Annotated in this window: 48 protein-coding genes (1 of these 48 cut by a window edge); 31 read left to right on the forward strand and 17 right to left on the reverse strand. The window is 40.1% G+C overall.

The window, feature by feature from the left end; genetic code table 11:
- The 3 genes from NCWK1_RS00705 to NCWK1_RS00715 form a co-directional block, all read left to right on the forward strand.
- Positions 1-1175: glycosyltransferase (locus tag NCWK1_RS00705; protein WP_103123367.1), on the forward strand; the 1175-nt coding region annotated here is incomplete at its 5' end.
- Positions 1176-1185: 10 nt separating this feature from the next.
- A complete protein-coding gene (locus tag NCWK1_RS00710; RefSeq protein WP_096585509.1) occupies positions 1186-2355 on the forward strand; it encodes a glycosyltransferase family 4 protein in 1170 nt (389 codons plus the stop codon).
- A gap of 35 nt (positions 2356-2390) precedes the next feature.
- Complete coding sequence (locus tag NCWK1_RS00715) at positions 2391-3179, forward strand: glycosyltransferase family 2 protein (RefSeq protein ID WP_096582286.1); 789 nt, start codon at positions 2391-2393, stop codon at positions 3177-3179.
- 108 nt (positions 3180-3287) lie between these two features.
- Here the strand turns inward: NCWK1_RS00715 and NCWK1_RS00720 are convergent, their stop codons facing one another.
- Positions 3288-5639: a DUF4082 domain-containing protein gene (locus NCWK1_RS00720; RefSeq protein WP_103123368.1), complete on the reverse strand. Its 2352-nt coding sequence runs from the start codon at positions 5637-5639 to the stop codon at positions 3288-3290.
- A gap of 6 nt (positions 5640-5645) precedes the next feature.
- A complete protein-coding gene (locus NCWK1_RS00725) occupies positions 5646-6005 on the reverse strand; it encodes a hypothetical protein (RefSeq protein WP_096582282.1) in 360 nt (119 codons plus the stop codon).
- Positions 6006-6768: 763 nt separating this feature from the next.
- On the opposite strand from NCWK1_RS00725, the gene NCWK1_RS00730 reads away from it, so the two are divergent.
- Entirely contained in the window at positions 6769-7308 is a 540-nt protein-coding gene (locus NCWK1_RS00730) for a WcaF family extracellular polysaccharide biosynthesis acetyltransferase (protein ID WP_103123369.1), read from the forward strand.
- An 87-nt stretch (positions 7309-7395) separates the two neighbouring features.
- On the opposite strand, the gene NCWK1_RS00735 is transcribed toward NCWK1_RS00730, so the two are convergent.
- Positions 7396-7653, reverse strand: coding sequence for a hypothetical protein (locus NCWK1_RS00735; RefSeq protein ID WP_015112673.1), 258 nt, complete (start codon positions 7651-7653; stop codon positions 7396-7398).
- Positions 7654-7954: 301 nt separating this feature from the next.
- Here NCWK1_RS00735 and NCWK1_RS00740 point away from each other — a divergent pair, with 301 nt between their 5' ends.
- The 3 genes from NCWK1_RS00740 to NCWK1_RS00750 all read left to right on the forward strand — a co-directional run bounded on the left by NCWK1_RS00740 (position 7955) and on the right by NCWK1_RS00750 (position 9941).
- Positions 7955-8464 carry an inorganic diphosphatase gene (locus NCWK1_RS00740; protein WP_096582278.1) on the forward strand — a complete coding sequence of 170 codons (510 nt, stop codon included), beginning with the start codon at positions 7955-7957 and terminating at the stop codon, positions 8462-8464.
- Between the two features lie 178 nt (positions 8465-8642).
- Complete coding sequence (gene panD / locus NCWK1_RS00745) at positions 8643-9026, forward strand: aspartate 1-decarboxylase (protein ID WP_096582276.1); 384 nt, start codon at positions 8643-8645, stop codon at positions 9024-9026.
- A 12-nt stretch (positions 9027-9038) separates the two neighbouring features.
- On the forward strand, positions 9039-9941 hold the full coding sequence (locus tag NCWK1_RS00750) for an MBL fold metallo-hydrolase (protein ID WP_103123370.1): 903 nt from the start codon (positions 9039-9041) through the stop codon (positions 9939-9941).
- A gap of 1 nt (position 9942) precedes the next feature.
- Here NCWK1_RS00750 and NCWK1_RS00755 read toward each other — a convergent pair whose 3' ends face one another.
- Positions 9943-10734 (reverse strand): class I SAM-dependent methyltransferase, encoded by a 792-nt coding sequence (locus NCWK1_RS00755; RefSeq protein ID WP_103123371.1) that lies wholly within the window; start codon positions 10732-10734, stop codon positions 9943-9945.
- Between the two features lie 507 nt (positions 10735-11241).
- Between NCWK1_RS00755 and NCWK1_RS00760 the strand changes: the two genes are divergently transcribed.
- The 3 genes from NCWK1_RS00760 to NCWK1_RS00770 all read left to right on the forward strand — a co-directional run bounded on the left by NCWK1_RS00760 (position 11242) and on the right by NCWK1_RS00770 (position 15744).
- Positions 11242-12033: a PEP-CTERM sorting domain-containing protein gene (locus NCWK1_RS00760; RefSeq protein WP_096582267.1), complete on the forward strand. Its 792-nt coding sequence runs from the start codon at positions 11242-11244 to the stop codon at positions 12031-12033.
- A 109-nt stretch (positions 12034-12142) separates the two neighbouring features.
- On the forward strand, positions 12143-12904 hold the full coding sequence (locus NCWK1_RS00765; RefSeq protein ID WP_103123372.1) for a PEP-CTERM sorting domain-containing protein: 762 nt from the start codon (positions 12143-12145) through the stop codon (positions 12902-12904).
- 95 nt (positions 12905-12999) lie between these two features.
- Positions 13000-15744 carry a two-partner secretion domain-containing protein gene (locus tag NCWK1_RS00770; protein WP_103123373.1) on the forward strand — a complete coding sequence of 915 codons (2745 nt, stop codon included), beginning with the start codon at positions 13000-13002 and terminating at the stop codon, positions 15742-15744.
- A gap of 71 nt (positions 15745-15815) precedes the next feature.
- Here NCWK1_RS00770 and NCWK1_RS00775 read toward each other — a convergent pair whose 3' ends face one another.
- The gene (locus NCWK1_RS00775) at positions 15816-16883 is read right to left on the reverse strand and encodes an anthranilate phosphoribosyltransferase family protein (RefSeq protein WP_103123374.1); all 1068 of its coding nucleotides are present in this window, start codon (positions 16881-16883) and stop codon (positions 15816-15818) included.
- A gap of 78 nt (positions 16884-16961) precedes the next feature.
- Entirely contained in the window at positions 16962-17897 is a 936-nt protein-coding gene (locus NCWK1_RS00780; RefSeq protein ID WP_103123375.1) for a LysR family transcriptional regulator, read from the reverse strand.
- An 835-nt stretch (positions 17898-18732) separates the two neighbouring features.
- On the opposite strand from NCWK1_RS00780, the gene NCWK1_RS00785 reads away from it, so the two are divergent.
- The 3 genes from NCWK1_RS00785 to NCWK1_RS00795 all read left to right on the forward strand — a co-directional run bounded on the left by NCWK1_RS00785 (position 18733) and on the right by NCWK1_RS00795 (position 22479).
- Positions 18733-19455 (forward strand): hypothetical protein, encoded by a 723-nt coding sequence (locus tag NCWK1_RS00785; protein WP_146033922.1) that lies wholly within the window; start codon positions 18733-18735, stop codon positions 19453-19455.
- A gap of 132 nt (positions 19456-19587) precedes the next feature.
- A complete protein-coding gene (locus tag NCWK1_RS00790; protein WP_096582255.1) occupies positions 19588-20331 on the forward strand; it encodes an SDR family NAD(P)-dependent oxidoreductase in 744 nt (247 codons plus the stop codon).
- A 504-nt stretch (positions 20332-20835) separates the two neighbouring features.
- On the forward strand, positions 20836-22479 hold the full coding sequence (locus NCWK1_RS00795) for a purple acid phosphatase family protein (RefSeq protein WP_187308016.1): 1644 nt from the start codon (positions 20836-20838) through the stop codon (positions 22477-22479).
- Positions 22480-22872: 393 nt separating this feature from the next.
- On the opposite strand, the gene NCWK1_RS00800 is transcribed toward NCWK1_RS00795, so the two are convergent.
- Both NCWK1_RS00800 and NCWK1_RS00805 read right to left on the reverse strand, forming a co-directional pair.
- Entirely contained in the window at positions 22873-23607 is a 735-nt protein-coding gene (locus tag NCWK1_RS00800; protein ID WP_096582251.1) for a DUF1995 family protein, read from the reverse strand.
- Between the two features lie 87 nt (positions 23608-23694).
- Positions 23695-24549, reverse strand: coding sequence for an oxygenase MpaB family protein (locus tag NCWK1_RS00805; RefSeq protein ID WP_103123378.1), 855 nt, complete (start codon positions 24547-24549; stop codon positions 23695-23697).
- A 109-nt stretch (positions 24550-24658) separates the two neighbouring features.
- Between NCWK1_RS00805 and NCWK1_RS00810 the strand changes: the two genes are divergently transcribed.
- The 4 genes from NCWK1_RS00810 (at position 24659) to NCWK1_RS00825 (ending at position 27188) form a co-directional block, all read left to right on the forward strand.
- Entirely contained in the window at positions 24659-25264 is a 606-nt protein-coding gene (locus NCWK1_RS00810) for a TetR/AcrR family transcriptional regulator (protein ID WP_103123379.1), read from the forward strand.
- Positions 25251-25640 carry a tautomerase family protein gene (locus NCWK1_RS00815; protein ID WP_103123380.1) on the forward strand — a complete coding sequence of 130 codons (390 nt, stop codon included), beginning with the start codon at positions 25251-25253 and terminating at the stop codon, positions 25638-25640. Before NCWK1_RS00810 ends, NCWK1_RS00815 begins: the two co-directional genes overlap by 14 nt.
- 121 nt (positions 25641-25761) lie before the next feature.
- The gene (locus NCWK1_RS00820; protein ID WP_103123381.1) at positions 25762-26427 is read left to right on the forward strand and encodes a glutathione S-transferase family protein; all 666 of its coding nucleotides are present in this window, start codon (positions 25762-25764) and stop codon (positions 26425-26427) included.
- Positions 26428-26546: 119 nt separating this feature from the next.
- Complete coding sequence (locus NCWK1_RS00825; protein WP_103123382.1) at positions 26547-27188, forward strand: hypothetical protein; 642 nt, start codon at positions 26547-26549, stop codon at positions 27186-27188.
- A 34-nt stretch (positions 27189-27222) separates the two neighbouring features.
- Here NCWK1_RS00825 and NCWK1_RS00830 read toward each other — a convergent pair whose 3' ends face one another.
- Complete coding sequence (locus tag NCWK1_RS00830) at positions 27223-28191, reverse strand: CHAD domain-containing protein (RefSeq protein WP_103123383.1); 969 nt, start codon at positions 28189-28191, stop codon at positions 27223-27225.
- Positions 28192-28575: 384 nt separating this feature from the next.
- Positions 28576-28980, reverse strand: coding sequence for an NIL domain-containing protein (locus NCWK1_RS00835; protein WP_096582235.1), 405 nt, complete (start codon positions 28978-28980; stop codon positions 28576-28578).
- A gap of 108 nt (positions 28981-29088) precedes the next feature.
- Between NCWK1_RS00835 and NCWK1_RS00840 the strand changes: the two genes are divergently transcribed.
- Both NCWK1_RS00840 and NCWK1_RS00845 read left to right on the forward strand, forming a co-directional pair.
- The gene (locus NCWK1_RS00840) at positions 29089-29676 is read left to right on the forward strand and encodes a thioredoxin family protein (protein ID WP_096582233.1); all 588 of its coding nucleotides are present in this window, start codon (positions 29089-29091) and stop codon (positions 29674-29676) included.
- A gap of 415 nt (positions 29677-30091) precedes the next feature.
- Positions 30092-31204, forward strand: coding sequence for a glycosyltransferase family 4 protein (locus NCWK1_RS00845; protein ID WP_103123384.1), 1113 nt, complete (start codon positions 30092-30094; stop codon positions 31202-31204).
- A gap of 176 nt (positions 31205-31380) precedes the next feature.
- On the opposite strand, the gene NCWK1_RS00850 is transcribed toward NCWK1_RS00845, so the two are convergent.
- Both NCWK1_RS00850 and thrC read right to left on the reverse strand, forming a co-directional pair.
- Positions 31381-31656 carry a MoaD/ThiS family protein gene (locus NCWK1_RS00850; RefSeq protein WP_096582229.1) on the reverse strand — a complete coding sequence of 92 codons (276 nt, stop codon included), beginning with the start codon at positions 31654-31656 and terminating at the stop codon, positions 31381-31383.
- Between the two features lie 67 nt (positions 31657-31723).
- Positions 31724-33028 (reverse strand): threonine synthase, encoded by a 1305-nt coding sequence (gene thrC, locus NCWK1_RS00855; protein WP_096582227.1) that lies wholly within the window; start codon positions 33026-33028, stop codon positions 31724-31726.
- A 493-nt stretch (positions 33029-33521) separates the two neighbouring features.
- Between thrC and NCWK1_RS00860 the strand changes: the two genes are divergently transcribed.
- The 6 genes from NCWK1_RS00860 to NCWK1_RS00885 all read left to right on the forward strand — a co-directional run bounded on the left by NCWK1_RS00860 (position 33522) and on the right by NCWK1_RS00885 (position 46395).
- The gene (locus tag NCWK1_RS00860; RefSeq protein ID WP_103123385.1) at positions 33522-36071 is read left to right on the forward strand and encodes a beta strand repeat-containing protein; all 2550 of its coding nucleotides are present in this window, start codon (positions 33522-33524) and stop codon (positions 36069-36071) included.
- Between the two features lie 24 nt (positions 36072-36095).
- Positions 36096-36650: a DUF11 domain-containing protein gene (locus tag NCWK1_RS00865; RefSeq protein ID WP_096582223.1), complete on the forward strand. Its 555-nt coding sequence runs from the start codon at positions 36096-36098 to the stop codon at positions 36648-36650.
- Between the two features lie 120 nt (positions 36651-36770).
- A complete protein-coding gene (locus NCWK1_RS00870; RefSeq protein ID WP_103123386.1) occupies positions 36771-38297 on the forward strand; it encodes a DUF11 domain-containing protein in 1527 nt (508 codons plus the stop codon).
- A 3-nt stretch (positions 38298-38300) separates the two neighbouring features.
- Positions 38301-41945, forward strand: coding sequence for a hypothetical protein (locus NCWK1_RS00875; RefSeq protein ID WP_103123387.1), 3645 nt, complete (start codon positions 38301-38303; stop codon positions 41943-41945).
- A gap of 182 nt (positions 41946-42127) precedes the next feature.
- A complete protein-coding gene (locus NCWK1_RS00880; RefSeq protein WP_103123388.1) occupies positions 42128-45331 on the forward strand; it encodes a lamin tail domain-containing protein in 3204 nt (1067 codons plus the stop codon).
- Between the two features lie 167 nt (positions 45332-45498).
- A complete protein-coding gene (locus NCWK1_RS00885; RefSeq protein WP_103123389.1) occupies positions 45499-46395 on the forward strand; it encodes a hypothetical protein in 897 nt (298 codons plus the stop codon).
- 145 nt (positions 46396-46540) lie between these two features.
- Here NCWK1_RS00885 and NCWK1_RS00890 read toward each other — a convergent pair whose 3' ends face one another.
- Entirely contained in the window at positions 46541-47743 is a 1203-nt protein-coding gene (locus NCWK1_RS00890; RefSeq protein ID WP_096582213.1) for a phosphoglycerate kinase, read from the reverse strand.
- 88 nt (positions 47744-47831) lie between these two features.
- Here NCWK1_RS00890 and NCWK1_RS00895 point away from each other — a divergent pair, with 88 nt between their 5' ends.
- Positions 47832-48239 (forward strand): universal stress protein, encoded by a 408-nt coding sequence (locus NCWK1_RS00895; protein ID WP_096582211.1) that lies wholly within the window; start codon positions 47832-47834, stop codon positions 48237-48239.
- A gap of 124 nt (positions 48240-48363) precedes the next feature.
- Here NCWK1_RS00895 and NCWK1_RS00900 read toward each other — a convergent pair whose 3' ends face one another.
- Together NCWK1_RS00900 and NCWK1_RS29020 are read right to left on the reverse strand one after the other, a co-directional pair.
- The gene (locus NCWK1_RS00900) at positions 48364-49644 is read right to left on the reverse strand and encodes a hypothetical protein (protein ID WP_096582209.1); all 1281 of its coding nucleotides are present in this window, start codon (positions 49642-49644) and stop codon (positions 48364-48366) included.
- Between the two features lie 100 nt (positions 49645-49744).
- Positions 49745-49924 carry a hypothetical protein gene (locus NCWK1_RS29020; RefSeq protein WP_146033923.1) on the reverse strand — a complete coding sequence of 60 codons (180 nt, stop codon included), beginning with the start codon at positions 49922-49924 and terminating at the stop codon, positions 49745-49747.
- 147 nt (positions 49925-50071) lie between these two features.
- Between NCWK1_RS29020 and NCWK1_RS00905 the strand changes: the two genes are divergently transcribed.
- The 3 genes from NCWK1_RS00905 (at position 50072) to NCWK1_RS00915 (ending at position 52870) form a co-directional block, all read left to right on the forward strand.
- Complete coding sequence (locus NCWK1_RS00905; protein WP_103123390.1) at positions 50072-51382, forward strand: acetyl ornithine aminotransferase family protein; 1311 nt, start codon at positions 50072-50074, stop codon at positions 51380-51382.
- A 113-nt stretch (positions 51383-51495) separates the two neighbouring features.
- Positions 51496-52407, forward strand: a complete 912-nt coding sequence (locus NCWK1_RS00910) for a DUF1338 domain-containing protein (protein WP_103123391.1) — start codon at positions 51496-51498, stop codon at positions 52405-52407.
- A gap of 109 nt (positions 52408-52516) precedes the next feature.
- On the forward strand, positions 52517-52870 hold the full coding sequence (locus tag NCWK1_RS00915) for a hypothetical protein (RefSeq protein ID WP_103123392.1): 354 nt from the start codon (positions 52517-52519) through the stop codon (positions 52868-52870).
- Positions 52871-52960: 90 nt separating this feature from the next.
- On the opposite strand, the gene NCWK1_RS00920 is transcribed toward NCWK1_RS00915, so the two are convergent.
- Entirely contained in the window at positions 52961-53509 is a 549-nt protein-coding gene (locus NCWK1_RS00920; RefSeq protein WP_096582201.1) for a pentapeptide repeat-containing protein, read from the reverse strand.
- 393 nt (positions 53510-53902) lie between these two features.
- Positions 53903-54844 carry an LPS biosynthesis glycosyltransferase gene (locus tag NCWK1_RS00925; protein WP_222838757.1) on the reverse strand — a complete coding sequence of 314 codons (942 nt, stop codon included), beginning with the start codon at positions 54842-54844 and terminating at the stop codon, positions 53903-53905.
- A 1254-nt stretch (positions 54845-56098) separates the two neighbouring features.
- On the opposite strand from NCWK1_RS00925, the gene NCWK1_RS00930 reads away from it, so the two are divergent.
- Together NCWK1_RS00930 and NCWK1_RS00935 are read left to right on the forward strand one after the other, a co-directional pair.
- Positions 56099-57019 carry an isopeptide-forming domain-containing fimbrial protein gene (locus tag NCWK1_RS00930; protein ID WP_103123393.1) on the forward strand — a complete coding sequence of 307 codons (921 nt, stop codon included), beginning with the start codon at positions 56099-56101 and terminating at the stop codon, positions 57017-57019.
- Between the two features lies 1 nt (position 57020).
- Positions 57021-57671: the 5' end (the start) of a TonB-dependent receptor gene (locus NCWK1_RS00935; RefSeq protein ID WP_103123394.1), read on the forward strand. Its footprint extends 3069 nt past the window's final position; the window shows 651 of its 3720 coding nt (coding positions 1-651); it begins with the start codon at positions 57021-57023; the stop codon falls past the right edge of the window.

Here is a 57671-nt window from a genome sequence, read left to right on the forward strand (position 1 = left end):
TAGTTGCCAATATTAATGAAAATAGTGGTGGGCCAGCTTATTCGGTAACGAACCTAGCGCAAGCTTTATCTGAACAAGGAATTTACCCGCATTTATTTACCCTGGACTATCAAGGACATGGTAAACAAGTCGCTACAAAAAATGTCAATCTCCACAGTTACACTGCAACCAAACTAGCAAAATATTTGCGGGGATTTCAGCCAAGTGCTGGTTATGCTTTACAAAATTTGGCAGCAGCAGAGTTAGATTTAATTCATAATCACGGTCTGTGGATGTTTCCTAATATTTACGCCCGACAAGCAGCTGTAAGGAATAATCTACCATTAATCACTTCTCCTAGAGGAATGTTAGAATCATGGTCTTTACGGAACAGTTGGTTTAAAAAACTACCAGCCTGGTTTTTGTATGAACGAGAGAATCTCCAGAAAGCGATCGCCTTTCATGCAACTTCTCAAGAAGAAGCCAACTCCCTACGCCAACTCAATTTTCATCAACCAATCGCTGTGATTCCCAATGGAGTTAGTCTTCCTAACCTAGATACTCAACCTAGTCGAGAAGTTTTAATTAGGCTATTTCCCCAAATAGCTGACAAAAAATGGTTACTGTTTCTCTCAAGGATTCATCCCAAAAAAGGTCTAGATAACTTACTATTTGTTTGGAAAACACTGGTAAAGCAATTTCCTGATTGGCATTTGCTCATTGCTGGTTCTGACTTAATTGGCTATCAATCCAAATTAGAAGAAATCACAGCCACATTACAATTGCAGTCACAGGTGACATTTACAGGAATGCTATCAGGTGAACAGAAAGCCTCTGCATTTAGTAACGCTGATTTATTTATTCTGCCAACTCATTCCGAAAATTTTGGAATTGCAATTGCTGAGTCTTTAGCTTATGGCGTACCCGTGATCACTACAAAAGGCGCACCTTGGGAAGATTTAGAAACATATAACTGTGGCTGGTGGGTTGAGATTAGCCAGCCTGATCTAACAAATGCTTTAGTACAAGCAATGGAGATGTCGGAACGTGAACGACAAGCAATGGGTGTTCAAGGCAGAAATTTAGTGAAAGCAAAATATTCTTGGAATGCGATCGCCCAAGATATGTCCAGTGTTTACCAGTGGATTCTGGCTGGTGGTGAACCCCCTAGTTGTGTTCAGTTTTATTCCGCTTAAGGAGGTAGGCTTGATTATTACCATTGCTACAGGCCCCTGGCTACCTATTCCGACCCTACAAGGAGGAGCGCATCACCGTCTTTGGCAAGGCTTGGCCGAAGAATTTGCGGCCGCTGGTCATCAAGTAACTATCCTATGTCGGGCTTATCCAGGACAACCCCCCACAGAAACCATCAATGGTGTGAGATATATCCGTCGCGGAGGCTTTTCCCAAAGTCCAAACATCTGGTTAGACTTACTCAAAGACTTAGCCTACGCTCTTCAAACATTTCCTACCTTACCATCTGCTGATATTTTGGTGATCAACGATTTTTGGCTACCTGTGTTTGCACCACTACGTAGTCAGGTTGGTAAAATTGTCATCAGTGTCGGTCGATTTCCTAAAGGACAATACTCTCTATATCATCGTGCAGACCGCTTTATTGTGTTGTCAAAGTCCATTTGGCAAGGAATTGCACAACAGTATCCAGCTGCAATTCCACGTATGCGATTAATTCCTAACCCAGTCGATACTCGCGTTTTTTCTCCACCCACACAAAATCGGACAGATAGTGGAGAAAAGATAATTTTATATGTGGGAAGAATTCATCCAGAGAAAGGTATTCATCTGCTAATAGATGGGTTTTCTATTTTGTCACAACAAATTTCTCAGGTGAAATTGAGGATTATTGGGCCAAGTAAAGGCAGTCAAGGTGGTGGGGGTGACAATTATTTAAATAAGTTAAAACTGCAAGCAAAGGAACTAAATGTAGAGTTTCTTGAGCCAATTTTTGAACCTACAAAATTAGTGGAAGTGTATCGACAAGCTGATGTCTTTTGCTACCCTTCTTTAGCAGAAAAAGGTGAAGCTTTTCCGATTGCCCCTTTAGAAGCGATGGCTACTGGGTTGGTACCAATAGTTTCCTACTTAAGCTGTTTTCAAGACTATATTAAAAACGAGGAAACAGGATTTTACTTTGAACATCGGAGTCCTGATGCTGCAAACAACCTAGCTACAGTTATGTCATCTGTGATTTTGAATCACCAGACAAGACATCAAATCAGTATTGAAACTAGCCAGAAAGCAGCTGAATATAGTTATCAACGTATTGCCCAGTTATATCTGGATGATTTTGAATATTTAATTAGTAATCAAGCTCTCAATAATGAGACAAAATTAAATTCTTTGATGGAGAGATAAAAGTAAAAAGGAAAAAAAATTCTGTAATTAATTGTATGAGAGAAGAAATTACGCCACTCATTCTGACATATAATGAAACACCAAATATTGCTCGCACTCTAGAAAAATTGCATTGGGCAACTGTAATAGTAGTTATTGATAGTTATAGTACAGATACAACTCTAGAAATTTTGAGTTCTTATCCCCAGGTAGAAATATTTCAAAGAAAGTTTGATACTTTTGCTGGTCAATGCAATTATGGCTTAACCAAAATTTCGTCTCAGTGGGTGCTTTCGCTAGATGCTGATTATGTTTTAACGGATGAGTTAATTGATGAAATTCAAGCACTACCGGCAGATTCAGATATAGATAGTTACAGTATTCGATTCAAATATTGTGTCTTTGGTAAACCTTTGCGTGGTACACTGCTGCCACCGCGTAAAGTCCTCTACAAGAGAGAAAAAGCAATTTATCAAGATGATGGTCATGCTCACCGAGTTTTGGTAGATGGTAAATCTGCAATGCTATCTGCATATATTCATCATGATGATCAAAAACCCTTAAGTCGTTGGCTGTGGGCGCAGGATCGTTATATGGTAATTGAAGTAAAAAAACTCTTAGAAACACCAATACAAGAATTGAGTTGGAGCGATCGCATCCGTAGGCAAAAAATTCTTGCTCCCGTTATTATATTGTTTTATTGCTTAATTCTCAAAGGTGGCATTTTTGATGGTTGGGAAGGTTGGTACTATGCTTTCCAACGTGTATTAGCAGAAATTCTTCTCGCTACTCGTTTGATTGAAATGGAGAAGTTGATCCTACACAAACATCATAAAATCAACTAACAATATTATTTGCATATCTCCTTTCTTAAAATTCCCCGCATAGTAATCTTGAACAAAAAGCAGCCTGTAAGTAAAATTAAAGGCTGCTTTTTAATATGACTACACTATTTAGTTAGGCGCTCGGACACCATTTCTCCCGAATGCAGAATAGTCTGCATTTGGGAAGAGGCTGTCATGACCATCTACCTTATAATCAAATCCTTGAATTGGGACGATTTGCTTATAGGTAATCTCCTTAGAAGGATCGGGCGATGTTCTGGCATTTTTGCCATAGGCATCTGTATAAATTACAGAAGATGGAGAGTTATTAAAGGCTAATCCAGAAAAGTGACTCCCTATACCAACTGTTCCTCGGAAAGGTGAACGAGGATCATCCCACACTACTTGGCTACCAGCTGCAAGGGTTTCTTGGCATAACAAGGTTTTAGCAAGAGGATGAGTAGGGGAGTAACACAAATCTACCGTTCTGCCAATCTTCGTTGCAGAAGACGCATCATAAAAACGGGCAGGATTTGTGACTCTAAAGTAAAAGTCACCTCGTACGAATTGTGTTAGCCAGTATTCAGGTGTTCTGTTTTGAACTAAAGAAGACTGTTCGTCTTGAGAGCCACGCGTATAGCAGTCCTTGGTAGGAATGGCTCGATGAGCGCCGTCTGTTGGCTGATTGAGCGGGTTCGGCGTAATACCCGAAGGCAAGGATGCGTCACAGTAAGTTGCTTCAGGTTCTTTGAAGTACCCAGGCGCACCAAACAAGCCAAACTGTTTGACATTGAAAGGTTGTTGTCCATCGCATTTACCAGCCACAAACATTTCATGTGCCGTATTTGTGAGTGCATCGGGTGAATGTGAACCCATATGTAGTTTTACAAGTACATCACATTTTGTTGTGCTACTGCTATTGTTAGCATTGTACATAGTCCAGTTATTGGCCACAAAAACCTTATGCCCATAGTGGTCTTCATGTCTGGGATTAGCTGGGTCATTAATTGCGTGCTGTTCGTTGATATAGCCGAAAGCTGGCATACCCGCAGTAGTAAATACTTCTGAACTGAGTGGGTTATCGCCATGCTCATGACCATAGGTACAATAAGTGTTTGTTTCTGGGTTAAAGTCTACTGGTGGGTGCCAAGTTGGGTAGATTTTATTATCGTCAGCTTTTACCCAATAAGTGTCGTGTATCCATTTAGGACATTCCCAAGTTTTTCCAGGAGACCATAGACCGTATGATTTCGCTAGTGTCGCAGAACTTGCAGGAAGCAAATCTTTTGTCCGCACTGGGCTACCAGCAATTGGTATCACAGGTGCAGGTTTGTTGACCATAGTGGTAGATTGCCATTTTTGTATCTGGTCAATTGTCTGCGTTGTATCCTTAGCCCAGAAAGCAAACCAATTAAAGCGCATTGTGCTGTTGGTGCCTGGGAACCTGATAACTAGGTTTTGTTTATCTTTGGCAAGGCTTGTATTCAAAGGACAAGGAACAGTACGGTAGGTTGACACAGAACCGGTACTGTTGATGGTACATGTTCCCAATACAGTACCACTAGCCGAGCCTAAACGGACTTCAACAACGTTAGTGCCTGAAGCCAACGCAACACGGAGCATCAGTGCTTCCACACCACTGCCTAAATCAATGTTGTTGTAGATTGCATAATTGCCGCCGGACGTATTCGACAGTTCTTGGGTCTGTTCACCAGGTGAAAGGAAGAATGGATCTTCACTGTTTTCAAAATAATCTCCCCAGACTGTTGTTAACCCAACACGGGACGAAAACTTGAGCGCATCTATACGCTGAAAGACTGGCCAAGGAGCGATCGCACTCGACGGAATGGTCGATGTCGATGTTGGTGTTGGCGTTGGTGTTGGTGTTGGTGTTGGTGTTGGTGTTGGTGTTGGTGTTGATTGGGCAGCAGCAACAAAATTAATGTCACGGAAATAGTTTGAATTCAGGTAAGAATTATTGGGGAACGCACCTACAGTCGTGTTAAAAACCCCATTGTTAACTCCCAGTGAACTCAAGTTACCATTGAGTATGGTGTTAATAAATCCACCAACTGTAACTGCATAATAAGCATTAGTGTTGACAGAGACCACATAGGTCGTATTCGCTTGAATATTCAGTGGTGTATTTAGAGCCTGTTGCTGCCAACCAGAATCAGTCTCGTTAGTAAAAGTAACACTACTCAGTTGAGTTCCTGCTGCCGACCAGATTCTGCCGACGTGAGTTCCTGTCTCGTTAGAAGCTTTCCAGTAGCGAATGGAGCTAATTTGTCCCTCTGTGGCACTGCGGAATTTCATGCCTAATTCATAGGGAATTCCATCAGTCTTGAAAGTACTAGGAACTTGAGTTGTTAAAACTGTTTGACCAGTGGTGGTTGTTTGTGCATAAATTACGCCAGAGAAGCTCAAAAGCAGCGAAAGAGCAGCGAGGACGCAAAACTTGATATATTTAATCTTCTTCATAATTATTTAGCAATTGACGCTTTCTGCTGTGATATTAAAGTTAGTTCTGGCAGTACACGTCTCTGTATCAGCGCTGCCTACAAGCATTTCTCCACCGTAAGTAAGGCGATTTGAAACTAAGCGATACACACTCAGTTTTATGGCCGTACTAGCTTGGATATTCGTGGATGGAGTTTCATCCTGCGTCAATTGCCTATTTGTCAAAAACTTATTGAGACTAAAATTCTTTTTCTCAACATACCTGTTATTGCTTTTGTTGATTGGGACAAGATTAGCTTTACAGCCTGAAATAGCCCAAAAGAACCTAGCATAAATAACAGGAGCAGTTGATTCTGCTACTGTCACAAAGTGATTGAAATGCTTCATGGAACCTCTTAGCCGGATTGTCTTTATATCGGGAACATAACTTCTATCTAACAATTTAGAAGTATTGAGAAATGAACTATGAACACACTTTTTGACGATTGCTTCTCCTAAAATAAGCTCTAGATCTAATTTTCAGAAGAAACTGATCACGCAATCTTAATTTGGGACTAACACTAAGTTAAATGAATGAAGAAACTAGGTTTTGGATATGAGACCTTTGTTTCGTACAAGGTTACAGGAATTAAACGAACTCTGAGAACAGTGATCAATCGTACCTCCTCACTAAATCAGAAGACTTCACATTCTGCCTGAGTAAATTTACCATAAATTCATATATCGTCAAACAAATCCTCGTAGATATACGTGAATTTAATTGCCTTAAAAAATCTCATAAGCTGATTTGGTAAGCTTTTCAAGTAAATTTATGAAGTTTAAATTAATCACACTAGTCTCATGAATGTCTTCTCTATGTAGACAGTTCAATAGGAGTTATCCTGTGTGTCTTCAAGAGAATGGTAAACTGGTTCATGAAGAATATAAGTTGAAAATATGCAAATATAGATAAAATTGTTGAAGCCTCAAATAACAGGATATTTGACTTTGGCTGAGGTAATTTTATCCTGAACTCACTCGGTGTCTGATTAAGAGTAAACATCTAAACGCCAAGATATTTTTATACTTGGTCGTACGGCATAACAAAAAATTTACAGTTTAATTTGCTTGATGATTTCTATATTTAATTGACAATTTATTAGCTTGATATATGCGGTTAGATAGCTATACTACTGATACTTATACTCCTGGCGCACCTTTATGGAAACAAGTGTTGTGGTATTTCCTTGGTTTTTCTGTGGTGCAGAATCGGTGGTTAACTGCTTCAATCTTAAAAGTTTGGATACTTCGCAGTTTTGGAGCGCAGATAGGTGAGAATGTGCGGATTAAACCAGGTGTGCGTGTGAAGTTTCCCTGGCGGCTAGTTGTCGGTGATCATGTGTGGATTGGGGAAGATGCTTGGATTGATAATCTAGCAACTGTAACGATTGAAAGTCATGTGTGTATATCTCAAGGCGTGTATCTCTGCACAGGCAACCATGACTGGAGTCATCCTGATTTTAAATTAATTACTGCACCAATTCACATTCAAGAAAGTAGTTGGATTGCTGCTAAGTCGATAATTGGCCCTGGAGTAAGTGTTGGGAAGGGTGCAGTATTGACTTTGGGTGGAGTTACAGGCCGTTCTTTAGAAGCGATGACAATCTATGCAGGTAATCCCGCCCAGCCAATCAAGCAGCGTAAGATTTAATTGTAGTGAAGGGCGATCGCACCAAATTTACAGAGTATTCCTATTCGCAATTCAAAGTTAAATGTTTTTAGGAATGGTCAGCAGTTTTTATAATTCTGAAGCTGTATCTGGGGCAATAATTTCACCAGTACCTATTTCTAGGATCATGTCTTGATCAGTAATTAATTCACTCAATTCCTTGACTTGTAAATTCATTTCTGCACAAGCTTGACGGAGTTCTTGAGCAAAAGTGTTGAGATCATCACCATAGCCACATTGATAGGCAGCGGTTTCAATTCCTTGCTTGGCGTTTGCTCTGGCACAATCTACTAGTTCTGTGCCATACAATGGTTTTGCAGATGGCATAATTCTGATGTTTATTGATTAGAGGTTGATTTTAGATTATCCATGATTAATTAATCGCACATCCCTCTGATGGAATAATCATCACTTGCAACAATAATTACTATGCAGATAGAGTGGCTTCAGCTAATAAATTGCAATCAGTATTTTGGTTAAAAGTAAGGATAATCTTTTGGTTGATATTTGTTGTATTTAGCGCCTGTTAGAAAATACTTTGGGAAGAAGTGCATCTTGGCCATAAAATTCTACACGGGGAACTAAACAGAGTGCATCCCCGATTCACCCTTAGCCAAGGAGTTTTGTTGTGGACTTATCCCGTATTCCTGCTCAACCAAAACCGGGTATTCTCAATGTTCTGATTGAAATCCCAGGCGGGAGCAAGAATAAATACGAGTATGACAAAGAACTGGAAGCTTTTGCCCTAGACCGAGTGCTTTATTCTTCGGTAAGATATCCATTCGATTACGGCTTTGTGCCGAATACTTTGGCTGATGATGGCGACCCGCTGGATGGGATGGTGATTATCGATGAGCCAACTTTCCCTGGTTGTATTATTGCTGCGCGACCAATAGGTATGTTAGAGATGATTGATGGTGGCGATCGCGATGAAAAAATTCTTTGTGTACCAGACAAAGACCCACGCTATACCCATGTCAAATCTCTTAACGACGTAGCGCCACACCGTTTAGATGAAATTGCTGAATTTTTCCGCAGTTATAAAAACTTGGAAAAGAAAGTAACAGAAATTCTTGGTTGGCAAGATGTCGGTAAAGTCTCAGCCTTAGTAGAACAGTGCATTAAAGCTGCTAAATAAGCATTGCTGAGTTAGGAGTGTTGATTCTTAACTCCTAACTCTTCAACTTCACGAAGTGCTAGGTACAAAATTCACAAAGACTGCCTCCTGCTTTCCTATACTAGAGTCAGGTAATCGCAAAAATAAACAGCTTGATATTTGCAAATTGCCTATCTGGCCACAAAAACTTCAAAACGAAATGCAGCGTACAGTCCTTTTGGCGAAAATACACAACTGCACCCTCACCGGGGCAAATATTAATTATGTAGGAAGTATCAGCATTGATGAAATATTGTTAGAAAAAGCTGGCATTTTACCCTACGAGCAAGTGCAAGTAGTTAACGTTGCCAATGGTGAGCGCTTCATTACATATACAATCACGGCTCCAGCTAATTCGGGAATTATTGAATTAAATGGGGCGGCGGCACGTCTAGGCATTGTAGGCGATCGCTTGATTATAATGGCTTACGGGCAGTTCTCTTTGGAAGAGTTAAAAAATTACTCTCCTACGGTAGTCATTGTGGACGAAAAAAACCGACTATTAGAAGTGCGGCACTACGATGACCTGCTCAGTAAGGTCTAATTTTTCAGAAAAATGTCAAATCTTGCGCCGTCGGATTTCCAAAGTTCCGTAACTGAAACCGCAACTACGTCTCCTATTAGTTCAGCGGGTGAATTTTTTGTGCAGTTTTGGGGTGTTAGGGGTTTAATTGCCACCCCTGCTAGTAATGCCAATCGCTATGGCGGCAACACTGCTTGTGTAGAAATACAAGTAGCAGGTAAACGCTTGATTTTTGATGGTGGAACTGGTATACGCATACTCGGTAAATCTTTGCGACAACTGCAACAGCCCATAGAAGCACATTTATTTTTTACCAACTCCCAATCGAATCGCATTCAAGGGTTTCCTTTTTTTGCACCAGCATTTGTCCCAGAAAACCGCTTTCATATTTACGGTTCGGCTGCTTCTAATAGTGCTTCGATTAAACAATGCCTCTGCGACCAAATGCTACAGCCACACTTTCCTTATCCATTCCAGGTGATGCAGTCGGAATTGCAGTTCTATAATTTGCTCCCTGGTGGCGAGGTGCAGTTAGATGATGTGGCGATCTCCACGGCATTGATTAATCAAACTCAGCGTTCTGTTGGCTACCGAGTTTCTTGGCAAAACAAAAGTGTTGCTTATATCAGTGATTTAACCAAAAATGCTGATCCTGTTGATCAAGAGCAGATTTTACAGCTGGTAAAAGGTGTGGATTTGCTGATTGCCAATGCTACTTACAGTCCGCCTACAGCTAACAACCATGAATCTTCTGATTTACACTGGCAAGCGGCTGTAGAATTAGCCCAAACTGCCGCAGTAAAGCAGTTAGTTATTTCTCATCATCATCCAGACGACGATGATGATTTTCTTGATCAAGTGCAAACCGATGTTAAATCTGTTTTTGCCCAAGGTTTACTAGCCTGTGAAGGTTTAGTATTATCGGTTGGCAAGTAATTTACTTAACACATTTAATAATTCCATATACTCCGCGAGTTTCTAGCTGTACACAGTCTGGATGAAACCCTGCGGCGATCGCCATTTGCGGCAATTCATCTGGAGTGAAAAAGCGAAAAACTATACTAGGTAACGGTTGCAGGAATGTAGTTGCAAACAGCTTACCGCCACTACGCAATGCTTGATAAATATTGCGTAGTCCTTGTGTAGCATCAGGCCAGCAGTGCATGGCAGCGCCACTATAAACTGCATCTAGAGAATTTGGTGTAAAGGGTAACGCTGCGACATCGCCTCGAATGATGGTTATCTGCGATGGTGATATGCCCTCTAGTTGCATTTGTTGTTGTACTTGCCCTAGCATTGCCTCTGAGTAATCCAGTGCAATAATTTGTTCACACTGCTGCAATAATGCCAAACGTCGGGAAAAAATACCTGTACCACAACTAATATCAGCTACAATTCCCAAGTTTTGACCAAAAAATTCTCTACACTCCTGAAATTCAATATCAATCCCACCAACATTACGTAACCCCATCGCCCAAATTGGTGGTAGGATGCGCTCGTATAAAAAGGAAATGATTGGTAAACGAAATAGCTCTGTGCGTAGAGGTTGTGAATCAACAGCATCATCAATCTCACCCTTGATTCGCTCAGGAGTTAAATCTAGTGAAGCAGAGGGTAGTTTTGCTAGTTCATTACGAAAGTAATTGTGACACTGATTGCAATCTTGTGGTGCGGTAGTGAGAGTTTTGTAACAAACAGGACAGGCGATCGCTTCCTCTAAACTAGACATAGCTTTTTTATTTTCATCCAAACTGAATCACTTCTAACTGATAATATTTAATTATGTATTAATTACTACATCCCATAAATGAGAAAATTTGATAAATTAATGACTAGATAATAACTAGCACTTGCATTGATTAAGGGAAAACACTGTTGAAAAGTGTAAGATTTTTATAAATTTCTTGCTAAAAATCCGTAAATATTGTAATTTAAACATCATTACACTGTAGTATTTTTGCCAGAGAACATTGCTACTGTATACGGACAGTAGCAATGTTCTCAAAAAAAGCAGTAAACAAACTTATTTGGGTGTATCACATTTCGACAAATTACCTCAGCATAGAATTCCAAGCTATGTAAACAAAGTCTACATCCTTAGCAGACTTATATGTAGTTAGCTTTCGGCAAATTGTTGCTGAAGGACAGACTCATTTTGTCTACATAGTCGGGAATTTAACTGTGGCGACTTATTCTTGTTCACTCATTTTTCAAGGTACAGGTAGGTAAACAAAAGATGGCAATAATCAAGTTAATGTTTGCTATTAGCTTGACAGTAGTTCCCGTAATTCTAAGTTTTGTAGAACCAGCCGCAGCACAAAGAAGACTTAGAGCTAATACATACTCTCAAACAGGAGAAAACGAGCAAGGTGTGGATGCTCAATTCAATTTAGTTGATACGGCTAGGGATGGTAGTGCAATAACTGATAGTGCCAGTAGCTCAAGATTAGGTCTATTTCAAGGAGCCATACAAGACTATGTAGAAGGGGTGGGAGAAGTTTGTCTTAACCCTGACCGTGAAGCTAACCAGCCTAATTGCCCTTCTGATTATAGCGGTACAGGTCGTTATGTTTTAGATGCTTCTGGGTTCCCGATTTTAAATCCAGATTACCCTTTCATTCCTGATGCTGGATTTATTCCATTCGATGCAGATTTACGGGCAGAATTTATTGAACAAGATCAACTGTTTGAATCTCAATTTGGAGGTATTCGAGACAGTATTGCATATAGTATTATCCGCCCAGGACAAACTGAACCATTGTACAGTTATCGCCTAGACTTTGCCAGCTTTGGATTTGATCAAAATCAAGCTATCAACAATTTGTCTTATATTCTGGAACAAAATGTCTTAGGCAGAGCGCGTCCCGTAATAGTTTTTGATGATTTCACCGATTTAGGAATAGGCGACGCTCTCATCCAAAATCGTTTTGAGCGAAATATACCAGATGCTGTCCCTGAACCTAGTGCCACTCTTGGGGCTTTAGCTGCTGTAAGTATAGGTCTACTCCTCAAGCGAAAAACAAAATAGGTTGGAACTAGTTCAATACACAAAAAATCAACATCACGATTTTCCAATTTTGCTGTAAACACAGCTTTTCTCTTTTGCATTCAAGATAGTTTTGATAGCCCTGGTGAAAATGTCAATAATCAAATTAGCGTTTGCTATTACCTTGTCAGCAGTTCCTGTAATTCTAAGTTTTGTAGAACCAGCCGCAGCACAAAGAAGACTTAGAACTAACACATATTCTCAAACAGGCTCAGACCAACAAAATGCGCTTGCTCAATTTAATTTAGTTAATACCGCCAGGGATGGCAGTGAAATAACTGATAGTGCCAGTGACTTAAGAGTAGGTCTATTTCTAGGAGCTATACAAGACTATATATCAGGGAATGGAGAAGTTTGTATTAACGGTGGTAATCTTGGTTTTCAACCCAATTGTCCTGCAAGTTCCATTAACACAGGTCGTTATGTTTTAGATGCGAATGGCTTCCTCATTTTTAATCCAGATCGACCTTTTGTTCCTAATACCATTCCATTTGATGCAGATTTACGGGCAGAATTTATTCAAGATGACGAATTTATCTCATATAGTATTGTTCGCCCAGGACAAACTGAACCAGTATTGAATTATCGCTTATACTTTGCCAGCTTTGGATTTGACCACAATCAAGCTGTCAACAATTTGTCTTATATCCAGGAAGAAAATATCTTAGGCAGAGCAAGTCGTACTTTCACTTCTTCTGATGGTTCTATCGAATTAATAGGTGGCGACGTTCTCATCCAAAATCGTTTTGAGCGAGACATACCAAATGCTGTCCCTGAACCTAGTGCCACTCTTGGGGCTTTAGCTGCTGTGAGTATAGGGTTGTTATTCAAGCTGAAAAAGAAACAAGTTTAAAGTAAATCGCATTCAACCAACGCCACCTGTTTAGGTTGTTGTATTAACAGCACAACTCACAATTCATTTCTATAAAGCTAAAGCTGCTCAAAGTCATGCACATATCGTCATTCAGAGTCTGGGCTTCTACCGGAGGTTTTTTGTTATGTCTGTTAGCTACTCAACCAACTACAGCACAAATTATTCCAGATACCTCTTTACCCCAAAACTCTATCGTTCCGCCTAATTGTATCGACTGTGAAATTACAGGTGGTACTAGAGTAGGTAACAATCTTTTTCATAGCTTTGAGCAGTTTTCTGTACCTACAGGTAGCGTTGCTTATTTCAATAACGCTGTGACTGTCGAGAACATCATCAGCCGTGTCACAGGTAACTCTATTTCTAACATTGATGGGTTAATTCGTACTAATCCAGCAGCTAACTTGTTTTTACTTAATCCTTATGGAATTATTTTTGGCCCCAATGCTTCACTTGATGTTGGTGGCTCTTTTATTGCAACTACTGCTAGTAAATTGGCTTTTGCTGATGGCACTGTATTTAATACCACAACAAATGGAACTACACCTCTGCTAACTATCAGCCGACCAATAGGTCTGATATTTAATCAAACGCCCGGTAGAATTGTCAATCAAGCAGCTTCATTAGATTTAAATGACAATCCGATTGGGCTTCAGATACCTACAGGAAAGACTTTAGCACTTGTGGGTGGTGAAGTAGCCCTAGAAGGCGGCTTCTTAACCACACCGGGAGGGAGAATTGAGTTGGGTAGTGTTTCTGGTAATAGTGTAGTTAGTCTGACTCCTATAGATAAGGGCTGGATGTTAGGTTATGCAGGTGTACAAAACTTTCAAGACATTACTTTAAATCAGGCAGCTTTTATTGGTTCCAGTGATTTAATGGGTGCTGACATCAAAATTCAAGGAAGGCTAGTTTCCGTGACTGAAGGTAGTCAAATTAGCTCCTTAGCTGGAACTGGTGGTCAAGCCGGAAATCTTCAGATCAATGCTTCCGAGCAATTAGAACTAGTGGGGAATCCAGAAGATTTATTCGTCACTGGTTTGTCTAATGAAGTTGAGGGTGAAGCTACAGGTGAAGGTCGAAGTTTAGAAATTGCTACTAAACGCTTGATTATTCAAGGAGGAGCGCAAGTTTCAACAACTACCTATGGTACAGGTCAAGGAATAAATTTAAATGTAAGAGCCACGGAATCAGTAGAAATAACAGGTAACTCGCCAATTTTTAATGTTCCTAGCGGTCTTTTTGCCGTAGCTGATTTAGAAGCTACTCAACAAGGAGGTACATTAACAATTGAAACTGGACGTTTGATTCTTAAAGATGGAGCGCAGGTTTCAACTTCAACTTTTGGTGCAGGTGATGCAGGAGATTTAAGAGTAATAGCATCTGACTTGGTAACAGTTGAAGGTAGGACTCCAGATAATGTGCAAGCTAGTGGCTTGTTTGCTCAAGTTGAACAAGGAGCCACAGGTGATGGTGGAAATTTAAAAATTGAGACGCAGAAGTTAAATGTTTTAGGAGGAGCGCAGATATCAACTTCGGCTCGCAGTGGTGGTAGCGGTGGAAATTTAACTATTGATGCTGGCGATTTTGTCCTTTTGAGTGGGTTTGCATCGACAGCAGACGATTTGAGTAGAAGCAACATTCTGGTTTCCGCAGAGAGGGGAACTACCGAGAATGGCGGTAGTTTAAATATTACTACTGGGCGGCTCACTGTCGAGAAGGGAGCGAGAATTTCAGCAGATAACTTTGGTACTGGTCAAGGAGGAACCGCGACATTAAATGTTAGACAGTTAGTAGTTCAAAATGGCGGTGCAATTAGAGCGGGTTCTTTTGGTGAAGGCCCTGGTGGAACTTTAACTGTAAATGCTGACGATTTTGTTCAGGTTATTGGTACAGGAATGATCGGTTCTACTTTTGTACCTAGTACCTTGTTTACTCAAGCTGAAGCATCAGGAAGAGCAGGTAACTTAAACATTACAACCCCTAGACTCAATGTTGGAGATGGAGGACGCGTGACAGTTAATGGTGTAGGTTCTGGTGCTGCTGGTAACTTAATCATTACAACTAATGAACTGCGCCTTAACAGAGGTAGTTTAACTGCTGAAACCAACGCCAAAGAGGGGGCTAATATCTCTTTGCAGGGCTTAAAACTTTTGTTTTTACAAAATCAAAGCCTGATTTCTGCTCAAGCTTTCAATAATGCTAACGGTGGAAATATCAATATCGATGCCTCTAATGGTTTTGTAGTTGCAGTTCCCAAACAAAATAATGACATTATTGCTACTGCCTTTATAGGACGAGGTGGCAATATTAACATTACAGCCAATAATATCTTTGGGTTTGAAGTAGGTAGATCTAGTCCAGGGGACACAGCTAATAATATTGATGCTAGTTCTGAGTTTGGTTTTGCTGGCAATGTAACTATTAATACACCAGATGTAGACCCTAGCCGTGGTTTAGTTAACTTACCTACAAGTTTGGTAGATGCTTCACAGGCGATCGCTTCTGGTTGTTCTGCTAATGCTAAGGAGGGTGGCGAGCTTATCGTTACAGGACGCGGAGGTTTGCCACCTAGCCCTCATTTAGCACTCAGTAGCGATATAGTATGGTCAGATACTCGGATAACTAAAATTAGCAGCGTGATAAATCAAAGAGCAGGGATCGCTATTCCTAATGTTAAGCCCAACACTAACAATGTATTAGCCAATGTACCTGCTAATGGTTGGGTGTTTAACAACAAAGGTGAAGTAACACTATTGGCAAATGCTCCTAGTGATACACCTCTGTATATGAGATTAATTTCTACTAGCTGTTCAACATAATAAGAACACAAAAAAATCGCAGAGTATGCGTAAGTCCTAATTTTGTTTTCGCGCTAAGAGTTGGCGAGCAACTAAATATGTTGCAAGGTATTCTCTGAGGCTGACTTGACGATTTGGCTGAGTTCTTGAAGTTTGGCAGCAACTGTACCATTAGTTAATAGTTCTTCTGTTTTGGCTATACCCGATCGCATATCTGAACAAATCCCACTGCGCCAGAGATAAAAACCCCCATTCCACAAGGCTGTTTGCATTAATTCTCCTGGTTTTCCGGCGAGAACATCTTGAATGTGGGTAATTAATTCTTCTGTAGTTCCTAAAGGGACATTTTTGGTAGTGAAGCCGTAATCATGGGGAGATAACAGCAATCTTTCTAAATTGGGGGTTGCTGATAAAGCGATAATTGCAGTGCGATCGCGTGGTAAATCACAACTACCTTCTAACCCTTTAATTAAGGTATAGTTTTTCACACCTCTTAGCTCTAATGCAGCTTGAAACATTCCTTCTGTCGGTGGGTGGACAAACCCAGCAATTAAATGAGCATCCCCAGCGTAAGGACACCAAATTAATTCCATTGTGGCAAAGGGCGGACGTTTACCAAGTTGGTCGCGGTATTCCCAAAGACTTTGGGTTAAGGGAAAATGATTTGGTGTATAGATAAAGCCAATTTTTGTTTGTTCAAAGACTTGCTGGGTTTGAGGTAACTCTAAAGCAGTCCAATCTATACCTAAACCTTGCCATATTTCTATTAAAGGTAAACCATATTTTGTGGGCAAGCGATCGCCACCGTGCATCACCACAGGTTGTCCAGCCGCCGCTAGGAGTAAAGCTGTGACGGGGCTAATGGGTGCAGTACGGGTTCTGCCATCATAGGGTATGCCCAGTACAATAACTGGAGATGCAGATGGAATTGCTTGGAGTTTTGCCCCTAGTTCATCATAAGCATCTAACATCCCTGCCAATTCTGCGCCCGTTGGTCGTTTGATGCGATGGGCAATTAAAAATGCACCGATTTGGGCTGGTGTTGCTTCTCCCAGCAACATCATTTTAGTAGCGATCGCAGCTTCAGTACGAGTTAAATTTTCTCCCGTATGATTGCCACTACCTACTTTTTTTAGTAGTTCCCTGAAGATATTGCTCATATTAGTCGTTGGTCATTTGTCAATGGTCATTAGTACAGACTTTTGACCATTGACTATGGACTGTTGACTCATCATACTTCAGGAAGCCGATCGCTGTTCTTCTAATTGCAGGGGAATATTTTCTAAGACTAGTTCCCAAAAGTGCTTAATTGGGGGAATATGCAAGCGGTCTTGAGTTGTTACCATCACTACACGACGAGTCAAGCCAGCATTATCTAACGGACTATTGGCTAAGGGGCGAACTGCTAAGGTTAGATCATGACGGGCTTCGACTAAGGCGGAAGTAGGAAGTAAGGCTATTAATTCGCCTTGACGTACAACTCCCCGGAAGGCATCAAGGGTATTAACTTCTAAAGCCGCATGAAGTGTAGCTTCTAAGCGCTCAAATTTATCTTGGACTAATCGCTGCATTCCATAACCATCTTTAAATACTACTTGGGGATAACGCACCAATTCTGACCAAGGGATACGTTCATATTGAGCGAGAGGATGATTCGCTGCGGTGAGGACTTCTATTGGTTCATCGTATAAAACTTCCACCACCATTTCTCTACCGGTGGTTAAAAAGCGATTATTCATCACGATCGCTAAATCTACTAAACCATCTTTGAGAACTTTTAAGGCGCGATCGCTGCCCAAAGATGTTACCCGCAATTGTACTTCGGGATAATCACGACAGAATTTTTGTAATACTGGCGGTAGGTAAGAAGCACATAACGAGTGAATTGAGGCAATGCACAATTCTGGCTGTTTTCCTGCCATTAAATCTGTTAACTCTTGTGTAGCAACTTGCCATTCCTGACAAATTTTGCGGACACGGGGTAATAAACGTTCTCCGCCCAAGGTTAATTTAGCATGAGTGTTGCGGTGAAACAGTTCCACACCCAAATCTGCTTCTAAGGCTTGAATCTGGCGACTGATAGTTGATTGGGTGACACCACATTGTCTGGCTGCTTGTTGGAAGCTACCACTATCGGCGATCGCTAAAAAAGCTTGCAACTGCTCTAGTCGCATGTTAATGTAGCCTGAATTACATTTATGGCTGTCATTAAGTTAACGGTTTTCCCTCCAAAATTTAGTAGAGTTTGTTACATATGCTAGTAACTGACATATTTTAATAGAAATTTAACTTTTCCTTGTGATCTAAATAAACCTCAGCAGTCAGAAGTCAGTAGGAATTTCGGTCAAAATTACGGTTTTTTACAATCGCTCAATTACTTGCATTAGGAATTTCCCAGACATAAATTATCAAACATCCTCTCAGGAGTCAGGAGCAAGAATTTAGAGTTGAATTCTGTGTGACACTTCGGCCAGATCAGGGGATGATTTTTGTCTCACGCAAAGGCAAGGCAGCGTGTTGGGCGTCTCTGCCGACTTAAAGCGACTGCCGCGCAAAGAGCAAGAGTTTTAAAAATGGAATTTTATGATTTCATCCCGCATTTATGCAATGCCGAAAAATCTAGCTAGAAGTTACGCATAGATAAATTTCGTAATAAATTGACATTACTGCGAACTTTTTTGATGTAAGTTTTGATTTCTCAAAATCAAATAAACCAAAAATTAAGCTTTCAGCCTTTATTCATATAATTTTATTTTGTCAATTATATGAAAGTATTTTACTTAACTCAGTATTTATTAAGACATAATTAAAAAGCAAGCAGATTAAACTATACATCGTATATAAAGTAACGGGAAAGCACTTGCAAATGACAAGCACAAAAGATAATTAAAGTTGTTACTGATTAACTACTTTGATGCTTGTCCAAATTTAATAGCTCTCAGCGACAAACTATACTCTAAAAATTCATAGTTGAAGGATAAAGCTATGCTTGTGTAAAAAGATTTGCTTGTGTTAGTACGTGACAGATTGCTCTACAATGACCGCCAAAATTATGTCTGGAAAATGGATATACCGGAGGCGACTAACCTCTTTATTTTGTATATAGTTACCATCAATGCCCAGAAGATAGACGATAATTATACAAAAGTTTCTATTACTGTTGAGTTAGTGTTGCAAAGTCAAAACCGTGAGGAACGCGCCCAAGCTTTGCAAACACTTAAAGCATACCTCCCCAAACGCATCGGTGAAATTATCAAATTTCTACAACACAGAGATGGTCAGGGATTTAAGTTAGCATCTTTAAGTGAATTAGAAATCAGTCAACTGGCTCAAGATTTTTACGAAAAACTCGATCAACATGCTCCCCCAGAGGAAATTACGCCTTTTTTATCTCTGGCAGATAATGATTTTAAAATGCAATTTCCTAGCTCCACGTTGCACAATCACGAAGAATTTAATCAATGGTATAAAAACGCTGTCAATACATTTTATGATGAGATTCATGCAGTGAAAGAAATGACTGTGAAATGTCAAGCTGATCGCGCTGATGTTAACGCCATCATTCATTGGGAAGGTAGCACATGGAAAGCACCAAACGCTTACAGCAAAAGAGTTGTAGCCGATGCTCAACATGGCTGGGAAGTAGTGCGATCGCCGGATACATTTAAACCCATTTACAAAAGCTATATCGTTCACAAACTGGATTTTGCTCCTGGATCGTCCAAGCCATAACTTCTCATACTGCTATAGTTTTTGAGTCGCAGCGCAACTCCTCGTGCAAAAAGGGAATGTCTGCCAAAACCTTCGCAGTATTGTCATCATTTTCATTTTTTAAGTTCACAATTGTGGCAAAAAACAGAGTATATGACAGGTAAATTAAACACAAAAGTAGCTGTAGTCACCGGCGCTTCATCAGGTATAGGTGAGGCTACAGCCCTAGCATTAACCGCAGAAGGAGCTAGTGTGGCATTAGTAGCACGTCGCGCTGATCGCCTAGCCGCTTTACAACAACGCATTACGGAAAAAGGAGGACAGGCGATTGCCATTTCTGCTGATATCGCTGACGAAAACCAAGCTTATGATGTTGTGCAGAAAGCTAATGCTGTATTTGGTCGCGTAGATATCCTCATCAACAACGCAGGTGTCATGCAACTCGGCTTAATTGACGGTGCAGATACAGAACAATGGCGCAGTATGATCAATATCAATCTTTTAGGCTTAATGTACGCTACCCATGCAGCTTTACCCATCATGAAAGCTCAGGGTACAGGACATATTGTGAATATTTCTTCTACAGCTGGTCTAGAAGCAAATGCTAACGCCGCCGTTTACTCTGCTACTAAATTTGGTGTAGGGGCATTTACGGAAGCATTGCGTAAAGAAAATCATATTCATAAAATCCGCGTAACACTGATTGAGCCGGGTGCTGTGGCTACAGAATTAGGCGATCGCATTACCGATCCTACCGCTAAACAATGGGCTCAATCATGGCTAGAAACCAAAAAACCACTCGCTAGTGATGACATCGCCTCTGGTATTGTTTATGCAGTTACACAACCACCCCATGTCAACGTTAACGAAATTGTGATTAGACCATTAGATCAGTAATAATCACTTACGGCGTTTTGCAAGTACATAATTAATCTGGCTGGTTTTTACTCGCTGACATTGCATCAAATTGCGCGAATTCACCACAAATCTAACGCCGTGTGCAACTTTTTCTCAAACCTAACCCCCAACCCCTTACGCCAGTTGCTACAACGGGGGGAACCCCCCTTCGGGTTCGCAGTTCCTTCTCCTAATCGGAGACGCTGCGCGAACAAGTCGGCAAAGCCGCCCAACGGACTGCTCACCGCAATGCACTGGCTCCCCTACGAGGAAATCTTCGTTGAGGTAGCAGGGGGGCGGAGGAGCAGAGGGGAGAGGAATGGAAGTGGGGTTTCAAGAATAAGTTGCACATCGCTTCATCTATGATCACAAAGCGAATAACCGCGCACCTGCATTTGTCGCAGAACATTCCAAACAGGACAAATCATGAAATTTCTCCAGCCTGTACTTCTGTTTGTTCTATGCTTTACCTTAGTAAGCGTGCATTCATTTGGGCAAACCATTATGACCGCAGCGCCGCAACTGTTGACAGATCCATTTTTGCAACTGCCAACTGCAAACTCAGTCAGAGTAGTATGGTTTACTGAGTTTGTAGGCAAGAAACATACAGTTGCTTACGGTGAAAATTTGCAGCAAATTGCCAAAGCGACGACGACTAAACTCAGCCGCACGCGAGAAGACCAAAAATCACGAGTTGGTCAGCAAACTCAAGATGGACAAGTTTATCAACAACCGACCAAACGTGATGTTTGGCGACACGAAGCTGAGGTGACAGAGTTAACGCCAGGGGTACGGGTGAATTATCGAGTTACCAGTGAGAGAGAAGATGGCGCAGCTATTAGCAGCGATGTTTTTACCCTTGCGGCTAAACCTGAACCTGGTACACCACTAAAAATTCTCTTAACTTCCGACCATCAACTCAAGCCAATGACCGCTGCAAATCTACAAAAAGTAGTAGAAACCGTGGGGCGAGTAGATGCTGTGTGGTTTGCTGGTGATTTAATTAATGTGAGCGATCGCGCCTCGGAATGGTTTGATGATAATCGGGGTAATGCGTTATTTCCTGGTTTGCAAGGTCGTGCTAAATATGAAATGCAGCATGATGGCGTGAAAGTTACTTATACTGGCGGGCAAATTATTCAACATGCACCCATGTATAGTTGCATTGGTAATCATGAAGTCATGGGACGCTTTGCCAGAAAAAACAGTTTAAACAATGAATTTGATGATACATTTCCCCGTGCTGTTGCTCAAAAACTTTATAGCGGCAAATCTCTCATAGATAATTCTTTTAATACAACTACCTACGAAGAAATTTTAACCTTACCTCAAAGTAAAACAGGCGGAAAAAAATATTATGCAGTGAGTTTTGGTGATGTGCGTTTAATAGCTTTATACATCACAAATATGTGGCGCACTCCCAAGTTAGACGAAAAATATCCAGGTAGATATCAGGAAGCAGACAAAGATTTAGATAATCCTGAAAATTGGGGTTATGGGCAAATAATTTATGAGCCAATTGCCCAAGGTAGTACACAGTACAATTGGTTAGTAGCCGAACTCAACAGCCCGGAATTTCAACAAGCAAAATATAAAGTCGTGATGTTCCATCATCCGCCCCATACCCTAGGCGATAATATTGTCCCCGCCTACACTGACCCAGTGCAAATTATCGATCGCAATCAACAAGATAAAATTACATCTGTGCGTTACGAATATCCTCACAATGCCGACTATATTATTCGTGATGTTGTCCCCCTACTAGAAGCTGCTAATGTGCAGTTAGTATTTTATGGTCATTCTCATTTATGGAATCGCTTTATTAGTTCTGAGGGAATGCACTTTTTAGAAACCTCAAATGTTGGTAATACTTATGGTGCAGCTTGGGGTGACAGAAAGCGAGAAGTTCCCACAGGTTATCAAGAGAAATATGTTGCCCTGGGCGATCCTAATGGTTTAGAACCAGTAGTACCAAGCATTGCACCACTATTAGGTGATGATGGTAAACCAATGCCTTTTCTTGCTAGTAATAATATTACTGTTTTTAGTATCTTCGATACAGCTACAGGGAAAATTAGCAGTTACCTTTTTGATACGCGCAAACCAGATTCAGAAGTTATGAAATTTGATGAATTTCAGTTGAGATAGATAGGAATTATAGCTATTCCTAGTTAAGTGAGGCACAGAATTAATGTTTTTTAACGCAGAGGGGCGCAGAGTCAAGCGCAAAGTTGAGGCAGCGCGATCTTGGGGGTTTCCCCCATGAGCGACTGCCGACGCAGAGAGAAGTTGCCAGGAGGGTTTCCCTCCAAGCAAACTTCGGTGGGTTTGCCTAATTTTATGAGCAATGTATTCAGTACCTCAGCAGATTAGGAAATGCTATATGCACAAAGATTGTCTGAGAAGAGTGTCAGGGCTTTTAACATTTATACCCTGACACCCTCAGTTTTCTTGCGTAAGTCCTAATACCAATTCTCTAAAATGAGGCAACACATTCAAACCCCGAAAACCATGCCCTATCTGACTTTCGTAATGGTATAACTAGCTACTCAAAGCCTTGATAAATCGTTGTAAACTCTTAAACATACTGGGTTTTTTCATGGGTGTAGCGTCAGTTGATGTTTGCCCTTGTCCTTGCATCAGCAGATAATCTATATCATCACCCGATGGTTTTTTGGGTAGTTCGGCAATTTTTTCCCAAGTTTCGCCTTTTTGGACTAAAACTTCCCATTGTCCGGGATAGCAGCGAAAGACGGCGGTGTTTTCATCTACTGGACGCAAGTAATAACAAGATTCAATGGTATTGAGAAAACGCTCCCGAATTTGTCTAGCAGCGTAACCAATACCCACAGTACCAGAATCTTCTAGGCGTGGGTTCAACATCACCAAAGGGCGATCGCCAATAATTTCACAAACTTTTTCCAGTTGGGGAATTTCTACAGCACTGGGGGAAACAAATAAGAAAATTTCGTCTTCTGGTTGAATTTTAGATTGAATAGAGGCAGCCCTACCTGTACCAATATCCAGAATTTGAAATGCTGCATCTACCCAATCACGACGAGCTAAGGCTGCACCACCAGCATCAGCAAAGAACACTTTCAACCGTGACTCGTATTCAGCAAATAATGGCAGAAATTGTTCCGCTACAGGCATTTGTTTGAGTTCAGGGAACAGCAAATCAACTTGCACACGGGTGTAACCGTCTGCTAAAGCGGCTTTTGTAGCTTCACGAGCTTGAGCGATCGCATCTTCAAGAGTATCAGGAAGTTGAGTCATAGTTGATATCGAGTCTGAGAAATTGCATCACCAATGCTTAATTTTTACAGTTTTACTGCCCAGCGATCGCTTGTTCAACCATAAACCTCACTTACCTTTGTCATCTGGCCCTACATTAGCTATCTCGTAACCATTGGGATAACTGGGGATGGGAGAATCAATATAAAAATTAGTCTGACTTCGAGGCGGGAGCAAGTGCATTAATCTGGCGCGGAATTTCAGCAGTCGCACTATACTAGAGCGCAACAATGGTGAAGGGTGTTCAAAACCAAAAGCATCAAGCATTGTCTCATCAAGTAAAGCATAGATGATTGGTTTTAAGGGTTTTTCCATCCATCGAGGAAACCAACTCAAAAATAAACCTAGAGTTGCTTCTCCAACACGCCGGTTTGTGTCGGAATAGCGAAAATTTTCGCGTTCGTAGTCTAGTTTATAGTGTTCAAACTCTGCGTAGGTTTCAGGAATATTTTGAATCTGCATCTGTTTACCTACTTCCCGCCAAAAATAAAAGCAAGCTAATTTTTCTTGTTCGCACATCAACCGCCAACCAAAATTAGCATTCCAGTGGATAGGATCGTAAATAAAGGTCGAAAGTACATATAAAAAATCGGCGTTATCAATCTTAAAACGTCCGTGAATAGCATTCATCCGTTGTAATGCTTGTTTACCGCGATCGCTCTCATAACCCCACTTGACAATTTCTACTAGCAAAATCGATGTGTCATCATAGCGTTTTTGCGGGCGCTGATAAAATTCTTTGGTCTTATCGAGTAATTTAGACATACTAGGAACGCAGTATGTTCGCATTAAGGCTATTTCGAGCGATCGCTGCATTTCCCAAGAAAATTCATAACCCGACATCAGGTGATATATCTGGCTATGGTCTTTTACTGGGTCAAGTTGCTGAATCAGATTCAGGTTTTGATAACGGTTGGGAAGCATCTTGATCAATTACGATAACTGTATTTATTGTTAATCATCTCTGTTGAGATTGATTTCTCACTATTTATCATGTTATTTTTAATCAGACCAACTGGTCGGTAATGCTTTTATGTCTAAAGGCGAAGAAACAAAGACTAAAATTCTCCAACAAGCGGCGGAACTGTTTAACCAACAGGGATATGCGGGTTCGTCGATCTCGGATATTATGCGTGTTACCGGATTGCAGAAAGGAGGAATTTACAATCACTTTTCTAGCAAAGATGAATTAGCACTCCAAGCCTTTGATTTTGCGATCGCCCTTGTTAGTCAGCGGACAAGAGCCGCAGTTCGCAGTAAACATGATGCAATTGACCGCCTGGAAGCGATTATGGAAGTATTTAGCAGCTTTGTCGAGCATCCACCAATTAAAGGTGGTTGTCCACTGCTGAATACAGCGATTGAGAGTGATGATGCTCATCCAGCATTGCGCGATCGGGCGCAACAAGCAATGAATTCTTGGCGTAACTTAATTACTCAAATTATTACCAAAGGAATTGATAGAAGTGAAATTCGCCCTGAAGTAAATGCTGATGAAGTCGCAACTATTATGATTGCCACTTTAGAAGGAGCGATAATGATGAGCAAATTATACGACGATATAATTCACATACAAAGGGTAATTAATCACTTAAAACAGTATATAAATACTAATCTTAAAAGCTATGGTACAAATTAAAATATATGGTTTGGCAGATAAACTTAATCCCATTAAATCTGATTTATCTAATATTATTCATACCTGCCTGATTGAAATTATCAAAGTTACCCCTGAAAAAAGGTTTCAGCGATTTTTTCCCTTAGAATCAGAAAACTTTTACTATCCTAACGACAGGTCAGATAATTATCTAGTCATCGAAATTATCATGTTTGAAGGACGTTCGTTAGAAACTAAAAAAGAGCTAATTCGGAAGTTAATTAAAGATATCCATGAAACATTTGGTATTTTTGTTAACGACATTGAAATCACCCTTTTTGAAACACCAAAATCTAACTGGGGAATTAGAGGTACAACCGGAGACGAATTAAATTTGAATTACAAAGTAGAAGTTTAAATTGATTTTTAAGTGATAAATCAAGATTTAATCCCCAAATAATTATCCAATGTAGATAATTATTAAATTTTTTTGCTTGATTACAAACCGCTCGGTCTTTTATTGCGAGAAATATTGAGTTATGTTGAAGTTTTACTACAATCCTATTTCACCTAATGCGCGGCGTGTATGGCTAACTTTGCTAGAAAAAGAAATTGCTTTTGAGTCGATATTGATGAATTTAGATGGCGATCAATTACAAGCAGAATTTTTAACCGTTAATCCTTTTCATCATATTCCCGTGCTAGTTGATGATGGTTTCCAAATAGTCGAATCCCTAGCAATTATGGACTATTTAGAAGCAAAGTATCCGACACCTTCACTGCTACCTAAAGAGCCGCAAGCTTTAGCAAAAGTGCGAATGGTGCAGTATGTGACGGCTAATGAATTATTTCCCCAAATAGTCTCATTAATTTATGAAAATGCAGACTCACCGCAATTTCTTCAAGCCAAACAGCATATAGATAAAGTGCTGTTATTTTTGACAAAGGTATTAGATAATTCTCTCTACTTTGGCAGTGAACAGTTAACTTTAGCAGATATTGTTGCTGGTACTGCTGTACCTTCTTTACCAAGTTTAGGCATTAACTTGAATCATTATCCCAAAATAAATGAATGGACTGAGCGACTGATGCAACGTCCAGTCTGGCAGAAAACAAAATTGAGTGCTGATGACTTTGAACAGTTCAAGCGGCGAGTCAGAATTTTGGTAAAGTTGCGTAGGCGCAAGTTAAATCAGGGAAAGTAATGATTTGGAGATGCGATCGCTATTTTGTAAGGCTAGTCTGACAGGCTGCATAAACTCATAACCCCACACCTATTGATTGAGTGGAGGGATGAAACACTCACACCAAAAGGAAAACGGTTATGAAAACACATATTTTATTGAGCCTTGCTTGTTCTCTGTCTTTGTTTGGCGCACTCATATCACCTGCTCATGCTCAACAAGCCGCGACTGTAGAAGCTCAAGCACAAGCAGTCAGTTCCGAAATCACCATTCCCCAAGATACGGCAATTATCGTTTCTTTTCCTGCTACTGTTACCGTAGATGTGGGAAATAAGAAAGATTATCCTCTAACTCTTCCTTTAGCTAGTGCAATTAAAGATGCTCAAGGTAATACTCTCGCTCCTGAAAATACCCCTGTAAGTATAGTTTTACAACCAAAAGAAGGGGGAGCAAAAATTGTGGCACAGTCTCTAGTAATTAACGGACGAATTGTCACAATTAAAGCCGCTAGTCAAGTTATTCCTGGTACTACCATTACTCATAAGCGAGCTAATGATAAAGCAGTTGAAAATGGTTCTGTTTGGGGGCGAATTGGCGGTAGTACTTTAGGCTTTTTAAGCCAAGGAGATCCTGAGCAATTTGATCGAGGAGCCATGTTAGGAAGTGCTGTGGGATTACTAACAGGCTTGCGTTCCGCAGAAAATACCCGGATTGTGCAAATTCCTCAAAGCAGTGTTTATGTCTTATCCCTTGAGGCTCCTATTAGTTTAACTCCTCGTTAATGTCAGAAAACTACAGCAAAATAACTGGAAAATTTTAAACTGATTGCAAGATAGCTAAACGAAAATTATGCCGATTTTCAACCATCAAATATTTTTCTTGTAATGGTTGCCACTGATGCCATAATTGGTAACGATTTTCTGCTAATAAATTCGCAAGTGTGGGCAGATGAGTATTAAATTCTGACTTAAATATATCTGTCAGCCACTCACCCATGACTACACTGTCTTGAATGCTCCCTAAAATGTCTTGTATGCTTTTGATCTCTGCAAGATAAGTTGCGTAAGATTCAGGATATAAGTCAGCAAATAACTCCATTTGATAACGCATACGTTTTGCTTGTTTGCGTAAGTCATGAATGGTATCACCTTTACTAGTTAAATGTTGTTCTATTTTTTCGGCTTTCCAATCACTGCGAATCTGCACTTCCGACTCGACAATTTGAGTTCCCACTAGCCATCCTGGATGTAGAAAGAAAATACTAACTTCAGGTAACAGTAAATCTGGTAGTACTTGCTGAATTGGCAGAGATGCTAAAGATTGATGGCTAGGCTTTTCTAACCATTCTTCTAAGGTTTGCTTGAAAGATTTATATGGATCATCTTTGAGTGTATTCAACACATCAGCTAATGCAGCTTCTCGCTGTTCTGCTAAAGCATTAAATACTTTATGGAGAGATTTATTTTCTTTATTTGGTAGCTTTGGTTGGTAGAGATTCTCTAAATTTTCTTTGAGTACATCTAAGTCCCGTAAGCTACCAAGACGACGAGCAATTTTGCCAATGTTTTTATCACTGGCTGGCTTTGGCAAATTGAGTACTAAATCAAATCTACTAACTGCGGTGCGGAGGCGGCGCATCCCAACACGCATTTGGTGTAGCGCTTCGGGGTCTTCATCTTTTTTAACAGTTTTTTCGTATTTTAAAGTTTTACTAAAATACTTTTGAATCGCTTGGTAAGCGTATTCTCCTAGAGTTTTTACTGTGGGTTTTGTAGCTATTTTCATAATTAATAGCAATTAGATACTGAGTTGGATTATTGCATAATAGCATTAGTTAAAAATGTATATCTATCTTTTGATATGCTTTTTAAACTTACAGTTATGACAATAGGTGTTTATGTTAACATTAGATATTGATTATTTGTAACAGAATATAATTAAAACTTGCCTCAAAATTGAAATATTAGCTATTAGGAATAATTTTAACTACATATAAAAATTTATTATTCTGCTGTCAACAACCTCAAGACTTAAATTTGCAGTTTAATTTACTTAATCAATAAAAATGAATGTCACAGCAAGATAACTTGCTATGTCATCAGGAATAAATGACTAAAAATTTTATGAGATATTTAATATGAGATTTGGGATGATGATATTCTCATTAGCTTAAAGGTTGGTAGAAATCGCTTGTACAGGACAAGTCGGAATACACTGTTCACAGACAATACAGCGCGATCGCGTGAATGTTAACTTATATGTCTCTGGGTGCAAACTCAGTGCTTCTGTGGGACATACTCCAGTACACAAACCACAGTCAACACATATATCTTCATCAATAGCAATTTCTCCTAAACTCGAAGACACACCAATATGGCGCGATCGCATCCATTCAATTGCTGCATCTAACTGATCAATATCTCCCGATAGTTCTACCACCAGTTTACCAATTTGATTGGGGGCAACTTGGGCGCGGATAATATTGGCAGCTACATTAAAATCTTTTGCCAGTACATAAGTTACAGGCATTTGAATGGCACGTTTGGGAAATGTTAGGGTAACTCGTTTTTTCATAGGTTTAACAGAGACTTGTCGAGGTTTAAGCAAGCTGAAGCGGACATACAAAGAGAAAGCGATAAACTAGCATAGTGGCAATAGTTAATCAGTATAAATAAATTTGCTATGACGACAGAAACACCCGTTAATTCTCCCGCCAAGCCGGAATCTAAATTTGGGGCGCGTTTGAGAAACTTCTTAATTGTAATAGTAGCGATCGCCCTTAGCGTTGCCCTCTTCTTAGGGTTAAGAACTGAAAGTAATTCCATTTCCGTTTCAGAGTTGGGTAAAAACTCTACCCCTCTAGATGTTGCGTTGAGTAACGGTAAACCATCCATAGTTGAGTTTTACGCTGACTGGTGTACTGTCTGCCAAAAAATGGCACCAGACATGGCACAACTAGAACAGCAGTATGCCGATCAAGCTAATTTTGTCATGCTGAACGTAGATAATAACAAGTGGTTGCCAGAAATGTTGAAATATCGTGTAGATGGCATTCCCCATTTTGTCTTCTTAACTAAAGGTGGAGAAAGCATAGCCCAGGCGATCGGTGATATACCCCGTACTATTATGGGCAATAATATCGAAGCATTAGTGGCTGGTACACCTTTACCTTATGCCCAGGCAAATGGTAAAACTTCTAAAGTTTCCACACCCATTGCACCAAAAGGCCAAGATGATCCTCGCAGTCATGGTAGTCAAGTAGTCAACTAGTTGTGTTCATCTAAATTTTGAAAAATAGTGTGAGACTATTAGCAAATTCAATTTACATAATAATTAAAATGTGTTAATAATTTGCTCAACAAAACTCTTCCTGTTTTGTTCGCCTAGATTCTCACCAGCAACAAATCAACATTATTTGAGCATATTTAACTTTTCACTATAGAGGTGCTTGTGATTGCAGGCATCTCTATAGTTTTTGCATTGTTATTATCAGCATATTTGCTTGTTTTCATTTCTACCTAGTTTTTAGGTGATTTTAAAATTATTTTTTACTTGTTGTATATATCTAGTCTTAAATACAGCAATAGTACTATAATCTTTGTTTAATCAACTAATTGATGTGTTTCCTCACCTTATTTGCTTGGGTTTAAAAACTTAAATTTTGTCAAAAATACCTTGTAAAAATATGCGATTAGGAATCAAATTTTCTCCTCCAACTAAAATAAAAAGTGGTAGTGCTTATACTTTTGCTACTAACTTAATTCCTGTTTTGTATAAACAAAATCCTGATCTCAAAATATTTACAGCAAGTCCGCAGGTATTTTCTGAACTAGAAGGCTTATTCATTAACTATACAGAAAATCCATTTTGGCAATCATCTCCTACAAAAAAAATAGCTACTTGGCTATACCAACAAGTAACCTTAGAACATCAACTAATCCAGGAAAAAGTTGATACTTTATACTGTCCTTTCAATTATGAATCTTTACTCTGGACACGTAAAATACCTCAAGTAATTACTGTTCATGACTTGATTCCTTTAATGTGGCAAGAAGATTTTAAGGCAACTTCAACTCTTTGGAAATATCTTTATATCCCAGCAATTAAAAATGCCAAAGCTATTATTACAGAATCAGAAAATACCAAAAGAGATATTCTAAAATTCTGTAATATTTCACATGAAAAAATCTTTGTCATTCCTATAGGATTTACCTTTAAAGAAATTAAATCAGAAGATTGTAGCTACAAACAAGAGCCTTATATACTTTATGTTTGTAGCACTCATTATCCTTATAAAAACTTACCCAAATTATTCACAGCTTATCAGGCAATTCATCATAATATTCCTCATAAACTGGTCATTGTTGGTAAATCAATAGCACGATTTACTCCACAAATTAAAGCCCAAATTTCCGAACTGGGTTTGTCAGAAAAAATAGTTTTAAGAGAGAATCTTTCGGATACAGAATTAGCAATAATTTATAAAAATGCTGATTTGTTTGTTTACCCCTCGCTTTATGAAGGTTTCGGTATACCACCTCTAGAAGCTATGTCTTATGGTGTTCCTGTTATAGCTTCGGGTGTAGCATCCATACCAGAGGTGTGTGGAGATGCTGCTTTATATATTGAGCCTCATTCTGTGGAAAGTATAGCGGATGGTATTGTTAAAGGACTAACTGACTCTGATTTAAGACAAAAGCTAAAAATAGCAGGGCAAGAGAGAGTTAAATTATTTAATTGGGAAACCTCTGCTGAGAAAATATTAGAAGTTTGTCAAATAGTCAGTCAATCAACTTAAGACTTTGGGAATAAAATTTTCAGTTATCTTTTACACCAATACAAATAAACCAGTAGAATACCTGAAGGTATTCTACTGGTTTCAACAAAAGCTTTGGATAAACAAGGAATGATTGAAAATAGTTTTTCGCTATTTTATTAAAGACATCTTATTTGGCAATCCTAGATGTTATTGACTTAACCGCCTGCAACAGCGGGGACAATACTCACTTCGTCACCATCTTTTAATGGTGTCTCTGTTCCATCTAAAAAGCGAATATCTTCACTATTTACATACAAATTTAAAAAACGTCGTGGTTGTCCTTGTTCATCACACAAGCGAGATTTGATACCAGGACAGTTGGTTTCTAGAGAATCGAACAACTCAGAAATATTATTACCACTGCATTCTATGACAGCTTGATTATCTGTGAACTTTTGGAGAGCAGTAGGGACTAAAACAGTAACAGCCATATTTGAAGTGTGAAGTGTGAAGTGTGAAGTGTGAAATCAAGCTTTTCAGCTTTTACCCTTGATAACTTTAGACTAGAACTTGTTGCCATTCTAAGCGGTCAAGGGTGCGAGAACGTTCTAGCGCACGTTCAAAGCTATCGAGTTTGGCATCAATTGTCAACGGTTCGCCAACGTAGCCTTGAACTGCTTCTTGGGTTTTCAAACCATTCCCAGTGATATAAACCACAGTAGTTTCATCTGGATCAATTTTGCCAGCTTCTACCAATTTTTTCAGCACGGCTACGGTTGTACCACCAGCTGTTTCTGTAAATATACCTTCGGTTTCTGCCAACAGCTTGATGCCTTCAATAATTTCTGCATCAGTGACTGATTCTATATTACCGCCTGTCTTCTTAGCAATTTCCACAGCATATACACCATCTGCGGGATTACCAATTGCGATCGATTTAGCAATTGTATTTGGTTTCACAGGTTTAATGAAGTCGCGGTCTTCTCTAAATGCTTGGGCGATGGGAGAACAACCTTCAGCTTGCGCGCCGCTGAAGCGAACATTTTTACCTTCTACCAAACCAACTTCTACAAATTCTTTGAAGCCTTTATAGATTTTGGTAAACAGCGAACCAGAAGCCAAAGGCGCAACTATATGATCTGGGAGTTCCCAACCGAGTTGTTCTGCAACTTCAAAGCCAAGAGTTTTGGAACCTTCAGAATAATAAGGGCGCAGATTGATGTTCACAAAGCCCCAACCATGTGTGTTTGCAACTTCCGAACACAGGCGGTTTACTTGATCATAGTTGCCTTTGACAGCCATAAGAGTAGGACTGTAAATCAAGCTGCCTAAGACTTTACCTGCTTCTAAGTCGGAGGGGATGAAAACGCAGCAGTCTAAACCTGCATGGGCTGCGATCGCAGCTGTAGAATTTGCTAGGTTGCCAGTGCTGGCACAAGATACTGTAGTAAAACCTAACTCTCGTGCGCGAGACAGCGCCACAGATACCACCCGATCCTTGAAGCTGAGGGTGGGCATGTTGACGGCATCATTTTTAATGTAAAGCTTGTTGAGACCCAGGCGACGCGCCAAACGTTGGGAACGCACCAAAGGAGTCATCCCAGTTCCCACGTCAATTACATTGTCAGTTGCAACAGGTAAAAATTCACGATAGCGCCAAATTGAATTTGGCCCGGCTTGAATTTTTTCGCGGCTCACACTCAGGCGGATATTGTCATAGTTATATTTCACTTCCAACGGCCCAAAGCAAAACTCACAAACATGACTGGCTTTGAGTTCGTATTCCGCGCCACATTCCTTACACTTCAAAGCTTCTAAGGTGGCTGTGGTTGTTTGGGTGTGTGTGGAGGTTGCCTGAGTCATAGCGATCGCTTTCCCTGTTTGTCCATCAACTGTCGCTTGATAGTATCACGAGTAAAAATACCAGTCAAACATACCCGATAAAAATAGTCGGATATGCTTGAGCTATCTACAAATTTCTTGAGCAAGCAAAAACTTGTTGATGAACACTCAGTATTACGATATTGCCATATCAACGAAGTATAAAAAATTGGATTTGTCTTAATTATGACTTAGTAAAAAATACTGGATACCTTTGAGTATGAATTTTTGGTATACCAGTATTTCGACTGTTTTTTAATTCCAGAGGCTTGATTTAAGGTTGTTATTGTTACGCAACATTGGTGTAACCAGTAATAGCCAAAGTGTCGGTAAATTAGACGGAATCTAAGTAAAATCTGTAACTCATAACAAATTAGGATTACATCACATTCAGAATTGAATAATTCAATTCCAGCATTTATATCGACTCTCACCGAAATTAACCAGATTGCACCGTATTTAGCGACTACACCCAATGAAATCTCGTTATCAAATTAAAAAGCCTAAAAACTGCATATTTCGCAATACTTTAGTGGTAACAGTATTTTTAGCTAACGGGTTTTTTTTGGTCTCCCCAGGGTTAGCTCAAACTACGCCAACCGCAGCTGGTTCAACTATTGACAACCAAGCGACAGCCACCTACGAAGACCCTAATAATCCCAATGTACCAATTAACAGTACTTCTAACACCGTAACTGTTACCATAGCGGAAGTAGCGGGGATATCTGTTGTTGCTGGTACACCTGAAGATAGCAACGGTGGAAGTGTCCAAACAGGCGATATCATATATTTTCCTTTTACAATCACTAATGTTGGTAACGACCCAACTAAGTTCCAAATTCCCACCCAATCTGGTATTACAGGCCCTGGTACACAAAGCACAATACAATATAGTACCGACGGTGGCACAACATGGACAAATGTTCCCAATGGTGGCTTCACTACACCTTCCATCCCTGTCAACGGAACTATACAGGTACGAGTACCAGTCACAGTCAATTCCAGTGTAACATCAGGTCAAACCATCAAAGTTACTCTAGGAGAAACTAACCCTGCTGACACCGCAACAAACTCACCTCGTACCGGGTCAGTTAATGATGCTAGAGATATTTACACAGTAGATAATGCAGATGGTACACCGGAAGAAGTAACAGGTACGCCTGCCAACGGTGTAGTAGAAGGCAGTGCATCCGCCAGCATTACCATTAATCCGAAAAATTATTCGTTAGCTACCATCTTCAAAACGCGTGGTACTTATGACAATAAAAATACTTTTGGAGATATAACAGACGATACCATCAACTACAACTTAAGTTTGCAAGTTAGGTCTACTGACAATACAGGACAAAACATCACTCCTTCAGCTTTAGCTGGTTCTGATGTACCTGGTCTGGCGGGTAAAAATATCTTAGTTTCCGATGCTATTCCGCCTGGGACACAACTAGCAGTTGCACCAACTGCGCCCAGTGGATGGACTGTCGTTTATTCCACTACGGCTGTCAGCACATCAGCAAATGCAGCCACTTGGACAACTACAGCACCTACTTTATCTACAGTCACTCGTGTTGGTTTTATTAAACCCACTACAGATGGTAATCCAGTCACTTACCTTGCTGCGGCTGATGCACAATTAACTTCATTCTCCATCCAGCTAAAAGTTAAAAACGGAGAGACTCCACCTCTCACCATAGCCAACATCGCCCAAGTATTTGGTAAAACGCCAGAAACAGATGCGCCTGTGTTAGATGAGTCTGGTGATCAAAATCCCAGTAACTTTAATGGAATTTCCGGTAACATGACACCCCCATCAAACACAGACACGAATGGAGATGGTGTACCAGATCAGTTACCACCCACTGTACCTGATGGTTATATCAATAACCAAACTGATTTAGAAACAACGGGAACTGATACTGCTGGCAATAATACTGGTGATAGTAATAACACAACTGCCAACTCTGGCGGTGAAGCCAACGTATTCACACTCGATGCTGTTTTACTGCTCAATGGGCCTAACGGTTCTCCGGAAGCAGTAGGGCCGAGTAATAACAATGATGACTTCACTAATAAATCTTCTGATGTTCCTGCTAATACAACTCCAGGTTCAACATTTGATCCAGACCCTGTGACTTTTACTAACACCATTAGGAATACAGGAAATCAACCAGCCAATATCTCTTTATTACCTACACTACCAGCTAACCCAAATGACTTGCCTAACGATACAGTTGTGACTATATCTGCTAACAATGGTACAACATCTGCTACTTATAAATACAATAACGGTGTATTTACGTTTATAAGCGGCACTGGTATTGTAGGAGGAAACCCAGTTAGTTCCACAAATCCTGTACGCATTGATGGAGTAACATCAAATGGAACGGCTAACTATACTGTCACTATTAACTTACCTACAGATACTCCACTTTCCACCGATCCTGGTATTGAACACGGTTTCCCTGTACCAATTACAGCATTTATAGACACTGATGGTGATGGTTTGGCAGTCGATGAGCGAGCGACAAACATCACAATTAATCGCGTCTACACTGGTTTCTTGCAACTAATCAAACAGTCACGAGTTTTACAAGGAACTGGCCCAGCCGTTCAAGGTACTGATGGGACTTTGAGTACAACACCAAAAAAACCAGCACCAGGAAACATTATTGAGTACGTGATTCAGTACAAAAATATTTCTGAACAACAGCCTGCGAGTGGTAGCAATAATGTCATTTTGAATGCTTCCCAAGTGGTGATTACAGAAGATGGCACTGTAACTCCGAATAATTGGGCAAAAGATAATGATGGCAACGCTGCAATTGATACTAGCCATATTTCTGGATCAGCGCAAGATTCTGGCGGAACAATAACATTCTTTAGTGGTAATCCTGCTACTACTTCTGCTACTAACACAACTAGCGGTACTACTGTGACTACTGATGTCACTAAATATGTAGACACCGTTAATAGTAATGTTCCTCCTGGTACGACGGGAACCTTTACCTTTCAACGCAAAGTTAACTAATAGTAATTGATCAGGGTGACTACAATGAAACAAATTTTAATGACGGGAATAGGGGCAAGTTTATTGTTGACTACAGCCTCATTTATCAGTAATTTACCATATGCTTGGCAAACTAACAGAGCAGTTGCCCAAAACCCTACAAAACAACAGGCTTTAAAGTTAGTTTTAGCAGCAGAAAAGCAAGTATTAATTAAGGATGAACAAAGCAAGCCAAAAATAACATGGCAAGCTTTGAATGATAAAGCAACTGTCAAACCAGGAGATATATTACGCTATACCTTGACTGGTGAAAATACAAGCGATCGCCCGCTAAAAAATTTAAATCTCAATCAACCTATTGCCAAAGGAATGATTTATGTTTTGAAATCAGCTAATTTTACTGGTAATGCCAAAATTAGCTACAGCATTGATGGCGGACGCAGTTTTGTAGAAAACCCCACAATTAAAGTTACTTTGCCTAACGGCAATATCTCAACTCAACCTGCACCAGCCAAGGCTTATACACATATTCGCTTTTATAGCCCAGTAATCGCAGCCAAAACTACACTCAAAGTCACCTATCAAACGCAGGTACGTTAAACAATAAATCAAAAAAAATTAATTTGGATAATTCATCACTTTTTTATTATTTAGCCTTTACAACTCAAATATTAATTTTTAGAATGTAAATCCATCTACTAAAAATGGCATTTCAAACAAATGAAGTTAGTCAGTATTGCAAAAAAGCAAAAACAGATTATTTTTAGTAGTAAATGGCAACATAAATTGTCTAGCATTATTGTGGCAATTAGTTTCTTATCTACCAATTTACCTTTCAAAGCAACGGCACAACAAGCAAGTAATAATATTGTTAACCAAGCTGGTTACACTTATACAGATTCAAGTAATAATAAGAAATATCAAGGAATTTCTAGTGAACTGCAACTATTAACTGATATTATTATTTCCAGTAGCAAATCAGGCAGAATTTTAGGTTGTGCTGGCACAACATTGTCTGACTATACAGGTTTCTCAGTAGGTTTATATGAAGCTGACATTACTGATCCAACAGGTACAGAATTAGGCAAAATAGTATCTTTAATTCGCACAGAGTTACCGGATGTTCCAAATAATAATCTGCCTGGTGGACAAACCCCAAATATTGAAAATTCTAATCCTTTTTTCTTGAGAAATAGTCCAGCAGGTGTTTACAATCTGCTGCTTGATCCAAATAGAGGTCAAACTGAGGTTGGTAAAACTTACATTTTGGTAGTCAATCCACCACAAAATTCCAGTTACCAACAACGGCGAATTAAAATTCAGATTACTGGTGTTGATAGCACTAATAAAAACAATGTTAAATATGTAGCAGCTTCTTTGGATGGAGAACCTTTGAATAGTACAGGTGCAACCAGAGTTGAAGACACATTAGTTATGGTTGCGAATGCAGAAGTTAACCAACGTAGTTTATTAGCTTTGGCATTTACAGCTAATTTATGTACAGCACAGCAATTACAGATTATTAAAACAGGCGATCGCGCCACGGCGGAACCAGGGGATACAGTTATTTACCGCATATCTGTGAAAAACTTATCTGATTCTGGTTTAAATAACTTAGTTGTTACTGATAACTTGCCTTTAGGCTTTCATTTCATTAACAAATCTGTACGCGGTGAGTTGGATGGTCAAGCAGTTAACATTACCACAGAGCGCAATGGTAATACAGTTATCTTCCGCACAGATGTGACAATTCCATCTCAAAAAGTGGTGAATATTGCCTACGCTGCCCAACTCACACCTGATGCAGTGCGGGGGACTGGTCGCAATAGTGCGATCGCGCGTGTACTCAGAACTGACAATAGCCTAGCAGCCAAGGATGGCCCAGCAACGCACCAATTAGTCATTCGACCGGGGATTGTTGCTGACTGCGGCACAATTATCGGTCGTGTATTTGAAGATAAAAACTTTGACGGTGAACAGCAAAATGGTGAACCAGGAATTCCCAATGCTGTAATTTTTCTGGAAAACGGTAATCGCATCACCACAGATCCCAATGGCTTGTTTTCTGTCGCCAATGTTTTGCCAGGCAGCCATACAGGAGTACTCGACCTCAGCAGTATTCCTGACTATACCTTAGCTCCCAACCGCAAATTCCGCGAACGCAATACGCAATCTCGCTGGGTGCGTCTAGAACCTGGCGGCTTAGTCAGAATGAACTTTGCTGTCACCCCCAGCAGGAGTAAATAAAGTATGAAACCTCAACTACACGGTGTAACTACCTTTAATCTCAGGCTGATGGGTGCTGTAGCAGGTGCAATCAGCGTTGTTTTGTATCCGGCTGTTGTTAAAGCCCAAACATTCATTCCGCAAACAGAAAATAGTGTCCAGAATCAGTTTCCCTCTACTTCTACCTTAGCCGCAGCAGAGCATCAGACTTCTGTGAATACATTTAGAGAAGTTGATGAACTTTCTCAGCCAAATCCTTTGTTACAAGACAATCAGATTGATAGTTCCTTGCCAAATATTAACGAACTGACCGCGGTTGAGCCTACTGTCACAACAACCGGCATACAACCATTTCAACCTGCAACTGATATTCAAATTCCTAAAAACTTACGTAAAATTGCGGCATCTGTAGACAATCAAAATACAACCATCAAAATTCTTAACCCATCTACTGATAGTGTTGTGGATATTCCTGCGGCTAACGTGAGTGTGCAATTTCCTAGTGGTAGTCAGATAGAATTGCGCGTCAATGGCGTATTGGTAGATTCTTCATTAGTTGGACAAACAGAAACTGATAGTCAGACCAATTTAGTCACACAGACATGGTATGGTGTCTCACTCCAAGCCGGAGAAAATATCATCTCTGCACAAGAAGTTGGAAAACCAGAATCATCTGTAAAAGTAAGGATAATAGTGCGGAGTGCGCCAAAAAAACTCACACTAGAAACAGTAGAAGCTCGTATTCCTGCTGATGGACGTTCAACTGCAACTATCCGTGGTGAATTAATAGATGAAAATGGCAATCGCTCTAACCACGATGCTGTTGTGACTTTGATACCGACGGCGGGAGAATTAATCGGGAAGGACTTCAAACCTGATGAACCAGGATTTCAGGTAGAAGCGAAAGCTGGGGAGTTTACCGCCACATTGCGTTCTGATTTAAAAGCCCAAACAGTCCGTATTCGCGCCGCAGCCAATGATTTAGAAGCTTTTACCCAACTGCAATTTGAAACAGCCTTGCGTCCCAGTTTATTAACTGGCGTTATCGATGTCCGTTTAGGTGCGAGAGGTACAGATTATTACAGTAGTTTTCGAGATTTTGTCCGTCCTGACAAAGATACCAGCACTCAATTAGATTTTCACTCAGCGATATTTGCCACAGGTGCAATAGGCGAATGGTTATTTACAGGTGCATATAACAGTTCCCGGACTCTCAACGAAGATTGTAACTGCGACAACCGTCTATTTAGAAACTACCAATTTAACGAACAAAATTATCCTGTTTATGGTGATAGTTCCCGAACTGATGTTGTTGCACCTTCCATTGATAGTGTATTTTTGCGGTTTGAACGTACTTCTAAAACTCCCAATGCTGCTCCTGATTATTTGATGTGGGGTGATTATGACACAGAAGAGTTTGCCCGAACATCCCAACAATTTACTTCTATCACTCGTCAATTACATGGGTTTAAAGCCAACTATAACTTTGGGAATCTGCAATTTACAGGCTTATATGGCAATAATCTAGAAGGCTTTCAAAGAGACACCATTGCACCTGATGGTACGAGTGGTTATTACTTCCTATCTAGAAGGTTAGTCATCGCTGGTAGTGAAAATGTCTTTCTAGAATTAGAAGAACTAAATCGTCCTGGCACTGTATTGGAGCGTAAACAACTCAGTCGCGGCCCAGACTACGAAATTGATTATGATCGCGGTACATTAATTTTTCGTGAACCGATTCTTCGTACAGATATAGATAGTACTGGACAAGTCTTAGCCAGACGCATTGTAGTGAGCTATCAATATGAAAGCCAAGATTCTGACAGTAATATTTATGCAGGTCGATTACAATATCATTTTTCCCGCGGCTTGAACCAAGAAAGTTGGTTAGGTGCGACTTTCGTCCAAGAAAATCAAGGAGTACGGGATTTTCAACTGTATGGTGCAGATGCACTGATTTCTTTAGGTAGTAATGGCAGGCTAATTGCTGAATATGCTCATTCGATGAATGATTCAGAAGTGATTGGTAAAGTCAGTGGTGCCGCTTACCGTCTAGAAGCCGAGGGACAAATTAGCAATGCTATTCAAGGACGTGCTTATTATCGATTTGCTGATACAGGCTTTGCCAATAATGCCACCATTAGCTTTGTACCTGGACAAACTCGCTATGGTGGACAAGTCACAGCGAGAGTCTCACAAACAACTAATTTTCGGGCGCAATATGACCATGAAGATAATTTTGGTATTGCACCCCAACCGCTAGATACTTTTGAAGAACTATTTGCACCACGTTCGGAAGCTACACCAGGGAGTCAAGTTGATAACTCCTTGACAACAATTTCCGCTGGGATTCAACAACGCTTGGGTAAGGCTACTGTTGACGTTGATTGGATTCATCGCCATCGAGAAGATCGGATTCCAGTGAATGCTTTAACGAGTGATTCTCATCAATTGCGATCGCGTTTTTCCTTGCCAATCGCCAAAAACCTGACTTTCGCCGCCCAAAATGAACTCACCCTATCTTCCAGTGCAGATACTGTTTATCCAGACCGTACCATCTTGGGTTTGAATTGGGCTGCTATCCCTGGCGTGAATATCAGTCTCGCTCAACAGTTTTACAGTAGTGGTCAACAAAGTGGCAATGCCATCACCAGTTTAAGCATCAATGGTGAACATAAACTCGGCACAGATACAACTTTGACAGCACGTTACTCAATTTTAGGAGGTGCTAACCAACTCACAACTCAAGGGGCTATTGGCCTAAATAACCGTTGGACGATCGCTCCTGGTTTACGGTTGAATCTGGCTTATGAACATGTATTTGGCAACTTCTTCAACCGCACCGGCGCAGGACAACAATACGCCCAACCTTTTACAGTCGGTCAAGCTGCTTCATCTATTGGGTTTGAGAGTGGCGATAGTTACAGCGCTGGCTTAGAATACAGTGATAACCCTGAGTTTCAAGCCAGTGCGCGTTATGAACATCGGACTTCTGCTAGTGGCTCTAATACAGTAATTTCGGCAGCAGCCACAGGCAAAATTTCGCCAGCACTGACAGCGTTAGCACGTTATCAACAGGCAAACTCAGCTAATCAAAAACTCACAGGCTTGGGTGATACGGTGAACCTGAAATTGGGTTTAGCTTACCGTGACTCCAGCAATGATAAATTTAATGCTTTGCTGCGGTATGAATACCGAGAAAATCCAGCGGTGATTCCTGACACGATTTTGTTAGGTAGTGGTACAGGCTCTCAAGACCATACTTTTGCTCTAGAAACCATCTATGCACCCAACTGGCAATGGGAATTTTACGGTAAATACGCTTTGCGGAACAGTACATCTTACCTAGCCAACGATTTAGTAGGTACTAGTACCGTTAACTTGGGGCAATTGAGAGCTACATACCGCTTGGGATACAAGATGGATTTAGTGGGAGAGGCGCGTTGGATAGGGCAAGGTAATTATAGTGAGACAGGCTTTGTTGTCGAAACTGGTTACTACTTATCGCCTAACCTGCGTTTAGCAGCTGGATATGCTTTTGGGAGAGTTGATGACCGAGATTTTTCCGGTGTGCGTTCTGCTGGTGGCCCTTATTTGGGTTTAACGTTGAAACTCAACGAATTATTTGAAGGTTTTGGACAGCAGAAAATCCCGCCACCACAGCGTTAGAGCCTGGAAATCTAGCTTTTTAACTAATTGGTGGTAGATTTAGCGAGACTTTGGGAAATCTAAAAGCTAAAGACTTGGTAAATGAGTTAGTCATTTTTCGCCAATAGTATTTCTGAGTATACCGGGAATTTAGTGGTGCGATCGCGATCATTCAATCGACATCAGGAGCTAATAACACAGCAATGTATTTACTGTACAGACGAAAATGCTATCAGAGATTATTCAACAGTTTAGGATTATCACTATTAGCCCTGAGTGTTTGCTCGCAAACTGTCCGAGCCGAAGGAAGCCGCACCCTTTATCCTAGTGGAGCTACTGGTAATCGCGCTAACATCGAATGGCGTAATAGTACTTATGGTAATTTAGTACAGCGTCGTACCTTACTCAAAGTCTACGCGCAGGCTGGTGAATATATTCTCATGGGGTCTTCGGCGGTCAAAGTTAATAGTGGCAATATTCGGGTATTTAATCCTGGTGCTGTGACCGGTTCAGTTGGTAACGAAACAATTCCTACTTCCGCAGATTTTAGCTGTGCCGCCCAAACAGGAACAAACACAGGTAAAATTACCAGTCGGACTCTAGAGTTAGCCGGGCCACGTTCTGCTGATGGTACAGGTAACACTAGTGGTTATATACCTTGTGTTTATCAAGCGCCAACAACTGGCGTTTATACTATCGTTTTTTCTGGCCCATCAGGAGAAAACTCTAACAACGAAACAGCCTCCACAGGTGACATTGAGTTAACTAGTGCCGACAATTTTAATAGTAAGCAAACTACCAGTGTTGCAGCTTGGGATGTCACAGTCCGTAGCAGTGCAAGCTCAACAACAGATATCAACGGCAGGTTATTCACTTACTATTTTGCCTTTTTTACTGGTGATAACGGTCGATATCTCAATTTTCCCGTTTATCCAGTCACGACAGATGGCTACCAATATGAAATCAAGCTCAGAGGTACAGACCCGAATGGATTCATTCTTTACGGCAACCAAGTAGGATTTTATGATAGCGATGGTAAGACACCCCTCTATCATGATGTTCTGGCCAAAGATAATACCCTGAGTCCCGTAGAAGCGGGTACTAGCTTATCTCGTCCACAATATGCCACATTTTTGAATCCTTTAGATACTCAAACACTGTCATCTATTGATCGCTACAGGCCAGATGGCACGTTGGATGGTACTGGTGTTCCTCTTATACCTACTGTACCCAGTGTAGATAGTTTGAATTTTCTGGGTACAGCCAGTGGCAATACAAGTTCTTTAGGTACAGGCGGTACTTTTACTTTTAACACCAACATCACAGGTAACTACGAAATTGTTATTAGTAGAGATAGCTCAGATTTTGACCCCACTAACAGCCAAAACCGTGTGCTGAGAGGTGTGATGAACACATCCGGCCTACAGTCTGTTAGTTGGAATGGTAAAGATAATAGCGGTGATAATTTCCCAGTAGGTACTAATTATCAAGTCCGCGTCAAAGTTCATGCAGGTGAATACCACTTTCCTTTACTGGATGCAGAGAATAATTTTTCGGGTGGGCCGACCATTACAATGCTGAACAGCAGTAATCCCTTGGGAAATACCACTGTATTTTATGATGACCGCGGATATACAACCATTGGTGGGACAAATGTTGGTGTTCCAGGTAGTGTACTTTGTGGTGTTGGTCAACCAAGCCCAGCTTTTAGCAACCCGATTTCTGGGTTTAATAGCAGTAACAACGACCGGAAATTTGGTCAATTCGGTAACAATGGTAACACCAATGTAAAATGCACTGGTTCTTTTGGTGACGCGAAAGGACTAGATTTATGGACTTTTTATCCCAGTAATACGGAAACAACACCATTAAATATTATTAACTTTGGTACAACTATCTCAGGCACTTTATATCAAGATAGCGATCGCGGAGATGATTTTGATCCTGGTGAACCAACTTTACCTGCTGGGATTAATGTCAAACTAATCAAAGCTAGTGATAACTCTGTTGTGACGGTGACTAGCACAAAAGCAGATGGTACTTACGGCTTTACTGGTGTGGTAGATGGTAGTTATAAAATTCAAGTTGATACCACCAATAGCAACATTCCTGTGGGGTTTTCTTTGGGTACACCTAATGACCTAGCCGTTACCGTCTCTGGAAGTGCAATAACCAATCAAAACTTCGGCTTTGATGTTTATAAAGTCTCGCCTCAAGCCGGCAAAATTATTATTAATGAAGTGCTATATAACGAAACAGGAACAGGGAGTAGTGCTAGTACAAACGATGAGTTCATCGAACTTTATAATGCTTCTTCTTCAGCTGTTGACTTGAGTGGTGTAAAATTAGCCGATGGCAATCTGATTGCTAATAGTGTTGAGACTGCATCAAATGCCTTTAATTACACATTTCCCAGTGGGACAACTCTACAACCAGGACAATACGCTGTTATTTGGATAGGTTCTCAAAACGCTAATACTCAAGCTCCAGACGCAGCTTTTCAAGCTTGGTTAGGATTTTCGACTCGACTAACTAACGGTGGTGACGATGTCTGGTTGTACGATAGCCAGAATCAAATTATTGATTACGTTGCTTATGGTTCTGGTAATGCAATCAGCACACCTCCACCAAGTTCTCTCAATATTTGGGACAGTACTTATCAATCTTCCTTATCTGGGGCTAATGATGCTCAGTCGATTAGCTTAACCCGAAATGGTAATGATACTAACACCAGTGCTTGTTGGGAAGCAACGACTAGTGGTAACGCCAGCAGTAGGTGTCCCAGCTATCTACCAACTAGAGATACGGATAATGTAGGTACTAGAGTCACCAGTGTGGGTGTTAATAATAATGGTAGTCCCAAGGTACTGCTAGTGAAACGCATTACCCGCATTAATAGTGACGATTTAAACGATAGTGTAGATGGTGCTGGTACTGATGATAATGATTCTAAATGGCCGAGTGGTTACTTGCGAGGCAAGATAAATGCTACTGGTGTCAAGCCAGGAGATGAGGTGGAGTACACTATTTATTTTCTCTCTAACGGTAATAGTAGTGTTACTAATGTAAAATTCTGTGATTTAGTTCCAGGAAATACTACTTTTATTCCTTCAGCTTTTAATGGTCAAACTCCTAATGATGGTGTTTCAGGTGGAAACCAAGGAATTGCAATGGCTATTGGTTCTACTACACCAACTGTTTATTTGAGTAATACAGCAGATTCAGACCGGGGAGTTTTTTACCCAGCTAATGATCCAGCCACACCTACATATTGTGGTAGTAATAGTAATGGGGCTGTAGTAGTCAATGTTACCAATTCTAGTCTAACGAGCTTACCTGCGGCGACTGGACAAGGTACACCTACTAATTCTTATGGTTTTATTCGTTTCCGTGTCAAGATAAACTGACAGAATTTATACACAAAGTTTGTCTGTAGTAACTGGGTATCAGGCTGAAGAGGTGTAAGGATGTAGGTGTTCAAAACCCTTACACCCATTCTTAACAGACAAATTTTGTGTTTAAGTCCTATACTCTATTGTGTGTTGTTAGAGTATTGCCGCAGTTTGCACAGGGTATGGCAGAACCAATTCAGATTCTTTTACAAACTACTATTCCCACTACTGAAGACGACTGGAGCATTTTTCGTTTCTCAATGCTACAGGAATATTTAGCATCGATTCAAGATGAAGCGGGAAATTGTTTATTTAAAGTTGTAGCACGCGATCGCTCTGCCGACGCAGAAGGCAATGATCCAATTTTAGGAAGCCTTGACCAATCTGATTTTGATGAACTTTGGCTATTTGCTTTAGATGTTGGTGACGGTTTAACAGCCAAAGATATTGCCGGAATTAACGCTTTTCGCCGACGCGGTGGCGGTATTTTAACCACTCGCGACCATCAAGATATGGGCTGTTCTATGTGCGATTTAATTGACATTGGCGATATCCATTATTTCAATACCAAAAATCCCGACCCTGATGAATCTCGCTGGTGTCGAGATGACCCCTATACAACTTATATTTCTTGGCCTAACTATCATTCAGGCGCGAATGGTGACTATCAAAAAATTGCTGCTGTTGAACCTGTTCACGAACTATTAAAAAATCTGCATTCACCTTCAGGAAAGATTGAAATTTTCCCCGCTCATCCCCACGAAGGTGGCATTGGTATACCTCCTAGCAATTCCAAAGCACAGGTAATTGCTTTAGGAAAAAGCTTAGTTACAGGTCGTGATTTTAATTTGATTGTAGCGCTCGACCATTACCAAGATGTACAAGGTAATAACTTAGGGCGTACTGTAGCTACTTCCAGTTTCCATCATTTTGTGGATTACAACTGGGATATTACTAAAGGTTGTCCTACTTTTGTAGATGAACCGCCTGGAGATGGGATGAAAAACGAGCCACGGGCTTTAGAAGATATTAAAACTTATGTGCGTAATCTTGCCTTGTGGTTGGCAAACAAAGGCTGAAGGCTGAATTCTGAAGTCTGAAATGAAGAAACTTGTACAGTCAGGCTTTTAGCAATTTAGAATGGTTTAGCGTATTGTGCAAGATGAAGTATGAAGATGAAAGCATGAAATTTCACACCTCATACTTCACACTTCATACTTCTAATTACGCTTCATCTAAAGCAGCAATACCGGGCAGAACTTTGCCTTCGAGTAGTTCTAAGCTTGCGCCGCCACCGGTGGAGATATGGCTCATTTGGTCAGCTAAACCAACTTTTTCTACAGCCGCAACAGAGTCACCACCACCGATGATGGTAGTTGTACCTGTTTTGCTAATGTCTGCGAGAGTGTGTGCGATCGCTTCTGTACCGACAGCAAATTTATCAAACTCAAACACACCCATAGGCCCGTTCCAAATTACAGTCTTACAATCAGCCAAAGCTTCTTGGAAAACTTTCACAGAGTCAGGGCCAATATCCAAGCCCATACCATCAGCAGGGATATTCTCAATGCTGACAGTGGTTGCATTGGCATCGGGCGCAAATTTATCAGCTGACACAATATCAGTAGGTAGCAAGAAGGTAACGCCTTTTTCTTTTGCTTTTGCTTCCAAAGATTTCGCTAGTTCTAGCTTGTCTTCTTCTACCAAAGACTTACCTACATTCAAACCACGGGCTTTGTAGAAGGTAAAAATCATCCCACCACCAATGATCAGCTTGTCGCACTTCTCTAGTAGAGTTTCGATAACGCCGATTTTGCTAGATACTTTGGAACCACCAACAATTGCAGCCAAAGGACGTTGGGGATTTTCAATTGCATTTTGTAGATATTGCAATTCTTTCTCCACCAAATATCCAGCCACAGAAGGACTCAGGAATTGAGTCACTCCTTCAGTAGAAGCATGGGCGCGGTGTGCAGTACCGAAAGCATCATTTACATAAAAGTCAGCATTAGCTGCTAATTTTTTCGCAAATTCTGGATCGTTTTTCTCTTCTTCTTTGTAAAAGCGGACATTTTCTAGTAAAAGCACTTGCCCATTTTGCAAAGCGCTAACTGCTTCAGCGACCTCATCGCCGATAGAGTCATCCGTCTTGACAACTTCTTGACCCAACAACTCAGACAAACGCTTGGCCACTGGTGTTAAACGCAGTTTGTCGTCCACGCCCTTGGGACGACCAAAATGGCTTACCAGAATTACCTTAGCACCCTTGTTTGTTAAATCTTGGATGGTTGGCAGCGCAGCGCGGATACGAGTATCATCGGTAATGTTACCTTGATCATCAACAGGCACATTAAAGTCAACTCGCACTAAGGCACGTTTACCAGAAATATCAGCCGCCGATAAACTTGCTAAACTTTTTTTGGACACAGCCAAACCCTCCTGATTGCCTTTTTGTTATCGTTTTGAAAGTATAACCATCAAGATTTTACCGGAGTCTGGGGTGCGGAGGAGAGATATGTTTAAGACAGTGTTATTTCCAATCGATCAAAGTCGGGAAGCACGGGAGGCTGCTGATGTAGTTGCCAATGTCGTGCAGAAGTACGGAAGCCGCTTGGTGTTGCTATCTGTGGTTGAGGAAACCTCGGCAGAAGCACCAAGTCCTGATCCGATGGTTTCACCAGAGGTAGTTGCTAAACTGCTAGAAAATGCTCAAGCCTTATTTTTACAGGAGGGTATTCAGTCTGAAGTTTTGGAACGGCAAGGTAAACCAGCATTTACCATTTGTGATGTTGCTGATGAAATCGGTGCGGATCTAATTGTTATGGGCTGTCGCGGACTGGGCTTAACTGATGAGGGTGCAACTGATAGTGTAACGACACGGGTAATTAATCTTTCTCCATGCCCAGTTTTGATAGTGCCTTAATTGGCTTGGAGACCAAAATCAATGGTTTAGACAGGTGTAGGAATATCGGGGTGTAAGTGAGCAAAAACTTTACACCCCATTTTAACAACTCCAGATTTTGTGTATGCAAATAATCTGTTGCCGTTTATTTCTTGACTAAAAAATATGCTGTAGCATACTCAGGTAATTGCTGAATATACTGACCAAATTCTTGTCGATTTTGAAAAATTCCTGCTAAAAAATCGAGTTGATAAAGGTTCGGTAAAAATGCTCCACCTGTATCGGCAATTACGCCCATTCGCAAATTTTTCCGTCCGCCTTGGTTATTCTCTATTACTACTACTTTACCTACGCCAATATTCAAAACATCTCCAGCAAAAGTCACTCCTGGTTTAATGGAAATTTTGGCATCTATTTTATGACCATAACCTTTAATGGCATCTACCTTTTTAAAATACCAATAACGTTTCTGGGCTGTTCCTTTTAAGCCCCGAATATAAGACATACCATTATTTCTATCTACATTGAAAAATGCTTGAGAACCATCAGTAAATTTAATTAAGATAGTACCCTGCAAAAGGGCTTCTTCTAAACCATCACGGGTCAGGTAAGCTAAAGGTTGAACTTTACCAAATTCTTTACCGCCAGGCTCATAAATACCTGATAAAACATCTTGTTTCGTATATTTAGTATAAAATTTATCTTTATATGAGCTATCTTTTAAACTATAAATTGGTGTATTAAACTTAGCTGTTTTAGTGGGAGAACCTTGATGAGTAAAAACGGCATATTTGGTGATGCGTAGTTGTTTTTGACTAGTATTTTGCTTATTATAAGCATTCCATTTAATCACACGAAAATTTTTGTTGATAAAATTAGGCTCTTGTAGCCGAGTCGGACGATTATTTGCAATGTCTTCTTTTAAGACAACAATCATAAAATCTAAAGTTTTGAGAACATCTTCTACACTAACTCCTTGAGTTCCTAATAAACCTTTGCGTTGAATATCTGGATCATCAGCAGCGTGGTCTTGGAAATATTGACGGGTATTAACAAGGGTACTTAATAAATCTGATTGATTGAAATTAATTTTACTAGTAGGTAATTTAGCTGTAGATAAAATTTGATTACCGTTAATACTAAATTTATAATTTTTCCACTCATCGATAACTGGATAACCTACAGATACTGAAGCTGCATATTTATCAGACACTTGCTCTAAAATCGGCTGATTTACACTAGCCGTTTGCATAGAAGCTAGAGAAATTTGCGGTTGAGAGAGGGCAAAATTATCTTGAATGTTTTCTGGTTGAGCTAGTTCTGGATTTTTGGACGGAGAAGAGAAATAGCCATGCGCGAAAATAGCTGTTAATAAAGCGGCGGTACCCAAAGAGAGGCTAATTTTTTGACTGAATAAGTTACTCATAGTTGAAAAAAAATTTCTATAAATCAATAATAATTACACTTGCTTAATATCTGGGTGATATTAATTTGACAATCCAGAAACCCTGATTACAATAGTGGCATTATAACTGGTTCAAATTGTATTTATATCTGCTCAGACAGGTTAACTCTGTTAGTTTTACCAAGTTCATCTTGGTGTAATTAGCGTAGCAAAAATCAGTACTTACCATATTCACCCAATACAGATACTCAGTCAGACCATAGCCATGAAACTCTTGTGCTAATTCGTTCGGAGGATTCATGAAAATTTTTCGAGATTTATTCAGAAGAAAATAACTCATATTACCGTTTTTCTGTCAATACGTAACATTTATACAAATGGCAGCAAATGATACTGTCAAAAATCTTACATACCTGTTTAATCATCAGTAATCTAAAAAATCTCAAAAATGTTAAGTATATCCATTAATCAACCTTTACCGAGTGTGCCGCGTTTGGTAACAGCTTTACCAGGAACTCGCGCTCAAGCAATTGTAGAACGCGATTGCGCTGTAACTTCCCCATCTTATACACGCGACTATCCTCTAGTGGTAGCACGCGGTCAAGGCTGCATGGTGGAAGATGTGGACGGCAATGTATTTTTAGATATGACTGCTGGTATTGCTGTCACAGCTACCGGACACGCCCATCCGGAAGTTGTCAAAGCTATTCAAGACCAGTCAGCTTGCTTGCTGCACATGTCCGGTACGGATTTTTATTATGAACCGATGGTGGAATTGGCGGAAAAGTTAGCCTTTCGCGCCCCTTTTCCTGGAGGTGCAAAAATATTTTTTACCAATTCTGGGGCGGAGTCAAACGAAGGGGCGATTAAACTAGCTCGATATTACACCAAGCGATCGCTCATCGTTGCTTTTTTGGGCGCATTCCACGGACGCACTTACGGCGCAATGTCTCTGACTGCTTCTAAAACAGTGCAAAGGGCTAACTTTGGGGCGTTAGTTCCAGGAGTAACTCATATTCCTTACGGCACTCACGCGAGTTTAGATTATTTAGAAAAACAACTATTTAATACCATACTACCGCCCCAGGAAGTAGCAGCTATATTCGTTGAGCCAATTCAAGGAGAAGGCGGTTATATTGTCCCCGAAGATGGATTTTTACAAAGAATTCGAGATATCTGCGATCGCAACGGCATATTAATGGTAGTAGATGAAGTGCAATCAGGTATGGGACGTACAGGTCGCTTGTTTGCCACTGAACATTGGGGTGTGATGCCTGATATTATCACCACAGCTAAAGGTCTTGCTAGTGGTTTACCTCTCGGCGCAATTCTCGCCCGTCCAGAATTAATGACATGGCCACCTGGTTCCCACGCCACCACCTTTGGCGGAAATCCTGTGGCTTGTGCGGCGGGTTTGGCAACATTGCGACTGTTAGAAAGTGGCTTGATGACCAACGCTACCCAAATGGGCGAACTATTACAAGCTGGCTTAACTCAATTGCACCAAAGATTTCCTAAAATGTCTTTACCCAGAGGTAAAGGTTTGATGGTAGCGGTCGATTTAGTTGATGAAGCAGGTAACTATAATAGTAAACTACGCGATCGCATCATCCAAGAAGCCTTTTTACGTGGGCTGCTATTACTCGGTTGCGGTAAAGCCGCCATTCGTTTTTGTCCACCCTTAATCATTGACAGCAACCAAATACAAACCGCCCTCGAAATTCTCTCTGACATTCTTAAAAGTGCTGAGGGCTGTTAGCGGTAGCGGGGCGTTTAGCCCGTGCTGAGTGCTGAATAACAATAACAATTATAATTCTTCCCCTGCTTCACTCTGTCCGCTGTCACCTGTCCCCTGTTCTCTTCTTCTATAATATGAAACCCGAACTCGCATCTGATCTCTGGGAATCACTTTGGCAAGAATATCAAGCCAGAGTCAATTATGCCCAAATCTACCAAAACATGATTAGGGAGGCGGGTGGAACCGTCGCCAACGACCATATTGCTTTTCGGTCTTTGCGTTTAGTAGTCGATAGTCCCCAAGGTAAAATTAACTTAGGTATCAACCACTTAGCACAAATAGCCGAAGCCTTGGGTTACGAACCTGCGGGGGAATATACATTTGCAGCCACCCATCTTTACGCGCGTCATTATCGCCATCCTCAGCAAGCAGAATTCGATTTACCCAAACTATTTATTAGTGAATTAATTGTTGATGAATTACCGGATACTATTGCGCAATTAATCTATCAAACAGTATCCACAATTTCCGCAGAAGTTCTTCCTGTTTTGACACCTGTTTTACTAGATGAGAATAATTTTGCCAGCATCATCCAACAATTAAAGCAAACCTTCACTCGGCCTTGGCAAATTCCTCGACGTTCCGTTTTAGAAGAAGTGAATAAAATTACCCAATATGGCGCTTGGGTGTTACTGCACGGTTACGCCGTCAATCACTTCACAGGCTACATTAACCGCCAAAATACTCCTGTATATCCTGATATAGATACTACTGCTGAAGCTTTGGCGAATTTGGGTGTACCGATGAAAGCCGAAATTGAAGGTAATGTTACTTGTGGTTTACGCCAAACTGCAACTCAAGCAGTAACAGAAATGGTAGCTGTGCTAGATGACAGCAGTCATACAGAAATTCAAATTCCCTGGACTTACGCTTATTATGAACTCGCCCAGCGTTACATCATAGAAATTGAGCCTGGAAAGCCAGAACTGTTTGATGCTTTTTTAGGTAAAAATGCCCAACAATTATTTGAAATGACTCGACGTTAATCATTTCCTTTCTCATATCTGGGAAACATAAGCTCCTGATGGACATTCATGGTAAACGTAAGATTTAATCGAAGTATTTTGAGTAGTCAGGATTTTTTGCAGGAAACGGATGAACAAAATTATACTAAGCTTACTTTCGACCCCTGTGCTGATTAGTTCGATTTTGTCTATGACGGCTATGTTTAATCCAGCACAAGCAGCCGAACCAGCGGTAAAAGCCACAGAAGACCGTCTATCTTGTATCCGCAACAAGCATAAGATTGGCTTAGTGTGTGCTAGAGTTTCGGTGTTAGCACAAATCCCCACACAGCAGGCTGAGGTGGAATTTTCACAAGAAGATGTGCCGATGCTAGAGTTTAGTGACCAAGAAAGCGATATGGCAATTAATTTGTTTGGTTGTGACTGTCCAGCCTGCATCAATTCGTTGCGTCAGATGAGTGGTGCTAGACCTTTAGTTTATTAGAATTTTACGAGCGATCGCTTGAATTTTAGCTGTTATAAACAAAAATTTAGGGACACAACAGCGATCGTGTCCCTATTAACCCTATACTCACTAATAACAGCCAGCCCAAGTTACCCATTTATGAGATAAGCCTAAGTGCATTACTTTGCCAGTCATCTCATATTCCGTAACAATTGCTTTTGTGAAATCAGCATTGCTAATTTCTGCTTCATTAATATTACTAGCAATCAAATTTGCTTTCTTGAGATTAGCACCAGTCAAATCTGCACCACTCATTTCTGCTTCGCTGAGGTTTGCTTTTAGCAAGTTTGCTAGTAATAAATTAGCACCCCGCAAATCTGCACGACTGAGATTTGTTCCTTCGAGGTTAGCCTTAATTAAGTCTGCGCCTATTAAGTTTACTTCACTCAAATTTGCGCCACTCAGATTACCTCCGCTGATATCTGCATCAGTCAGATTTGCTCGGCTGAAGTTACATCCACTTAAATTAGTCTGGCTTAAATCTGCTCCACTTAAGTCAGCTTCAACAAAGTTTGCGCCTCTCAAATCAGCACCGCAAAGATTAACTTGATGCAGATTTGCACCCACGAAGTCTCGCTCTCCTGCTGCATATAAATTCAGGAGTTTGTTAGCATCCATATTTTCACCTCAACTTGTCTACAGGTACGCAAGTCTGTGCATTAACACTACCCAAACCACACCAAAGACTATTTTTTGAGTTGCTATAGCAATTGGGAATTGTAAGAAAAACTCGTTCTTTTATTTTCCTATACCTTCCTCGATTTGTAACTATGGCTTCATGGAAATATACTTACAGCATTGTTCTGGTTGAATCTTGATGTAAAAAGACCCGTCTTACTCATTCTGAAGGACTTTTATCACTTTTGCTAAAAACTGGGATGGTTCCAACTGTTGTCAATGCTCAACACTAGTAATGTTTTCATAAATCAAACTATATTTCTTTTGAATATTTTTATACTTTTTTAACTATCATGTTTTCATTCGCATGAACTGAAAATGATTGAGGCAAGTCTAGATAGAAGGAAACAACTGTCGGCGAATAGCAAAATTTGCTAACCTAGCAGGTACACGAGAACGTTTTAGAACTGGCAATCGGAGAAATTTACCTGTTAACAAACGAGCTATGCCTTTTATCCGTGCTTGAAGTCTCACCAAGAAAAAATTAAAATAGTCTACACCTGCTTTTGAGGCATACATAGGCATAAAAGCCAGTTGATTATAGAGAACATCTGCTCTATGGGTTTTACTTAATCCATGACGAGAATGCTCTAGATTTGGTAAGCCACCATGCTCTCCATAATTTCGGAAAGGGATGTAGTTTTTCAAGTGATGATGGCGCAGAAAATTATCAAGATAAGTATCCCAAGTAGAATAAGCATTAGGGTCTGATTGTTGTATAAGTTCTTCTGCAAATTTAATTAATTTATCAGCCCCTTGGGGAGTAACAATGTAAGCAACGGTTGAGACTGAAGAACCTTCAGCATAGCCATCTGCTGAAATACTATATATCTGAGAAGCACAAGTATATAGCCAGCACATACCAACATTAGTTTGATAGGGATTAAAAGGTAAAGGTAGTTTGCCCAATCCTACAACTGGGACAAAATCTGCTTCAACAATTAAAGTGGGTTGAGTTTCTCTTGCAGCTAATTTCCATGCACTTAAGTGATTGAGTAGACAAAGATAACTCGGAGAAAAGTTTTTATACTCTGGTTGGTGCTTTTGTCTCAAAACTTCACACTGTAAGCCTTCTTTAATCAAGGTCGATTCAAGTAAATTAGTTTGTTCTTTATAGGCAATAATAAAAGCTCGTCCAATCACATCAGCAATTTGTAAAGAAGTAAAGGTTTTATTTTTTGATCCTCTTCGGGGATATTTGCACTCTTCTATAAACTTTTCAAGGGTAGCTTGAGAATTAAAATAGTTTTTGCTTTTAATGCCTAGCTCTAACATGTAAATGCCCCTGTTACTGATAATGATATGTTGCTACTTAAGGAATAATATGCAGTACAAAAATATGGAATATACAGGTTGTATGATTGATTTTTTACTGGTTAATACTTAATTTCGCTGTTTATATCAAAAATAACTAGGGTGATATTACTGAGAGAATATTTAAACTCTGTAAATTATGTTTGATGCTGGAATATAGTAATGTAGCAATAACTTTACTTTCATTGTCCGATATTGATAGAAACTTCAAACTTTTGGAATAGATAATATGTTTAAATTCACCGATATAAGATTTTTAGATTGTCAGTTTTGGCAAAATTGTTAATACTGCTCAATTATTCTTGATTAATAATTTATTTAATACCTTAAATAAGTTAGTAATTTCAGTAGAGGAAATTTTTAAACTTGCTTTTACTGAGAAAACTTGCAGAGATTATAAAACTATAATCTCTGGTTTCAGTATAATTACATTAATCCTAATAAAAAATCTAATTTTTGTACCTAAAAATAGTAAATACTACTAAAACTTTAAACTTACAATAAAATATTAGATGTAAAAATTAGTGTTATCCACATTGCCAATCACTATCATTATGGTTTTTGAGAAAACGATGATGATTTTTAGATGAATTAATTGCCATTTAACCTTACTATAGTTATATTTGTTTCAAGTAAGCCGCTGCATCTACCAGAATTATTCGTGCATTTACCTAAAAACTGATCATAATATTAATCGTTGTATTCGGACTGAGAAGAATTAGATATACAACAGTAAGTACTATCAGAGTAATTTTAATTTTTAAATTGCTCTGATATTAAGCTACATAATATTTGACTTGGTAGATATTTGAACTAAATCTATCACAATATCTATAAGTCAAGTTTGGGAATTTTACAAGATTTAACAACATAATGCTGTTGGCACAAATCAGAAATTAAATCAATTTTATTTGTGTGCTTTTAGTGATTCAAAAGCTAAATATACGGTCAACATGACTGAGAGTGCAGATGAATTATTTGAACTAATGGAAATTATCAAAAATCTAATTAAAACTAAAAAATATAAATTTTATGTGTTGAATATAAAACAATCTGGATATAAAAAATGGTTAGACGAATAACATAATATTCAATTTGCATACTTCGTTTGATGTCTAATATAGAGTGTTTTAAATAATCATGATTAATTATTTCCAATAATAACTTCTCATCATTTGTTCTTTTGAATAAAAAATACATTTTTTTAATATAGCTATGAAGTTGGTACAAGACTGGAAGCAAAATTATCTTTTCTTGCTTCTGTTGCTTCCTGGAATTTTTTCTGTTGGCATTTCAGCCGTAATTGCTGATGAAACTACTAATACAGCCGTGTTGGGAGGCGATAATATTCAGCCTGTTACTTCTAATACTGTGTTTTTTACTAGAAGTGCAACTGCATTAGAGATTGTCAAAACGGCCGATCGCATCGCCGTCGAACCAGGTGATACCGTCGTTTATCGGCTGGCTATCCGCAACACTGGTAACTCTCCCGCCAGCAACATTACCCTGACTGATACGCTACCCCTCGGCTTGAATTTCGAGACGCGATCGCTGCAAGTCTCTTTAACCAGCAGTAACACTACCACCCCTGTAACTGTATCAAATAGCCAAGATAACAGCACAGTAACCATTAACTACGCTGGTACTATCTCTGCACAGGGAACGATGAATGTAGCCTATGCAGTCACAGTCACACCCGATGCAGTACGTGGAACAGGCAAAAACTTAGCCGTCGCCGCCGCAGGTAATATCCGCAGTAACACAGCCAGTCATTTACTAAAAATTCGTCCTGGTATCATCTCCGATTGTGCAACTTTAATTGGACGAGTCTTTATTGATAAAAACTTTGACGGCGAACAACAACCAGGCGAACCAGGCATACCCAACGCCGTAATTTATATGGATGACGGAAATCGTATCCTTACCGATGCCAACGGGATGTTCTCTCTAGCCAATGTGATTGCTGGTAATCGGACTGGAACTTTAGACTTAACCAGCCTACCCGGATATAGTCTCGCACCCAACCTCTACAACATTGAAAAAAATAGCCAATCGCGCCTCGTCCGACTCTCACCCAGAAGCATGGGACGGATGAATTTTGCAGTCACACCAGCATCAGGGGAAGGACGTAAGTAAGATGACGCAGATTAGTGCTAGAAAGCGTGACTTAACTTTACTAAGCGTTTGTAGTGCATTTCCCATCCTCCCAATTGCGGCGGCGACTGCACAAACACCACCACAAACGCAACAAAAAGTCGAATCTCCCAATGTTCCAGAGTTAATCGCACCTGTAGAAGATGATATCGAAGCTGTTTTCTCCCCACCAAGACCAAGCCAACCTGATAAATTAATAATTTCAGATCAAATAGACTCCTTCACTTCTGTAGAAAGTACAGAAGATAATCAAGCGAATATTTCCTCAGATCAAATAGACTCCTTCACTCCTATAGAGAAAGCCGAAAATAATCAGGCGAAGATTTCCTCAGATCAGATAAATACGTTCACTTCTGGAGAGAAAACCGAAAACAAACAGACACCAGAAAAAGCAGAAACCCCTATTTCCTCCGAAATCCGTATTATCACTCCAGTTGCAGGTGTGACTACTGCCAAAACTACTAACTTGGGAGTTCAATATCACTCTAATAACCAGGTAACAGTGACATTGAATGGTAAACCCATTGATGCGGCTATCTCTCAATACTTGCATAAAGACGAAGCACAACAGTTAAACACCTTAATTTGGTATAACGTGCCATTAAATAAAGGTGAAAATACAATCATTGCTCAA

It is taken from the genome of Nostoc cycadae WK-1 (assembly GCF_002897135.1).
Lineage (GTDB): Bacteria > Cyanobacteriota > Cyanobacteriia > Cyanobacteriales > Nostocaceae > Nostoc_B.

Excerpts from the sequence above, each read along its gene's own strand:
- NCWK1_RS00715 (WP_096582286.1), top strand. The coding sequence starts at position 2,391 with ATGAGAGAAGAAATTACGCCACTCATTCTGACATATAATGAAACACCA.
- NCWK1_RS00720 (WP_103123368.1), bottom strand. The coding sequence starts at position 5,639 with ATGAAGAAGATTAAATATATCAAGTTTTGCGTCCTCGCTGCTCTTTCG.
- NCWK1_RS00725 (WP_096582282.1), bottom strand. The coding sequence starts at position 6,005 with ATGAAGCATTTCAATCACTTTGTGACAGTAGCAGAATCAACTGCTCCT.
- NCWK1_RS00730 (WP_103123369.1), top strand. The coding sequence starts at position 6,769 with ATGCGGTTAGATAGCTATACTACTGATACTTATACTCCTGGCGCACCT.
- NCWK1_RS00735 (WP_015112673.1), bottom strand. The coding sequence starts at position 7,653 with ATGCCATCTGCAAAACCATTGTATGGCACAGAACTAGTAGATTGTGCC.
- panD (WP_096582276.1), top strand. The coding sequence starts at position 8,643 with ATGCAGCGTACAGTCCTTTTGGCGAAAATACACAACTGCACCCTCACC.
- NCWK1_RS00750 (WP_103123370.1), top strand. The coding sequence starts at position 9,039 with ATGTCAAATCTTGCGCCGTCGGATTTCCAAAGTTCCGTAACTGAAACC.
- NCWK1_RS00755 (WP_103123371.1), bottom strand. The coding sequence starts at position 10,734 with ATGTCTAGTTTAGAGGAAGCGATCGCCTGTCCTGTTTGTTACAAAACT.
- NCWK1_RS00760 (WP_096582267.1), top strand. The coding sequence starts at position 11,242 with ATGGCAATAATCAAGTTAATGTTTGCTATTAGCTTGACAGTAGTTCCC.
- NCWK1_RS00765 (WP_103123372.1), top strand. The coding sequence starts at position 12,143 with ATGTCAATAATCAAATTAGCGTTTGCTATTACCTTGTCAGCAGTTCCT.
- NCWK1_RS00770 (WP_103123373.1), top strand. The coding sequence starts at position 13,000 with ATGCACATATCGTCATTCAGAGTCTGGGCTTCTACCGGAGGTTTTTTG.
- NCWK1_RS00775 (WP_103123374.1), bottom strand. The coding sequence starts at position 16,883 with ATGAGCAATATCTTCAGGGAACTACTAAAAAAAGTAGGTAGTGGCAAT.
- NCWK1_RS00780 (WP_103123375.1), bottom strand. The coding sequence starts at position 17,897 with ATGCGACTAGAGCAGTTGCAAGCTTTTTTAGCGATCGCCGATAGTGGT.
- NCWK1_RS00790 (WP_096582255.1), top strand. The coding sequence starts at position 19,588 with ATGACAGGTAAATTAAACACAAAAGTAGCTGTAGTCACCGGCGCTTCA.
- NCWK1_RS00795 (WP_187308016.1), top strand. The coding sequence starts at position 20,836 with ATGACCGCAGCGCCGCAACTGTTGACAGATCCATTTTTGCAACTGCCA.
- NCWK1_RS00800 (WP_096582251.1), bottom strand. The coding sequence starts at position 23,607 with ATGACTCAACTTCCTGATACTCTTGAAGATGCGATCGCTCAAGCTCGT.
- NCWK1_RS00805 (WP_103123378.1), bottom strand. The coding sequence starts at position 24,549 with ATGCTTCCCAACCGTTATCAAAACCTGAATCTGATTCAGCAACTTGAC.
- NCWK1_RS00810 (WP_103123379.1), top strand. The coding sequence starts at position 24,659 with ATGTCTAAAGGCGAAGAAACAAAGACTAAAATTCTCCAACAAGCGGCG.
- NCWK1_RS00815 (WP_103123380.1), top strand. The coding sequence starts at position 25,251 with ATGGTACAAATTAAAATATATGGTTTGGCAGATAAACTTAATCCCATT.
- NCWK1_RS00820 (WP_103123381.1), top strand. The coding sequence starts at position 25,762 with ATGTTGAAGTTTTACTACAATCCTATTTCACCTAATGCGCGGCGTGTA.
- NCWK1_RS00825 (WP_103123382.1), top strand. The coding sequence starts at position 26,547 with ATGAAAACACATATTTTATTGAGCCTTGCTTGTTCTCTGTCTTTGTTT.
- NCWK1_RS00830 (WP_103123383.1), bottom strand. The coding sequence starts at position 28,191 with ATGAAAATAGCTACAAAACCCACAGTAAAAACTCTAGGAGAATACGCT.
- NCWK1_RS00835 (WP_096582235.1), bottom strand. The coding sequence starts at position 28,980 with ATGAAAAAACGAGTTACCCTAACATTTCCCAAACGTGCCATTCAAATG.
- NCWK1_RS00840 (WP_096582233.1), top strand. The coding sequence starts at position 29,089 with ATGACGACAGAAACACCCGTTAATTCTCCCGCCAAGCCGGAATCTAAA.
- NCWK1_RS00845 (WP_103123384.1), top strand. The coding sequence starts at position 30,092 with ATGCGATTAGGAATCAAATTTTCTCCTCCAACTAAAATAAAAAGTGGT.
- NCWK1_RS00850 (WP_096582229.1), bottom strand. The coding sequence starts at position 31,656 with ATGGCTGTTACTGTTTTAGTCCCTACTGCTCTCCAAAAGTTCACAGAT.
- thrC (WP_096582227.1), bottom strand. The coding sequence starts at position 33,028 with ATGACTCAGGCAACCTCCACACACACCCAAACAACCACAGCCACCTTA.
- NCWK1_RS00860 (WP_103123385.1), top strand. The coding sequence starts at position 33,522 with ATGAAATCTCGTTATCAAATTAAAAAGCCTAAAAACTGCATATTTCGC.
- NCWK1_RS00865 (WP_096582223.1), top strand. The coding sequence starts at position 36,096 with ATGAAACAAATTTTAATGACGGGAATAGGGGCAAGTTTATTGTTGACT.
- NCWK1_RS00870 (WP_103123386.1), top strand. The coding sequence starts at position 36,771 with ATGAAGTTAGTCAGTATTGCAAAAAAGCAAAAACAGATTATTTTTAGT.
- NCWK1_RS00875 (WP_103123387.1), top strand. The coding sequence starts at position 38,301 with ATGAAACCTCAACTACACGGTGTAACTACCTTTAATCTCAGGCTGATG.
- NCWK1_RS00880 (WP_103123388.1), top strand. The coding sequence starts at position 42,128 with ATGTATTTACTGTACAGACGAAAATGCTATCAGAGATTATTCAACAGT.
- NCWK1_RS00885 (WP_103123389.1), top strand. The coding sequence starts at position 45,499 with ATGGCAGAACCAATTCAGATTCTTTTACAAACTACTATTCCCACTACT.
- NCWK1_RS00895 (WP_096582211.1), top strand. The coding sequence starts at position 47,832 with ATGTTTAAGACAGTGTTATTTCCAATCGATCAAAGTCGGGAAGCACGG.
- NCWK1_RS00900 (WP_096582209.1), bottom strand. The coding sequence starts at position 49,644 with ATGAGTAACTTATTCAGTCAAAAAATTAGCCTCTCTTTGGGTACCGCC.
- NCWK1_RS29020 (WP_146033923.1), bottom strand. The coding sequence starts at position 49,924 with ATGAATCCTCCGAACGAATTAGCACAAGAGTTTCATGGCTATGGTCTG.
- NCWK1_RS00905 (WP_103123390.1), top strand. The coding sequence starts at position 50,072 with ATGTTAAGTATATCCATTAATCAACCTTTACCGAGTGTGCCGCGTTTG.
- NCWK1_RS00910 (WP_103123391.1), top strand. The coding sequence starts at position 51,496 with ATGAAACCCGAACTCGCATCTGATCTCTGGGAATCACTTTGGCAAGAA.
- NCWK1_RS00915 (WP_103123392.1), top strand. The coding sequence starts at position 52,517 with ATGAACAAAATTATACTAAGCTTACTTTCGACCCCTGTGCTGATTAGT.
- NCWK1_RS00920 (WP_096582201.1), bottom strand. The coding sequence starts at position 53,509 with ATGGATGCTAACAAACTCCTGAATTTATATGCAGCAGGAGAGCGAGAC.
- NCWK1_RS00925 (WP_222838757.1), bottom strand. The coding sequence starts at position 54,844 with ATGTTAGAGCTAGGCATTAAAAGCAAAAACTATTTTAATTCTCAAGCT.
- NCWK1_RS00930 (WP_103123393.1), top strand. The coding sequence starts at position 56,099 with ATGAAGTTGGTACAAGACTGGAAGCAAAATTATCTTTTCTTGCTTCTG.